We start from the raw sequence: 57,671 nt of genomic DNA on the forward strand, positions 1-57,671 counted from the left end.
TGCGTCCGACGCCAGCGGCTGATCAACCCGCAAGCGCCCGCCTTCAAATCGCACGCCGGCCACCTCAGCGTCTGCCGAGAAACGGTAGTGGTAATCTTCGCCGGGCGCATAAAACAGGTGGTCGGCAAACCAGGCTTCATGGGCAACCCAAGCCAGCACCGCCAACAGCAATGGCAGCCACCAGGCCACCAGGATGCCAACGACCACCAGCAGCACTAAACCGATCAACAAACCAATGCGCTTGTTGCGCCGATGGCGTTTGAGCAACTGCTTTTTGCGGGTCATACGCTCAATACCTGCACGGGGTTGCACCAGCGTTCCTTGTACTCGCGGTCAGCGCGGCCGAAAGAAAAACGCAACGACTTACCGACTTCGCGGGCCTGTTCCCAAGCGCTTTGGGTATTGAGAAAGCTCAACACGCTGCCGGGGCTGAAGGCGCGGGTTTCAGGGTCGACGCCGCCGTTGACGTACTCCACGCTGATCCACTCCGGGGATTCAACCCGATAGACCAACTGGATAGCGATCGGCGCATCGTTAAGAAAAATCACCGAGCCAATCAGCCACTCGCGCAGCAACTCGATCACTTCGGCCAACCGCTCCGCGCCCGTGGCGACAAACCCCCAGCGGCGCAGGAACAGGTCGCAGTAGATAGCAGCCAACTCGACGCTGGAAAACTCGCCCACCGGCCGCACGACGCCGCCCGCTTCTTCGAGCAAACGCAGTTCGCGGCGCTGGTTGTAGCGAAACTTCTTCGACAGCTCTTCGGGGGTACGCGCCATGGCCAGCTGCTCGGCCTGGGGCTTGAGCCCGCTGAAGCGGCCTTCGTTCAATGTCGACAAATACCGCGCACGCTGGCGCAGGGGCGCCTGGGCATCGGCGGCGGCCGGCAGGATCAACTCGGCATTGCCCAAGTCAAACAGGCCTTTCTTGCCGCTGCGCTTGAGCACATCCTTGGACAACGCCAAGTCGCGCCCCCAGGTGGCGATGCATGCCTTGAGTTCACCGCCCTGCTCCCAGGCCAGGTAACGCACCGGAATCTGCGCCAAGCCGGCCAGACGTTCGATGACCTCTGGATGCGTCGCGACGCTGCCGCCAAAACGCTGCCAGGCCTGGTTGTAGACGGGCGCATCGACGACGGACCAGCCACGCTCGCGCCAGCCTTGGAATCGATTGAGCATCAAGCCCCCGCGGTCAGTTCAATAACGTGTGGCAGTTGCCAGAAAGTGTCGCGTACCGCCTGATCCGAGAACTGTGCGTGCAGGCGCTCCAGCATCAGCTCGGCACACTGGCGCTGCTGATGGTGATCCATCGCGGCCAGGTAGCCCAAGCCCTGGGCCAGGTGCTCGGCGTCGCCGAAAGGGAACAGGATGCCCACACCTTCGACCACTTCCTTTGCACCGCCACAGGCCGTGGCAAGCAACGGCACGCCAGCAGCCATGGCTTCAAGCAGCACCATGCCAAAGGGTTCGTGATCGGAGCTCAGCGCAAACACATCAAAGGCACGGAAATAGCGACGCGCATCTGGCACCTGGCCGAGAAACAGCACCTTGTCGGCAATGCCCAGTTCGCGGGCCAATTCCTTGAGGTCTTGCTCCAGGCGCCCCGTGCCGAGAATCGCCAAGCGGCTTTCGGCGGGCAGTTGCGCCAGCGCCAGGGCGAAGCCCTTGAGCAGTGTGGCCTGGTCTTTGTCCGGATGCAGGCGACCGACATTGCCAACCACCCATTCATCCGGCGACAGACCGAGGGCATCACGCGCCTCGTCCTTCGACACCTGCAAGGTTTGCATAGCCTCGACATCGATGCGGTTGTACAAGGTCTGGATGCGCGGCGCCGGCCAGCTCGCCAGGCAGCGGCGGATGTCATCGCGTACGGCGTCAGACACACCCAGCAAGCTCAAGCGCTTGCGAAAAAACCCTGCAAACAGCTGACGACTGCGGCGCTGGTAGTCGCCAAAAGCGTGATGCACACCGATCACGGGCAAGCACGTACCCAGCAAGGCGATGTAAATCGGCTTGAAGCGGTGGGCAATACAGAAACTGAAATTGCGCGACGCCGCAATCTTGCGCAACTCACGGATGGCACCCAGCTTCAGGCCACGAATGGCCTTGGAGCTGAATTCCATGAACAGCACTTCATCGCTGGCACACGCTGCGGCCACCTCAGGGTCGGCGACCCCGGTGAGAAACACGGTGGTCACCTTGTAGCCCGAGCCTGCGAACAGGCTGGCGTACTGACGGGCGCAATCGAGGAACGGCCCGTCATAGCCGTGGCAGAACTGCAGGACGTGGCGATCAGCCGAGCGCGTCATAAGGGTCCACGCCGTCCTTGACGACCAGGATGTCTTCCATGATCAGGTACTGCAGGTCGGAGCCGAAGAACATGTCCAGCGCGTCTTTGGGCGAGCAGATCATCGCTTCGCCACGACGGTTGAGCGAGGTGTTCAGGGACACGCCGTTACCGGTCAACACTTCCAGCTCTTTCATCATGTCGTAGTAGCGCGGGTTGTATTCGCGCTTGAGCACCTGGGCGCGAGAGGTGCCATCTTCATGGACCACTTCCGGTACGCGGGTCTTCCACTCTTCCGACACTTCAAAGGTGAAGGTCATGAACGGTGCCGGGTGATCGACCTTGATCATCTGCGGCGCCACGGTGTCGAGCATCGACGGGCAGAAAGGCCTCCAGCGCTCGCGGAACTTGATCTGGTGGTTGATACGGTCAGCCACGCCGGTGGCGCTTGGGCAACCGATAATCGAACGACCGCCCAACGCACGCGGGCCAAACTCCATGCGGCCCTGGAACCAGGCCACCGGGTTGCCATCGACCATGATCTTGGCGATGCGTTTAGGCATGTTGTCGATCTTGCGCCACACAGGCTTGCTCTCGTGCTTGGCGCACGCGGCAATCACTTCTTCGTTGCTGTAGCACGGGCCGAGGTAGACGTGTTCCATCTTCTCCACCGGCACACCACGGGCGTGGGACACGTAGGCCGCCGCGCCCACCGCCGTGCCGGCATCGCCGGACGCAGGTTGCACGAACAGCTCTTTGACGTCGTCGCGGGCAATGATCTTCTGGTTCAGCTTGACGTTCAGCGCGCAGCCACCGGCGAAGGCCAGCTTGCCGGTGTCTTTGAGGATGTCGCCCAAGTAGTGGTCGATCATTTGCAAGGCCAGCTTCTCGAACAGCGCCTGCATGCTGGCCGCGTAGTGGATGTACGGCTCGTCGGCGATGTCGCCTTCGCGTTTCGGGCCCAGCCACTCGATCAGTTTTGGCGAGAAGTAGAACCCCTTGCCTTTCTCTTTATAGCGGCGCAGGCCGATGACGTTGGCGTAGTCGGTGTTGATCACCAACTCGCCGTTCTCAAAGGAAGCCAGGCGCGAGAAATCGTATTTGCTGGCGTCGCCGTACGGCGCCATACCCATGACCTTGAACTCGCCGTCGAGCATCTCGAAACCGAGAAACTCAGTGATCGCGCCGTACAGGCCACCCAGGGAGTCTGGGTCGTAGAATTCTTTGATCTTGTGGATCTTGCCGTTCTCGCCGTAGCCGAAGAACGTGGTGGCGTACTCACCTTTACCGTCGATACCCAGGATCGCGGTTTTCTCCTGGAAGCCGGAGCAGTGGTAGGCGCTGGAAGCGTGGGCCAGGTGGTGTTCAACCGGTTCGATCTTGATTTTCTTCGGATCGAAGCCCAGTTGCTCCAGGCACCAGACGATCTTGTTGCGATAGCGCTTGTAGCGACGGTTGCCCATCAGGATCGCGTCGAGGGCGCGGTCCGGGGCGTACCAGTAACGCTTGGCGTAATGCCAGCGCGCCTCGCCGAACAAGCTGATAGGCGCGAAGGGGATCGCGACCACGTCAACGTCGGAAGGCTTGATGCCGGCTTGTTCCAGGCAGAACTTCGCCGACTCGTAGGGCATGCGGTTCTTTGCATGTTTGTCGCGTACGAAGCGCTCTTCTTCGGCGGCCGCGATCAGCTTGCCGTCGATATACAAGGCTGCGGAAGGATCATGGCTAAGGGCGCCGGACAGGCCAAGAATCGTCAATGCCACTGGGGTCTAGCCTCTTTTAGTCTGCATGCAGGCGGGTTGCGCCTGAAAAAAGTGTGCTTCCGGCCTGGGCAGGAAACAGCTAAAGGGCGGGATTATAGCTTAAAAGCAGTGGGGAGCTAGGTTAGAGCGTTAACGTAGCTCAAGGCTGCCATCGGCATTTTGCCGGTAGATTGTGTAGGGCAATAAAAGCGTGTCCAGCACACTGGATACAGCAACATCAAGATAAGGCCAGGGCACATCGTTCAGCGACATTCCACTTCCAGAGTTCGGCGGCGCGTGTAATACACACAGGTCATAAGACACGCCGCTGTAAACACGCGGAACAGACTGACAATAGGTTTTTTTAGCCTTAAGCGACTGAACGGTGACGCTGTCTTCACGCAGCACCGTGGTCACAGTGCCGCAACCTGCCACTATCAAAGACACGCCCAGCAGCGCCAGTGACCCTGCAATTCTAGATTTCATAAATCGCTCCACCTTACAGAAGAAGCAAAAACCTACCATCGCAGATGGCGTTTCACAGCCACCCGAAAACGTAACGTTGCGTAGGACCGTTCCCGATATCTGGCAGACCATAAATTCGGTAAACGAGGGAGGGAGCCGTTAAACTCACGTTTTTTTGCGCCAACGCCACTTACCACGCGTCGCGCCACGGACCCGGCTCCTCCATGAACACACCAGCCCCCACCCACCTTGCCCTGCTACTGCTCGGCCTGTGCAACACCGCGCTTGCCGATGAGACCCCGTTAATTCTCGACCCCAGCGTGGTCACCGGCTCACGCAGCGCCAGCCCCACATTCGACCTGCCCTACTCGGTCGACAGCATCAGCCGCGAGCAGATCAGCGATGGTCAACTCGGCATAAACGCCTCTGAAGTGCTTTCCCGCGTGCCCGGCCTGGTGGTGCAAAACCGTCAGAACTATGCCCAAGACCTGCAAATTTCTTCCCGTGGCTTCGGCGCTCGCTCGGCGTTTGGCGTGCGCGGCCTCAAGCTGATCGCCGACGGCATTCCCGCCAGCACGCCTGACGGTCAGGGCCAGGCGGCCACCTTCAACCTCGACACCGCCGAACGCATCGAAGTACTGCGCGGCCCGGCGGCCACCCTGTACGGCAGCAACGCTGGCGGTGTGATCCAGATGTTTTCCCGCGACGGCGAAGGCCCGCCGCGCATCGGCGCCGAAACCTTGGTGGGCAGCGATGGCATGAGCAAGAACCATCTGACCGCCGAAGGTGCGGCCGACGGCGCAGGCTTTGTGCTCGATGCTTCGCGCATGGACACAGACGGCTACCGCGACCACAGCAGCGCCCGCCGCGACCAGACCTTCGCCAAGCTCAACTTCCAGCCGGATGACGACAGCAAGCTGGCGCTGATCTACAGCAGCCTGGAGCAAAACGGCACGGAGGACCCATTGGGGCAGACGTGGGCGGCATATAAGGCAGACCCGCGTTCAGTGGCTCCAGGGGCGCTGACGTACAACACGCGTAAAAGCATCGATCACCAGCAATTGGGCACCAATTACGAACGGTATTTTGGTGATGCGACACTGCAGGTGAATGCGTATACGGGGCGGCGGAGTGTGATTCAGTACCTGTCGATTCCTGGCGGCACTCCGTCGGATAAACGCGGCGGCGTAGTGGCCTTCGACCGCAAATTCTACGGCGGCTCCGTCCACTGGTTGCAACCGATCACCAGCGCCCCTGGCGATCTAACCTTGATCGCAGGTCTCGACTACGACCGCAGCGAGGACGACCGCCAAGGCTATTCCAACACCGTCAACGGCGTGCACGGTGTCAAAGGCGCGCTGGGCCGTGATGAAATCGACACGGCCACCAGCCTCGACCCATTCGTGCAAGCCAACTGGCTGCTCGGCGATTGGACCCTTCAAGCGGGTCTGCGCCACAGCACCATGAAGATGGACGTCGACGACCGCTTCCTCAGCGACGGCGATGACAGCGGCAACAAAACCTACCAAAAGAACACGCCGTCGGTCAGCGCAATGTACGCATTCACCCCTGACTTGCACGGTTACGTCAGTGCCGGCAAAGGTTTCGAAACCCCGACCCAAGCCGAGTCTGCTTACTCCAGCAGCTCAAACAGCTTCAACTTCGCGCTTAAGCCTTCGGTCAGTACGCAATATGAAGTTGGCCTCAAGGTTCGCGTTGGCCAAGACACGCGCGTCAATGCGGCCGTGTTCCAGATCACCACTGAGGACGAGTTGGTGGTGCAGGGGGCCAGCGGCGGGCGCAGCACCTACCAAAACGCCGGCCGCACCCTGCGCCGCGGCTTCGAACTGGGCATCGAAAGCCAACTCAGCGAACACTGGAGCACCACCCTCGCCTACACCCGCCTGCAAGCCACCTACGACAGTGACTTCACCAACAGCGGCAAGACCATCGACAAAGGCAACTACCTCCCCGGCGTCCCGCAAACCACCCTGTTTGCCGAACTCAACTGGAAGCCCCGCGACTGGGTCAGCACAGCGCTGGAAGGCATGTACCGCAGCAAGGTCTATGTCGAAGACACCAACAGCGAGCGCGCCGCACCGGCCTACAGCGTGTTCAACTGGCGTGCGCGTTTCGAGCAGAAAGTCGAGCACTGGACCTTCCACCAGACCCTGCGCCTGGATAACCTGCTGGACCGCCAGTACGTGGGTTCGGTGATCGTCGGCGACAGCAACAACCGCTACTACGAAGCCGCCCCAGGCCGCTCGTGGTATGCCGGTGCCGGCGCCGAATACACCTTCTAAAGCTACTGAAGAACCAATGTGGGAGCGGGCTTGCCCGCGATAGGGCCGTGTCAGTCGGTGCAAATGCTGCTGACCCACCGCTATCGCAGGCAAGCCAGCTCCCACATTTTGACCCGGTTGTAATGCCATCCATCTTTCAGCAAGGAACGCTCATGAAACCCCTCGCCGTTATCGTCGCCCTCAGCCTGCTCACCGGATGCAGCCTCAAGCCCGTCAAGAGCGGCCCCGAATTCGGCGAGTTGCTCAAGCTGCCACCCCTGGCTAATTCGGTCCTGCGCGACGGTGACGTACTGAGCTACCAGGTCCATGTGACGCCAAGCAAAGGCTCCAACGTGCCGGATATCGCCCAGGTGCGGGCCTCCTGCACCACGCCAGAGGCAAGCCTGTTGTTTCTGGAGTCCCCTGGCAGCCTGGCGCCGAACGGTCAGCCCGTACGTTTTACCGTGATGCGCACCTTCGCACCGGAAGCGGTTGGCTATCTGAAGCAGAACACTGCGTTCATCGACGCCTGCACCACCACGCCACGCCCAGACTGGCGGGTTGTCAGCGGCGCAGCCACCGAGCGCCAGCTGCTGATCGACCGCACCAGCCTCAAGACCGTGGGCGACAGCGTGCAGGTGTGGGGCGCCGTGGATGAGCCGTTCATCCTCACCAACAAGCTCAAGAAGATGCCCTACGCCCAGACGCGCATGCATTGGCAGCTCAATTGCAGCCGCCAGACCTACCGCACCCTGGCCACGTTCGGCCTGAACGAAAACAACATCGTGACCTTCGGCAACATCGAAACCTCGCCTCAGGACCAGCCGTTCAGCAACGCTGAGACCGACGCCCAAACCCTGCTCAAGGCCGCCTGCTCGCCGACAGTCGCACAACTGCCTACCGCCACGGCGCGCACCAAGTCCGAATACGTACTGACCCCCGCTGCGCTCTCGGCAGACATTGAACAGGCGATCAACGCACTGGGCATGCCAGCCCCCAGCAAGACACTGCGCCATCTGACGCAGAAGCGCGACATGGGCTACAGCCCCATGAAAATAGACCTCTATCTCGAACCCAAGGCACAAAGCGGCCAACTCAGCATCCGCAACGTCAGCGAGTATTCGACCTACACCACCACCACCTGGCGCGGCCTGTTCAACCTGACATTCCAGAGCCAATACAAAATGGACGGGATCAATGCCTCGGCCGCCAGCCACCTGCAGCAACTGAGCTTTATTGGCGACTGGCAGCAGATGCCGGTGGGCGCCACCCTGGGCTACAGCACCGTAGAAATGAGCCGCACCACCACCCAGGACGATCGCGAGTTGATCCGCAACGCCCGGTGCGTGGTGAAACGCGAGCTGCCCGCCAGCAAAATCAACGGCGACCTGAGCGGCACGGCCAAGGAGCTAAACTGCAGCGTCACCGGCGAAAAATACAGGGCCACCAGCACCGCGTTTTACTTGCAGGACTACGGTTACTTCTTCACCAGCCAAAGCGACAGCAACGGCACCAAGATGCGCAACACGCTGATCAAGGCACAATAACCCGGATCAGTGCCGCTCCAACACGCGCCGACTGGCAAAGCTGAAGGCCAACACCGCAAAAATCAGCACGCCGGTCGCCACCTGCTGCCAGTAGAAGTTCCAGCCGATCAGCAGCAGGCCGTTGGCGATCACGTTGATAAACAGCACGCCCAACAGGGTGCCGGGAATGTTCGCCCGGCCCTGTCGGCTCAAGGTGGTGCCGATAAACACTGCGCCAATCGCATTCAGCAAAAAGGCGTTGCCAGACAACGGCACATACGCGCTGACTGTCGAGCTGAGCAACACCCCCGCCACCCCACACGCCAACGCGGTCGCCAGCGCCACCACGGTGACGACGCGCCGCACCGACAGCCCAGAGTAATACGCCAGCAACGGCTGGGTGCCCTGGGCCAGCAACTCGCGGCCCAGGCGCCCGCGCGCAAGGGCCAGGCCGTAAAACAGCGCCAACCCCAAGACCACCAACAATGGCGTCAGCCCGGTCAGTTCAGGCTTCAAGCCTTGGGCGATATAGATCGGTTGGCCGCCATCCGAGAGTAATTGCTGCGCGCTGGTACCGATAAACAGTGTGCCAAGGGTCGCCAGGAACGGGCTGATCCGCAGCCCGGCAATCAGCCCCGCATTCACCACCCCCACCAGCAGCGCCGCAACCAGCGCACCCGTGGCCGCGAACGCCCAGCCGTGCCCGCCATTGAGCAGCACCACGAAACTGAAGCTGGCAAAATCCAGCGCCGTGCCCACCGACAGGTCGATGCCACCGGCCGCCACCGCGTAGGTCATGCCGATGGCGACAATCGCCAGCAATACGAAGTTGTTCAGCACCAGGCTTTTCAGGTTGCCGCTGCTCAGAAAACCCGGTGCCTGTAGGGCAAACACCACAACGATCAGCACGAACACCAACGGCAAGGTCAGCGGCAACAACGCACGCGGGTTCATGAGCGGGCTCCACGATTCAATGCGCTGGACGCAGCCACCACAGACAAGATCAACACCCCCTGCACACCATTGACCCAGAAGCTCGATACGTTGAGCAGTTGAAACCCATTGATCAAAAAACCGATCAGCAATGCGGCCAACAAGGTGCCCGGAATGCTCGCCACCAGCCTTCGGGAAAACACCACGCCAAGAAACGCAATCGCCACCACCGACAACAGCATGTCGCCAGACCCGGTCGTGCTGCCACTGAAAAACGCCGCCGAACACAGCGCCGCCACCGCCGCGCACAGGCCCGACAGCGCATAGCTCGACAGCACGTAGCCCGGCACACGGATGCCTGCGGCTTCGGCGGCCTGAGGGTACTCGCCCACCGCATGCAGGCGCAGCCCGTAGGCCGAATGCTGGATCAATAACGTCAGTAACCCGGCCGTCAGCAGCAACACCCAGGCCAGGGCCGGCACTCCCAGCCAAGTGCCGCCGCTGAGCAGATCCAGCAACGGCGAATCGGTGGACACCACGGTATTTTCCGTGAGCACCAACTCCAGCCCGGCCAACACATTCATGCTCGCCAGCGTCGCCAACAACGGCGGCAAGCGCAGCAGCACCACCGCCAGGCCATTGAGCATGCCCACAGCCAACCCGCAACCCAAGGTAAGAAGCAGGCTCAGCCACAAGTCCAGGCCCGCATTGTTCAGGCGACTGAACACCGCCGCACACAAACCCAGGTTGGCCGCCAGCGACAGGTCGAGCCCGCCGGCCACCACGTTCGAACCGCCGCCGATAATCACGCACGTCAGCCCAAAGGCCAGCACGCCGAGGATCGCCGATTGGCTGAACACATTGGCCACGTTACCCACCGACAAGAAGTTCGGCGCAGCCACGGCAAACCCCACCAGGATCGCCACAAACACACCCATCGAACCCCGACGCACTATCGCCTCAAGCATGTTCGACCTCCCGCACGGGCGCAGTCACGGCCGTTACGGCTCCGGTGGCGCAGGCCAGCAACTGATCGCTGTCGGCCTCCCCAGCACGGAACTCACCGGCAATCTCACCGCGATGCAGCACTACAATCCGATCACTGATCCCCAGCAATTCCGGCAAATCCGAAGACAACACCAATACCGCCGCACCTTCCTCTACCAACCGCCCGATCAGGCGATAAATTTCTACCTTGGCGCCCACGTCCACGCCCACGCAGGGCTCGTCCAACAGGTACACCGCCGAGCGGCGACTCAGCCATTTGCCCAACGCGACTTTCTGTTGATTGCCACCGCTTAACTGGCTGACCGCGGCCTGCGGGCCCGGCGCCTTGATCGCCAGCTCATCGATCAACCGCAGACTTTCGGCCTGCTCCCGGCGACGACTCAGCAAGCCCCAGCGAGTAAACCGGCCAAGCCCCGCCAGCGTCAGGTTTTCCAGTACGGACAACACTGGCGCGATGCCCTGGCTGCGTCGCTCTTCCGGCACCAACGCAATACCCTCAGCAATCGCCTGCCCCGGTGAGCGCAGGCGCAGCAAACGCCCGTCCAGATGAATGCTGCCCGTATCGGCGCGCTCCACGCCAAACAGGGTTTTGAACAATTCCTTGGCGCCCGACCCGACGAGCCCCGTCAGCCCGACGATCTCACCGCGTCGTACCTCAAGGTCGATCTGCCGATAACGCCGCGCCAGGCTCAACCCACGTACCTGCAACAGCGGCTCGCCCAATTCGACTTTCGCCTTGGGGTACATCTCCTGCACTTCGCGGTTGACCATCAGTCGCGCAATCTCGGCACTGGACGTATGCCGAGGCTCCACCACCGCTACATCACGGCCGTTGCGCAGCACCGTGACCTCATCGCACAGGCTGTCGATTTCCTGCAGGTAATGGGAGATGTACAGGATGGACAGCCCCTGATCGCGCAACCGTTTGACGATGCGTAATAACTGGTCCACCTCGCGTTTGACCAGTGCCACGCTGGGCTCGTCAAAGACCAGGATCTTTGGCTGGCGAATCAATGCCCGGGTGATTTGCAGCACCTGGCGCTCGGCACTGTTCAGCTCGCCCACCAGCGCACCGGCCGGCAGTTGCAGGTCAAAGTACTGCGCCAGCAAACGGTCTGCTTCGCGCTGCTGCCGACGCCGATCCACAAACGGCCCACGGCGCAACTCATGCCCAAAAAACAGCGCCTCGCCCACGGTAAAACTGGCGGGCAACAGCCGCTCCTGATGGATGAACTGCACACCCAAACGATCGACCTGACGCGGCGACAACGCCGCATACGCCTGGCCGTCGATACTCACCTGCCCCGCGTCGGCCTTGTAGATGCCGGCCAGCACCTTGATCAAGGTCGACTTGCCCGCACCGTTCTCGCCCACCAGGCCATGAATGGTGCCGCGCCCGACCTTGAGGCTCGCGCCATCCAGCGCCAAGGTGGCGCCAAACCGCTTATGCAGGTTTTGCAGGTGAAGCGCTGTCATCAGTCACCCCGCAGTTGCTGGACCTGCGCCAGGTTGCCGGCGGTGGTCAGCAGCGTCGGCACATGGGTCTCCTTCGGCAGGTCGCGCTGGCCGGCCAGGTAGCGCGCCACGTTTTGCACAGCGGTCTTGCCGATCAGCGCCGGTTGCTGCGCCACCACGGCGCCCACCGGCGAGTTCGCCTGGCCGAGCAGCGCCAGTACTTCGGGGGTGCCGTCGACGCCGTAGGTCTTGATCTCGATACGCTTGGCATCGATCAACGCCTTGCTCGCACCGAGCTGCGGAATATCCCACGCCGACCAGATCGCCGAGACGCTGCCCGCTGGGTATTTATTGAGCAGCGCCGACACCTGGGAATAGGCGTCCTGCACGGTGTTGGGGATCACGTCACGCAGCTCCGGCTGGATGATTTCCAACTGCGGGTAATCCTTGAGCGCCAGCTTCAACTGGTCATAACGGATCGCGCACACCGGCACCCCGTAGAAGCCGTTGAACACCAGGATCTTGCCCTTGCCGCCAGCGTCCTTGATCAACTGGTCGGCCAGTGCCTTGCCGGTGGCAACGTTGTCGGAGGTGGTGTTGTTGAGGCTGTATTGCGACGGCGCATCAATGGTGAACAGCGGGATGCCGGCCTTGCTGATGCGATTGAGCCAGGGGTCGATGACGCTGAGGGTGCCCAGGGTCTGGATCACCGCATCGGGCTTCTGGGTGACCACGGTTTGCAACTGGGTCACCAGGTTCTTGTCATTGCGCCCCGCATCCAGGGTGATGGGCGTGCCGCCCAGGCGCTTGATCTCATCGACCTGCGCCTGGAATGCCTTGATATCGAAATAGTGACTGGTGCCGGTCATGCTCACCGCAATGCGCTTGCCAGCGAGCGACGGTACGGCGTCGTCGCCGCCTGCGGCGTGGGCAGCACAGCTCAGCAGCATCGCGGCGCCGAGGCAGATCAAACGGGAAAGCGTGGAAAGGCTGGAAGGCATACAGGGCTCCGCTGCAAGACCGGTGAAAGGGTTCACCGGATGGCATTGCAGAGCGCGTGCCAGGATTTTTATCTATATAAATCAACGGAATAAAAACATGAAGTGCAAATAGGCTGCACCTATCGACCACCAACTGCCCGATTGCTGTTGCTCAGGCAACAGTTTTGAGTGCCACACCCTACGGCGTGTCGACGGCCCGGGCTTTCGCGTTGACACTCAAAAATCGCAAGCATAGAATCAGCCGCAAATGGACTGGGGGATCCCGGTCGGCGTTATAGCCTCGGTGAGTATCATCGGGGCTTTTCGCTTTCTGCAGCAGGGTAAATTTTTAGCCCCCAGTTCTCATAACCTTCCCCGACCTTGCTTCGCCCTCCACTGCAATAGAATTTGCGTTTGAGGACGTCAAAGGCACGATTTTCCTGACCCGACCTTAGAACACTCATGCCGATGGGGCGTGCAACAAGATCCGCCAGTTGCAAGCCCGTAGAGTTGACCTGTTTAGTCGCGAACACGATGTCAAACGGCAGGCGAATACCTGGACGATTGGCCCCATCGCACATCCGCCGAAACTCCAACTCAAGTTCGTTATCCTCTCTACGTCCTCGGCGTTCGAAAATCACATGAGTTAACGCACGCTGCTGATTTTTCTCTTGAAGAAACTCATAAAGCGTTTCAAGACAGAAGCCTAGAGCCAGATGGTAAGGGTTATGTATCGGGCCTTGTTGCTCTCGAAGCGTAGCTTTATCGATAACGCAACTGATCAAGACGAAGTTGCTCGACTCGATGATGCTCGTCAGCTCCTCAAGGAAGGCATGCTTGTGCTGGCGAGAAGCGAACATGCTTGAGAACGCACCCTTTTCCTTGCGGATTTCCAGTTCATGCAAGCCAACAAGATCATGGCCCATATGATTGAACTTAAATTTTTGAAGGGCGGGAATGACTGTTTCGCAATAATGGCGTTTATGAAAAATACAGAACGCCAAAACAAACATGGGGTAGTTGGCATCGAGTGTCTGCATCCCGTGATCGCCACTTTCATCCACATAGACAATGAAGTCACTGAACTCCCCCTTCGGCGGTTGCGCTGCCACAACCTCTGCGATGCGTTCAGCCTCACTTTCACTTTGAAAGAGCTGGAACTGCGGGGAAATTAGTTTTTCATTTGCCATGGGATGTCAGTCCTGGTTTTTGCGGGTTTCTCGTCACCCGCCAACGCTCATATTGCCTTCCTGCTCAACTACAGGGGGCCAGCAGTCTGGACACTTTTGGGCAAACGCTGATCAATCAGCTTGTACAACGCACTCTCCGGCGACCAGTTGCGCATAAACCGTGCACGGTCCTTGGCGTACGCCGGGGCGAAGCTGGCGTCGGTGTTGTGTTGGCGCATGGCGTCCAGGTCGATCAGCGACCAGCGGTCTTTGTCCCAGAACAGGTTATGGCCTTTGAAATCCCCGTGACTGATGCGCTCACGGATCAGTTCGGCAAACAAATGATCCAGCGCCAGCAGCTCATCTTCCGGCGCGTCACCGCTTTCGACGTAGGGCGCGAAGCGTTCGATGATGTCCGGCCCCGCCAAGTGCTCGGTGATCAGGTAGGCGCGGCTGCGCAACCAGAAGAAGCGCTTTTCCAGCACGGCCAGCGGCTTGGGCGTGGCGATGCCGAGGAATGCCAGGCGATTGCCTTCGCGCCAGGAATGCCACGCGCGGCTCGGGCGCCAGAAGCGTTTGAGCCAGTGGGCGAAGCCCTTGATGTTGTAGCGCTTGATCACCAGTGGCCGGCCCGCCACGTCGACCTTGGCGACGCTGGCGGCGCCGCCGGTCTTGTACAGGTGGCCCTGGTCCAGCAGCGTATCGGCCTGCTCCAGCACCGGCAGCATGGCGGCTTCTTCTTCGCGGCGGATCGCACGTAGCGCGAATGGCCCGCGCAGTACGCTGAACAAGGTGCACTCGCGGCCGACTTTGTTGAGGAAGTCTTTCAGGCGCCAGGCGCTCACTTTGCGCACCTGTTTTTCCAGCGCTTGCAGCGGCAGGGCGTGTTCACCGTTGCTCAACAGGTAATACACCAGCAGTTCTTCGGTAAACGGCTCGAGGTTTTTCGGCAGTTGGGCGAAGAAAACGCCGAGGTTCTCCAGCACACGGTTACGCGACAGCGGTTTGCCCGCCTCTTCCACGCGAATGCCGGCGCCGTCGATCAAATACAGTTTGCCGCTCTGGCGCAGCAGGTTGTCCAGGTGCAGGTCTTCTTGCCACAGGCCCTTGGCGTGCATCTGGGCAATCGCACCCAGCGCTTCGGCCAGCACGGCGGTTTGCTCGTCAGCCAGTGGTGGCAGATGCTCCACCGCGTGCCAGGCATCGGCCAGGCTTTCGGCACCTTCAATAAACTCAAACAACAGCCAGCCGCCCTCGCCTTCCTGCAAGCCATCGGCCAACAGTAGCGGCGTGGTCAGACCTTGCTCCGCCAGCAGGCGAACGCCTGTGAGTTCACGCTGAAAATGCCGCGCTGCCTTGCTGCCCACCAGCAACTTGGCCAGCACCGGGCGCCCACGCCACACCGCCGCGCCCACATAGCGCTCGCCCGGCAATACCCGCAACAGGCTCAGCAGTTGCAGTTGGCCGGGGCCTGCCGCATCGGCCAGCTCAATCGTCAGCGGCAGGCTGGGGCTACGGCCGGCAGTTTTCAGCTCGGACAAACGCATCAACGGTTTTCCTTGTGACTTCGGCGCGCGCTCAGGCGCTGGTACCACGTGGTAACCAATGCACTGTCCTCAGGCTGGTCGAGGTAAGCCGCCAACAGTTGGCGTACCTGGGCGTCCGACCAGGGTCGTGCGCGGCGCAATAGAGGCTCCAGGTCCTTGACCCGATCACGCCAACCGAACAGCAGCGGCCGGGTTTTCTCCAAGTCGATCAATTGCGCGGCATAACCGTCGCCGGTGGCCCGCAGGAAAATATGCTTGGGGTAAAAACAGCCGTGCACTTGGCCGACGCTGTGCAACTGACGAGCAAGCTGACCACAGGCCAGCAGGATCGCACGGTGCTGGGCATCACTCAGTTGCGGCCATTCATCCAGCAACGAGTCCAGGTCATTCCAGCCGTCCAGGGCGCGGGTCAGCAGCATTGCGCGGTGCTCGCCGCCGACTTTGCGCTCGCCGTAGAACGCCGCCTGCAACGCCGGGATACCCAGCTTGCGGTAGCGGCTGATATTGCGAAATTCACGCGAGAAACTCGGCTCGCCAAACGGCCGATGCAGGCTGCGCGTCAGGTAATTGCTCTGGCGCTTGAGGTAATAACCGTGGCCGTCGAGTTCCAGACGAAACACACTGCTCCAGCCGCCACGGCTGGTGTTGGGCTCGTCCACTGCGTCCAGTTGCTTGGCCCACAGTGCGTCGAAGCTGGCGAGGCCGTGGCGCTCCAACAGCGCACGGTCTTCAGCCGCCAGGAAGTCATTCATTCGCGTCCCTCAAAAAACTTCACCACGTGGCGAATACGCTGTTTGTCCGATGCACTCAGGTGGCGGCGCTGGCGGTACTGCATGTAGAACCGCAGGCGCTGGGTGGCCGACAGGTGATACTTGGCGACTTTATCCAGGCAGGCCAGGTCTTTGGTGATGCGGTACTTGAGCCAGAACCCGCGCCAGAAATCGCCGTTGGGGCAATCGATCAGGTACAGGGTTTGCTGATCATCGATCAGCAGGTTGCGCCACTTCAAATCGTTATGGGTGAAGCGGTGGTCGTGCATGGTGCGCGTGTACTCGGCGAGCTGGCGGCTCACCGCATCAACCCACTTGGGGTCGTGCAGGCGCGCATCATCGCGGTCGGCCAGCACCGACAAATCTTCGGTACGCGGCAGCTCGCGGGTGATCATCGCACCCCGGTCGTAGGCCAGGCCCTTGCGCTCCAACCCCCAGGCGACCACTTCAGCCGTGGGAATGCCCCACTTGGCGAAGCGCTTGAGGTTCTGCCATTCGGATTTCACCCGAGGCTTGCCCAGGTAGCGCCGCAGGCCCTTGCCGGCGCCGGTGTAGCGTTTGACGTAATAGTTGACCCCGCCACGCTCCACCCGGATCACTTCCGACAGCGGGTCACGGGTCAGCCGTTCGCCTTGCAGGGCAAACACCGCTTCGAGGCTGCCGAAATCATCCGCCAGGTTCGCGTAGGCCGGTTCCAGGTTCCAACCCGCCATCAGATCGCATCCCCATAACGTAGCTTGCGTGCGTAGAGCTTGTCGGCCTTGCGTTGCATCAGGGCCAACGATGCCGACTGCTCGGCCAAAATCTGGCGCAGCGGTTGGCGGAAGTAGCCCTTGAGAAAGCGCAGTTTGTCGCGACGGGTCAGGCCGATGTCGAGCGCCGAGTAGTACAGCGCGGACAAGTCCTTGTCGCGCCAGCGCAGCGGCAGATGGGCACGCAATTGGGCACGGTGCAGGTCGATCACCGACAGCTTGATGTCACGGGCGTCGATGGGCTTCGAAGTGTCGAGCAGGAAGTGGCACAGGTAGCAGTCGCGGTGGTTCACACCGCCACGATGCATGTCGCCGACCATACGCGCCAGCTCACGGGTGAGGGCATGGCGCAACGCAGGCGCCGGCGGCTCGGCCACCCAGTTGAGGGTCACGTCTTCAAGGCTCAGGGTCGGCGCCAGTTCTTCGGTGATGATGAACGAGTGCTGGTCGGCCGGGTTGCTGCCCTTTTCACCGAAGGCCACGCCGGTCATGGTCGGCACGCCGAGTGCCTGCAGGCGATGGATCGCCGCCCACTCAAGGCCCGCGCCCAGCACCGGCAGCTTGGCGGTGATCAGGTTCTTGAAGATCTCACCCCAGCCAATGCCCCGGTGGATCTTGACAAAATACGGGCGGCCCTCGACCTCGGTACGCAGGGTGCGACGTGCCGCCAGCTCGCGAAATACTTCGCCTTGCAGTTTCTCGACTTCGGCAAAGGCATCAAGCCCGGCCCAGAGCGTCTTGAACGGTTCGGCAAGAATCAACTTCATCGTTTTGGCTCCGCCAGAATCACATCCGCAGCGTGCTGCGGCATGCTGTAGAGGTCGGCCGTCTCGGCATAGGCCAACCCATTGCGGCCCCAGGCCGCGCGCTGTGCAGTGTCGGTGAGCATTTGCGTCAGGTAGCTGTTGAGCTGCGTTTGTTCGAACGGCTCATCCAGCACCCGGCCGGCGTCGGCTTCGGCGATGTAATGGGCGTACCCACACACGGCCGACACCAGTACGGGCAAACCGGCCACCAGGGCTTCAAGCAATACGGTGCCGGTGTTTTCGTTGTACGCCGGGTGGATCAACAAGTCGGCGCCCAGCAGGAAACGCGGGATATCACTGCGGCCCTTGAGGAACTGCACGTTGTCCCCCAGGCCCAGCGTTGCGCTTTGCAGCTGGAATACTTTGGGGTCGTCCTGGCCGATTACAAACAGGCGCGTGCGTTTTTTAAGCGCAGACGGCAACGCGGCCACGGCCTTGAGGCTGCGGTCGACACCCTTGGTCTTGAAACCCGAGCCGATCTGCACCAGCAGCAAGTCGTCGTCACCGAGGTTGAATTCCTTGCGGAACCCTTCGCGAATCTCGGCGGCATTCGGCGGCGCGCGGCGGTCTTGCGCGATGCCCGGTGGCAGCAGGTGGAAGCGCTCCAGCGGGGTATCGTAATGCTTGATGAACAGTGGCTGCTGCACCTCGGAAATCATCAGGACTTCGGTCTTGGCGTCCTTGGCGAACACCGCGCGCTCGTACTCGGCAAAGTGCTTGTAACGGCCGAAATAACGGTACAGCCCGTGGCGCAGGTTTTGCGCCTTGTCTTCATAGCAACCGTCGGCAGCGTAGTAAACGTCCAGGCCGGGCATTTTGTTGAAGCCGATCAGGCGGTCCACCGGGCGCTTGGCCAGGTCGGCTTCCATCCAGGCGCTGAGTTTCTCGTTGCGCCGATGGTTGAAGAACGCCTTGACCGGCGCCACCAGCACTTCGAAGCCGGGCGGGATGTCACCTTCCCAGATCAGCGTGTACACACGAATCTGGTGGCCGCGCTGCTGGCACTCCAAGGCGATGCGCATGAAGTCGCGCTGCAAGCCGCCAAAGGGGAAGTATTTGTACAGAACAAAAGCCAGTTGCATCAGTGCAGCTCCTCAGCCAATAACAACGTGCTCAGCCGGGTTGCCACACGCTCTGGGTTCAGGCGCGTGAAGCACAGGGGCGATTCGCGCTTGATGTCGAACCGACGCAGGTCGTCGGCCGTTGGTTGATAGGTACAGGTTTTTTGCAGGCAGGGCGCGCAGGGGAAGTCGCTGCCCAGATGGATCTGGCCCTTGCCGTAGGCACCGGTCAAGCCTGGGTTGGTAGGACCGAACAGCGAGATAGTCGGCACGTCCAGCGCAGCGGCCAGATGACCGAGGCCAGTGTCCACGGCCACACAGGCGCGGGCGCCGGCCAACACGCGGGCGACGCCGGCCAGGTTCAGCTTGGGCAACACTTCGGCGTTGTTCAGGCCTTGGGCCAGGCGCTCGGCGCGGGCCTTTTCGGCGGCGTTGCCCCAGGGCAGTTTTACGTCTACGCCCAGGCGGCCCATGCGCTCAGCCAGTTCGCGCCAGTAGGCTTCGGGCCAGTGCTTGGTGTCCCAGGTGGTGCCGTGCAGCAGCAGTACAAAGGGCTTTTTCGGCGGCAGACCGAGCAGCTTTTCAGCGCTCAAGCCGTAGTCGCCCAAGGCTTTGGGCAGGTCATAACCGAGGGCCACGGCAAACAACTGGCGCAGCCGCTCCACCGCATGCTGCCCACGGGCCACGGCCAGGCGTCGCGAGTAGAAGCGCGACGCGATAGGTTCACGGGCGGAATTCTTGTCGAAACCCGCCACCGGAGCACGCACATAGCGGGTCAGCCAGGCGCTTTTGAACAGGCCCTGGGCGTCGATCACCAGATCGTATTTGGTCGACTGGATCTGCTTTTTGAAGCGCCGCCACTCGCCACTTTTGATGGTCTGCCAAATATTTTTGCGCCAGCGGCGAATCGCCACCGCAATGACCTTGTCCACCGCCGGGTGCCAGGTAGGGATCTCGGCGAAGCCTTCTTCCACCACCCAATCAAAGCGAATGCCGGGGATCGCCCGCGCCGCGTCAGTCAATGCCGGCAAGGCGTGGATCACGTCGCCCAGGGATGAGGTCTTGATTACCAGTACGCGCAAACTATCGGACCTCGACCACAGAGCCCTGCAACCGCTGCAAGGCTTCGTTCACCGGCTGCGGTAGCAACTGGCGCATGCAGTTGTAGTGGCCGAAACGGCAAGTGCGCTCAAAACACGGGCTGCACTCCAGGCCCAGGCGCACCACTTCGACCTTGTCTGCCAACGGCGGGGTAAAACCCGGCGAGGTTGAGCCGTACACCGCCACCAAAGGGCGGTTCAGCGCAGCGGCGACGTGCATCAGGCCAGAGTCGTTGGACACCACCGAATCGGCGCAGGACAACAAGTCGATGGCTTCGGCCAGAGACGTGTCGCCGCTCAGGTTGACGGCCTCTTCACGCAGGCCCGGGATCAGGCGCTGGCGAATGTCTTCGCCCACCGGGTGATCCTTCTTCGAACCAAACAGCCACACCTGCCAGCCTTCGCGGATCTTGGCTTCGGCGACCTTTGCGTAATGCTCCGACGGCCAGCGCTTGGACTCGCCAAACTCGGCCCCAGGGCACAGGGCCAATACCGGGCGATCCAGGGTCAAGCCGAACTTGGCCAACGCCGCGTCGCGGCTTACCGGATCGATCTGCAAACTCGGGCGTGGGTACGGCTTGGGCAATTCGGCACCCGGCTCATACGCCAGGGCCATGAAGCGCTCGATCATCAGCGGGTAGCGGGCTTTGTCCAGCGTGCGCACATCATTGAGCAGCACGTAGCGAAACTCGCCACGCCAGCCGGTGCGCTTGGGGATGCCGGCGAAATACGGCACCAGCGCCGACTTGAGCGAGTTGGGCAGCAGGATCGCCTGGTCGTACTGGCCGGCCAGGGATTTGCCGATACGACGACGGGTCGCCAGCTCCAGCGCGCCATGGCCGAGCGGGAAGCTCAAGGCCGCGCGCACTTCGGGCATACGTTCCAGGATCGGGCGACTCCACTCAGGGGCGAGCACGTCGATCTGGCAGTCGGGATGACGCTGCTTGAGGCACTGGAACAGTGTCTGCGCCATCACCATGTCACCGACCCAGCTGGGCCCAACGATCAGAATATTCATGTAGTTTCCACAAACGATGCGGGGAGGCTTATGCCTCCCCGCCTCGATAATTACTGTAGGTCATGGTTAGCCCGGTACTAGCTGTGTGGGAGCGGGCTTGCTCGCGAAAGCGGTATATCAGTCAATATTTTCAGTGACTGACACTGCGCTTTCGCGAGCAAGCCCGCTCCCACATTTAATCGAGTTTCAGCTTAACCCTAGTTCCTTCCAGATTCGCATCACCTGGCGCCGTTCGTCGGCGAACTGATCCCCGGTCACCGTGCTGGCCTCGTTTTGCAAGGCCTGACGGTGCGCGGCGGAACGATAGGCCTTATACACCTCGCGCAGCAGATGGGCATCGGCGGGGGGCATCAAACCCACCTGCTCCAGGCCTTCCAAAATGCGGATATTGTCGGTGTAGCGCAGCAACGATGGATGTTGCGCAGACCACGCCAAAGCCGCGTATTGCACCATAAATTCAATATCGACGATACCTCCGGCGTCCTGCTTGAGGTCGAACACCGCCGTGGCATCAAAGGCGTTGGCGCCGGTGCCGGCCGCCGTGGTCTTGGTGCCCAGGTTGTCGCGCATCTTCGTGCGCATCTCGCCGACCTCCTGGCGCAGCGTGGCCAGGTCGCGCTCACGCCCCAACACCTTGGCCCGCACCTGCTCGAACGCCTGGCCCACATCCTGGCTGCCCACCAGCACCCGCGCGCGGATCAGGGCCTGATGTTCCCAGGTCCAGGCCTCATTTTGCTGATAGCGGTCAAACGCCCCGAGGGAGCTGACCAGCAAGCCGGACGCGCCGGAAGGTCGCAGGCGCATGTCCACTTCGTACAACTGGCCGGAGTTGGTCTGGGTAGTCAGCAGGTGAATGATGCGCTGGCCCAGGCGCGTAAAGAACTGCGCACCGTCAATCGGCTTGGCGCCATCGGTTTCGGCCTGCGGGTCGCCATCGTGGATAAACACCAGGTCCAGGTCCGAACCATGCCCCAGTTCGATGCCACCGACTTTCCCATAACCGACAATGATGAACCCAGGGTCGCACAAGGTGCCGTCCAGGCGCTGCGGCGAGCCGTGGCGCGCCACGGTCTGGCGCCAGGCCAGGGCCAGCACTTGTTCGAGGATGGCTTCGGCGAGCCAGGTGAGGTAGTCGCTGACTTTCATCAGCGGCAGGCTGCCGGCGATTTCCGACGCAGCTACGCGCAGGCGGTGAGCCAGTTTGAAGTGGCGCAGGGCTTCCATTTGCTGCTCAAGATCATCCTCGGGGATGCGCGTGAGGCGCTCGCGCAGTTCGGCGGCCAACTCCGGCGCCAACGGTGGCTTGAACAAGCGACCTTCGTTGAGCAATTCGTCCAGCAGCAGCGGGAAGCGGGTGATCTGCTCGGCGATCCACGGGCTGGCGGCGCACAGGGTCAAAAGGCGGCGCAGGGCATCGGGGTTTTCGGTGAGCAATACGAGGTAAGCGGAACGGCGGGCCACGGCTTCCACCAGCGGCAACACGCGCTCCAGCACCAGGTCCGGGTTGGCGTGTTCAACGGCCTGGGCGAGCAAACGCGGGATAAACGCATCCAACCGCTCACGGCCGAGGCGCTGCATGGCACGCAATTGCGAGCTGTTGCGCAGGCCGGCCAGGGCTTTAAGGGCCTTGGTCGCATCGCTGAACCCACCTTCGGCCAACTGGCGACAGGCCGCTTCCTCATCTTGGGACTCTTCCCACAGTGGCAGCCACTCGCCACCTACGACCAATTCGCTTTCGTCGCCTTCTTCTTCATCCGGATCGGCGATGACTTGGCGGAAGTGCCAGTCCACTCGGCCCCGCCAGTACATCAGCCGCTCATGGAACGCGGCCCAGTCGTCAAAGCCCAGCATAAAGGCGATGCGCGCTTGATCTTCGGGGCTGTCCGGCAGCATCTGGGTCTGGCGGTCGGCAATCGCCTGGATGGCGTGTTCGGTATAACGCAGGAATTCATAGCCGTCGCGCAGCTCGGCAATCACCGCCGGTGGCAAGTAACCCTGGCCTTCCAGGGTGCCGAGCACCTTCAGCAGCGGACGCTGTTGCAGGCTGAGGTCGCGACCGCCGTGAATCAACTGGAAGGCCTGGGCGATGAACTCCACCTCGCGGATGCCGCCCGAACCCAGCTTGATATTGTCGGCCATGCCCTTGCGCCGCACCTCTTGCTGAATCAGCTGCTTCATGGTGCGCAGCGCTTCAATGGCAGAAAAGTCCAGGTAACGGCGATAGACGAACGGCCGCAGCATCTCCAGCAACTGCGCGCCCGCCACCTGATCGCCCGCGACCACGCGCGCCTTGATCATGGCGTAGCGTTCCCAGTCACGGCCCTGGTCCTGGTAATACTGCTCCAACGCGTTGAAGCTGAGCACCAGCGCGCCGGCCGAACCGTAGGGGCGCAGGCGCATGTCGACCCGGAACACGAAGCCGTCGACGGTCATCGGGTCGAGGGCCTTGATCAGTTTTTGACCAAGGCGAATGAAAAACTCCTGGTTATCCAGTGAGCGCTTCACACCTACGGTTTCGCCGCCTTCGGGGTAGGCGAAGATCAGGTCAATATCCGACGACAGGTTCAGCTCCACTGCACCGAGCTTGCCCATGCCGAGGATCACCATGTGCTGCGGCTCGCCGCTGCGACGACCGGTGGGGGTGCCGAACTGCGCACAGTGGCGTAGGTACAACCACTGATAAGCCTGGTCGATGCTGGCGTCGGCCATGTCGGAAAGGTCACGACAGGTCTGTACGAGATCCGCCTGGCGGGTCAGGTCGCGCCAGATGATGCGCACCTGTTGGCGCGTGCGCTGGCGGCGCAAAATGCGGCCCAGTTCATCCTCTGTTTCGGCCTGTTGCACAGCACCGGCAATTTGCCCGCACAGCTCGCCAGGGGCAAAACCGCGGTCCAGCTCGCCCCAGGCCACCAGCTCCAGCAACATCAAAGGGTCACGAACACTCTGTTCAATGACGAAATCACTGGCGGCGCACACGCGGGCGAAGTCGGCCCACCGTTGCGGTGCCCAGGCAGAAAGTCCATGATCGTCGTCCAGCGCGGCCACTGCGTCACGAAATGACTGCTCGGCCCGCTGGGCTTTTGGCAAGAGAATGGCCGGTAGTTGGGCCAGTGTTGGAAGGCTCATGGTCTATCCTTGATCGGCGCGTAATTGGCTACTTGTGGTGAACGCAAGAACCATGCTCGATGAAGGACTGTCGAACAAAGGTTAGAAATAGCTGGAATTAATTTAATTTTGGCAGAAAACATCAAGACCCAACCTTTTCGTGTTCGCAAAAGATCAACAATAACGATTATGCTCACCAGCCAGACCGAGCCATACGCTCAGTCTTGTGTAGTTTTACTACTCGTATATACATTCGAAAGGCTGAAATGGCCGACGATTTGTAGTAAAACTACAGGACGCCGAAGCAACCTTCGGCCATCCAAGAATTTATGTCGTCTGCCCACAAGGCCAGTCGCAAACTTCAGGCAACCGATTCTGGTAGCCTTTCCGCCCTGGAGCAAGCCATGCAAGACCTCGATCCCGTCGAAACCCAGGAATGGCTGGACGCCCTGGAATCGGTTCTCGACAAAGAAGGCGAAGACCGTGCGCACTACCTGATGACCCGTATGGGCGAACTCGCAACCCGCAGCGGTTCGCAATTGCCTTACGCCATCACCACGCCATACCGCAACACCATCCCCGTTACCCACGAAGCACGCATGCCTGGCGACCTGTTCATGGAACGCCGCATTCGCTCGCTGGTACGTTGGAACGCCATGGCGATGGTAATGCGCACGAACTTGAAAGATTCGGACCTGGGCGGTCACATCTCCAGCTTCGCTTCCAGCGCAACCCTGTATGACATTGGCTTCAACTACTTCTTCCAGGCCCCGACCGACGAACACGGCGGCGACCTGATCTACTTCCAGGGCCACACCTCGCCAGGCGTTTACGCCCGTGCGTTCATGGAAGGTCGCATCACCGAAGACCAAATGAACAACTTCCGCCAGGAAGTCGACGGTCAGGGCTTGTCGTCCTACCCGCACCCTTGGCTGATGCCTGATTTCTGGCAGTTCCCGACTGTATCCATGGGCTTGGGCCCGATCCAGGCGATCTACCAGGCACGTTTCATGAAGTACCTGGAAGCCCGTGGCTTCATCCCTGAAGGCAAGCAGAAAGTCTGGTGCTTCCTGGGCGACGGCGAGTGCGACGAGCCGGAATCCCTGGGCGCCATCTCCCTGGCCGGCCGCGAGAAGCTGGACAACCTGATCTTCGTCATCAACTGCAACCTGCAGCGCCTCGACGGCCCGGTTCGCGGCAACGGCAAGATCATCCAGGAACTCGAAGGCGTGTTCCGTGGTGCTCAGTGGAACGTGACCAAAGTCATCTGGGGCCGTTTCTGGGACCCACTGCTGGCCAAAGACGTCGACGGTATCCTGCAACGTCGCATGGACGAAGTCATCGACGGCGAGTACCAGAACTACAAAGCCAAAGACGGCGCGTTCGTACGTGAACACTTCTTCAACACGCCTGAACTCAAGGCGATGGTTGCAGACCTGTCCGACGACGAGATCTGGAAGCTCAACCGTGGCGGCCACGACCCGTACAAGGTCTACGCGGCGTACCACGAAGCGGTCAACCACAAAGAACAACCGACCGTCATCCTGGCCAAGACCATCAAGGGTTATGGCACCGGTGCCGGCGAAGCGAAGAACACTGCACACAACACCAAGAAGGTTGATGTTGAAAGCCTGAAGTTGTTCCGTGACCGCTTCGATATCCCGGTAAAAGACGAAGAGCTGGAAGACCTGCCGTTCTTCAAGCCAGAGCCAAACAGCGCCGAAGCCCGCTACCTCAGCGAGCGTCGTACCGCACTGGGCGGTTTCGTGCCACAGCGCCGCGCCAACAGCTTCAGCGTACCGACCCCAGACTTGAGCACCCTCAAGGCCATCCTGGACGGTTCGGGCGACCGTGAAATCTCCACCACCATGGCTTTCGTGCGTATTTTGGCGCAGCTGGTCAAGGACAAGGACATCGGCCCGCGCATCGTCCCGATCATCCCGGACGAAGCCCGTACCTTCGGTATGGAAGGCATGTTCCGTCAGTTGGGCATCTACTCCTCCGTCGGCCAGCTCTACGAGCCAGTCGATAAAGACCAAGTGATGTTCTACAAGGAAGACAAAAAGGGCCAGATCCTCGAAGAAGGCATCAACGAAGCGGGCGCCATGAGCTCCTTCATCGCTGCCGGTACTTCGTACTCCAGCCACAACCAGCCGATGCTGCCGTTCTACATCTTCTACTCGATGTTCGGCTTCCAGCGCATTGGCGACCTGGCTTGGGCAGCAGGCGACAGCCGTACCCGTGGTTTCCTGATCGGCGGTACCGCCGGCCGTACCACGCTGAACGGCGAAGGCCTGCAACACGAAGACGGTCACAGCCACATCCTGGCTGCCACCATCCCGAACTGCCGCACCTTTGATCCAACCTACGGCTATGAGCTGGCGGTGATCATCCAGGACGGCATGAAGAAGATGACCGAAGAGCAGCAGGACGTTTTCTACTACATCACCGTGATGAACGAGTCCTACCAGCAGCCTGCAATGCCGGCTGGCGTGGAAGAAGGCATCATCAAGGGCATGTACCTGCTCGAAGAAGACACCAAGGAAGCAGCGCACCACGTACAGCTGATGGGCTCCGGCACCATCCTGCGCGAAGTGCGTGAAGCGGCGAAGATCCTGCGTGAAGAGTTCAACGTCGGCGCCGACGTGTGGAGCGTCACCAGCTTCAACGAACTGCGTCGCGACGGCCTGGCCGTAGAGCGCAGCAACCGCCTCAAGCCTGGTCAAAAACCAGCGAAGAGCTACGTCGAAGAGTGCCTGGCCGGCCGTAAAGGTCCAGTCATTGCCTCTACCGACTACATGAAGCTGTTCGCCGAACAAATTCGCCAGTGGGTCCCGTCCAAGGAATTCAAAGTCCTGGGCACCGACGGTTTCGGCCGCAGTGACAGCCGCAAGAAGCTGCGTCACTTCTTCGAAGTCGACCGTCACTTCGTGGTGTTGGCAGCCCTGGAAGCCTTGGCTGACCGTGGTGAGATCGAACCTAAGGTAGTGGCTGACGCTATCGTCAAGTTCGGGATCAACCCGGAAAAACGCAACCCACTGGACTGCTGAGGAGACTTTTTGTGAGCGAACTCATTCGCGTACCTGACATCGGCAGCGGTGAAGGTGAAGTAATCGAGCTGTTTGTGAAGGTCGGCGACACCGTCGAAGCCGACCAGAGCATCCTGACCCTGGAATCGGACAAGGCGAGCATGGAAATCCCTGCTCCCAAGGCCGGCGTGGTCAAGAGCCTGAAAGTGAAGCTGGGCGACCGCCTGAAAGAAGGCGACGAACTGCTGGAACTGGAAATCGAAGGTGCCGCTGATGCGGCCCCTGCGCCAGCGGCTGCTCCGGCTGCCGCTGCTGCACCGGCACCTGCCGAGAAGCCAGCCGAGGCCCCTGCGGCCCCGGCTGCTGCTCCTGCTGCGGCCTCTGTTCAGGACATTCACGTCCCGGACATCGGTTCGTCGGGCAAGGCCAAGATCATTGAGCTGCTGGTTAAAGTCGGCGACACCGTCGAAGCCGACCAGTCGCTGATCACCCTGGAGTCCGACAAGGCCTCCATGGAAATCCCTTCGCCGGCTGCCGGCGTGGTGGAAAGCATCGCGGTCAAGCTGGAAGACGAAGTCGGCACTGGCGACTTCATCCTCAAGCTGAAAGTACAAGGCGCTGCGCCGGCTGCCGCTCCAGCACCGGCCGCCGCTCCAGCTGCCAAGGCTGAAGCTGCACCGGCTGCCGCCGCCCCTGCCCCTGCTGCAAAAGCTGAGGCCGCTCCGGCTCCAGTGGCTGCTGCACCTGCGCCAAGCGGTGCCAAGGTTCACGCCGGCCCTGCCGTGCGTCAGCTGGCCCGCGAGTTCGGCGTTGAGCTGAACGCAGTCGCGGCCACCGGCCCTCACGGCCGCGTGCTGAAGGAAGACGTTCAGGTTTACGTCAAAGCCATGATGCACAAAGCCAAGGAAGCTCCGGCTGCCGGCGGCGCTACCGGTGGTTCGGGCATTCCGCCGATCCGCACCGTAGACTTCAGCCGCTTCGGCGAAACCGAAGAAGTGCCGATGACCCGCCTGATGCAAATCGGCGCGGCCGGCCTGCACGCCAGCTACCTGAACATCCCGCACGTGACCCAGTTCGACCAGGCCGACATTACCGACCTGGAAGCTTTCCGCATTGCGCAGAAAGCCGTGGCCGAGAAGGCTGGCGTGAAACTGACCGTGCTGCCACTGCTGCTCAAGGCCTGTGCACACCTGCTCAAGGAACTGCCGGACTTCAACGCATCGCTGGCGCCAAGCGGCAAGGCGATCATTCGCAAGAAGTACGTCAACATCGGTTTCGCGGTAGATACCCCTGATGGCCTGCTGGTACCGGTCATCAAGAACGTCGACCAGAAGAGCCTGCTGCAACTGGCTGCTGAGGCTGCTGCACTGGCTGCCAAAGCCCGTGACAAAAAGCTCACCCCGGACGACATGCAGGGCGCGTGCTTCACGATCTCCAGCCTCGGCCACATTGGCGGTACCGGCTTCACGCCAATCGTCAACGCGCCGGAAGTGGCGATCCTGGGCGTGTCCAAGGCAACCATCCAGCCAGTGTGGGACGGTAAAGCGTTCCAGCCGAAGCTGATGCTGCCGCTGTCGCTGTCTTACGATCACCGTGTGATCAACGGCGCCGCTGCTGCACGCTTCACGCAGCGCCTGAGCCAGTTGCTCAACGACATCCGCACCATCTTGCTGTAAGTCTCAAGGGGCCGTCTTTTCACCGAGGCGGCCCGGTTACACCGATTTCCGAGCGCCACGCTCGTACCTCAACCCCGCCACTTGGCGGGGCTTTTTTTGCCTGCTTTCCAGACAGATACTTGGACAGGCAAAACAGGCTTGTACACCTTCCATCATTCCGATTGAAGAATCCCCTCTCGCGGCCGATAACACCCTTATAGCACTTAGCCTTCATCCTCTCTTGTCAGCCCGCGCTGCATGATGCAACCTTGCCGCAGGCAACAAAAAAGAGGGCGTGAGCCCGGCGCCGTGCGCGTTATTTGAAGTGAGTCTCCCCCATGAAAAGCCAACCTGATGTCGCCCGTATGGCGGCCGAGGTAGTGACGCAGTTACCGGTGCCTTCGCGCCTCGGTATGCTGCGTTTCGAGCGGCTGAATGAGGCGAGCTGGGCCCTGCTCTACCTCGACCCCAACTGCGAGCGCCAATTCGGCCTGCCGGCGGTCGAGCTGTGTGCCCTGATTGGCACGCCCTACGCCAGCCTGATGGAGCCCCAGGCTCGCTATCAACTGCACGACACCATCCAACAGCAACTGACTCAGAGCCCGCACTACCAAGTGCGCTACACCCTGCATACCGGCGACGGACCACTGAGCGTGCTGGAAACCGGCGAGGCGTATAAGCAACACAATCGCCACCTGCTGCGCGGCTACTTGATGGTGGTCGACGGCCTGTTCAGCGAAGTCTCCTCCCCTGCCCCGACGGCAGACCTCGAGAGCCAGAACAGCCGCCTACAGATCGCCTTGGAGCTCAACCAGCGCGCACAACAGGAACAGTTGCAGCATCTGGAGCGGGTGCGCGCCCAACAGGAGCTGATCCTGCTGCTGGCCCGCCAGCGCTACACCGCCAATAACTCGCTGCAAGAAGCCGCCGAGCTGATCACCCGTAGCGCCTGCGATATCTACCAGGTCGACAGCGCCCGCATCTGGCACCTCGAAGAAAAGCGCCTGGTGCCGATCGCCGCTTACACGAGAGCCGACCAGCAGCACTACTTGCCCGAGCCCATCGACGCCAGTGAGTTCCCGGACTACCTGGAAGCCCTGCACAGCAGCCGCGCAATCGATGCCACCAATGCGCTGCGCGACCCGCGCACCCGCGAGCTGGCCGATGAGTTGCGCAGCAAAGACATCCACGCCCTGCTCGACGCCAGCATCCGCGTCGACGGCCAGGTGGTCGGCGTGCTCTGCCTGGAGCAAATCGGCAGCACGCGCCTGTGGCAGGCCGACGAGATCGCCTTTGCCGGTGAGCTGGCGGACCAGTTCGCGCAGGTCATCAACAACCACAACCGCCGCACCGCCACCAGCGCCCTGCACCTGTTCCAGCGTGCAGTGGAGCAAAGCGCCAACGCCTTTTTGCTGGTCAATTGCGACGGCGTGGTGGAGTACGTCAACCCCAGCTTCACCGCGATCACCCAGTACACCGCCGAAGAAGTCCACGGTCACCGTTTGGCCCAACTGCCGGCGCTGGAGAACCTCAGCGAGTTGCTGTTCGACGCGCCGTCGAGCCTGGCCAAGAGCAACAGCTGGCAAGGCGAGTTCAAGAGCCGGCGCAAAAACCTGGAACCCTACTGGGGCCAGCTGTCGATTTCCAAGGTGTATGGCGACAACCGTGAGCTGACGCACTACATCGGCATCTACGAAGACATCACCCAGAGCAAGCTGGCCCAGCAGCGCATCGAGCGCCTGGCGTACACCGACAACCTGACCAACCTGGGCAACCGCCCGGCGTTCATCCGCAACCTCGATGAGCGCTTTGCCCGCGACAGCGACAGCCCTATCAGCCTGCTGCTGGTGGACATCGACAACTTCAAGCGCATCAACGACAGCCTCGGCCACCAGACCGGCGACAAGCTGCTGATCAGCCTGGCACGACGCCTGCGCAACAGCCTGAGTGCCGGCGGCAGCCTGGCGCGGTTTGCCAGTAACGAATTTGCCGTGCTGCTGGACGACACCGACCTGGAAACCGGCCAGCAAGTCGCCAGCCAGTTGCTGGCGACCCTCGACAAGCCGATGTTCGTCGACAACCAACTGATCAGCGTTACCGGCTCTGTGGGCCTGGCCTGCGCGCCACTGCACGGCCGTGACCCGCAGACCTTGATGCGTAACGCCGGGCTCGCGCTACACAAGGCCAAGGCCAACGGCAAACACCAGGTGCAAGTGTTCACCGAAGCGCTCAACGCCGAAGCCAGCTACAAGCTGTTCGTGGAAAACAACCTGCGCCGCGCCTTGACCCAGAACGAGCTGGACGTGTTCTACCAGCCCAAGCTGTGCCTGCGCAGCGGCCGCCTGCTGGGCATGGAAGCGCTGCTGCGTTGGAACCACCCGGAAAAGGGCATGATTCGCCCCGACCAGTTCATCAGCGTGGCCGAAGAGACCGGGCTAATCATCCCTATTGGCAAGTGGATTGCGCGCCAGGCCTGCCGCATGAGCAAGCAACTGAGCGCCGCGGGCTTGGGCAACTTGCAGGTGGCGATCAACCTATCGCCCAAGCAGTTCTCTGACCCCGACCTGGTGGCCTCGATTGCCACCATCCTCAAGGAAGAAGACCTGCCGGCCAACTTGCTGGAGCTGGAGCTGACCGAGGGCTTGCTGCTGGAAGCCACCGAGGACACGCGCCTGCAGTTGGACCAGCTCAAAAGCTTCGGCCTGACCCTGGCCATGGACGACTTTGGCACCGGTTACTCGTCGCTCAGCTACTTGAAAAAATTCCCCATCGACATCATTAAGATTGATCGCAGCTTTATCCACGAAATCCCGGACAACCAGGACGACATGGAAATCACCTCGGCGGTGATCGCCATGGCCCACAACCTGAAACTCAAGGTCGTGGCCGAAGGCATTGAAACCGCTGAACAGCTGGCGTTCCTGCGCCGGCATCGTTGCGACGTCGGCCAGGGCTACCTGTTCGACCGGCCAATCCCGGGCGCTGAGCTGTTTGCTATGCTCAAGCGCTACCCACGCGGCCCCGTTGCCTGACAGCGTGGTAACACTCGGGCACATTGGCTGTCTGACCTTTTACTGCTAACTCAACCTGACGAGAGGACTGATCATGGTCTTGCGCTCGGAAATTCTGGTGAATAAAAACGTGCTTCCTACTGCAGAACAAGCTTTGCCTGGCCGTGAAACCCCGATGACACTGCCTGAAACCCACTTCGTCAACGGCAACCCACTGCTGGGGCCGTTCCTCGATGACGTCGGTTTTGCAATCTTCGGCCTGGGTTGCTTCTGGGGCGCCGAGCGCAAGTTTTGGCAGCGCGACGGCGTGGTCAGCAGCGTGGTCGGCTACGCCGGTGGCTTCACGCCAAACCCAACCTATGAAGAAGTCTGCTCGGGCCTGACTGGCCACAGCGAAGTGGTGCTGGTGGTGTATGACCAAGCCAAAGTGAAATATGAAGACCTGCTGAAGATGTTCTGGGAACTGCACAACCCGACTCAGGGCATGCGCCAGGGCAACGATATTGGTAGCCAGTACCGGTCGGTGATCTATGCGACCACGCCTGAGCAATTGGCGGCGGCGCAGGCCAGTGCTGAAGCCTATCAGGGCGAATTGACCAAGGCCGGCTTGGGTGCAATCACCACCGAAATCGAAGAAGCACCGACGGTGTACTTCGCCGAGGCGTATCACCAGCAGTACCTGGCGAAGAATCCGCAGGGGTATTGCGGCATTGGCGGTACGGGCGTGACTTGCCCGATCTAAAGGCCATCACCGTTCAAAATGTGGGAGGGGCGGTGCGACGATTCGACTTGCCCCCGATAGCGATGGGTCAGTTAAAGATGTACTGACTGACACTCCGCCATCGGGGGCAAGTCGAATCGTCGCACCGCCCCTTCCACATTTGGTTCTATGTTCGGCTTTAGAGTTGGTTATTCCGCGATAAGCCAATCCATCTGCCACCCACCCTGGGTCTGGCCAAGTTTCTTGGACAACCACGGCAGCAGCTCACGCAACTCCTCCTCCAAACCCCACGGCGGGTTGGCAATCGCCAGGCCCGAGCCGGTCAAGGTGTTGGGCGTGTCCAGCGGATGCACCAGCAATTCCACCCGTAGCAGCTTCGGCGCGCCGGTGCCGGCCAGGTCCTGATAGAAACGACGCAACATGCGCTGGTCTTTCACCGGATACCAGATGGCCGCAACGGTCTGGCGCATGCGGCTCACGGCTTCCTTGAGGGAGGCGGCGCAGCGTTGCATCTCGTCAAGTTTCTCGAATGGCGGGTCGATCAGCATCAGCGCACGCTTCTCCGGCACCGGCAGCAAGGCACGCGGCACATGCCACCCTTCGCCCAGGTGCACTTTGACGCGGCGATCACCCTTCATGTTGTCTTTGAGCAACACGCCGTCTTCCGGGTGTTTTTCATTGAGCAGCACACGGTCCTGTGGCCGGGTGAGGCGTCGCGCCAGCTCCGGCGAGCCTGGGTAGTAACGCAACTGGCCGTCCGGGTTCATCTCGTGCAGTACACGCATATAGTCGGCGGTCAGCGGCGGCAGGTCGCTCTCGCCCCACAGGCGCGCGATGCCTTCCAGGTATTCACCGGTGCGATTGGCCTGGTCGCCCTGCAGGTCGTAAAGACCGATGCCGGCATGGGTGTCGAGGTAGGCGAACGGCTGCTCCTTGCGCGACATCAGGGCGATGAGGCGGGTCAAGGTCAGGTGTTTGAAGACATCGGCGTGGTTGCCGGCGTGAAAGGCGTGACGATAATTCATGGTTGCTCCTGCGCAGGGGGCGAAGTTTACCTTTTACGCGAGCATTGGTGCACTGCGGCGTGCCGGGCGGTGCTTATGTCGAAAAGCTCGCATGCGGGCCGAAAAAAATCTAAATGCCGAGCCTAGGGCAGATTTATTGTGGCAATCCACTTTCCAGGGAAGGCCAATAACAATCATGAAAGACGCCACCATCGCACTGCACCACGGCTTCAAGTCGGACCCGACCACCAAAGCGGTCGCCGTGCCGATCTATCAGAACGTCGCCTTCGAATTCGATAACGCCCAGCACGGTGCCGACCTGTTCAACCTGGACGTGCCCGGCAATATCTATACGCGCATCATGAATCCCACCAACGATGTGCTGGAGCAGCGTATCGCCGCCCTTGAAGGCGGCATTGCAGCCCTGGCGGTGTCGGCGGGCAGCGCGGCGATCCATTACGCGATCCAGACGCTCACCCGCGCCGGTGACAATATCGTCACCACGCCGCAGCTGTATGGTGGCACCTACACACTGTTTGCCCACCTGCTGCCAAGCTTTGGCGTTGATGTGCGCTTTGCCCGGGACGACTCCGCCGCGGCCATCGCCGAGCTGATCGACGACAACACCAAGCTGGTGTACTGCGAAAGCATCGGTAACCCGGCGGGCAATATCGTCGACCTGGAGGCCCTGGCCAACGTGGCCCACGCGCGCGGCGTGCCGCTGATGGTCGACAACACCGTAGCTACGCCGATCTTGTGCAAACCGATCCAATTCGGCGCCGATATCGTCGTGCACTCGGTGACCAAGTACATCGGCGGCCACGGCAACTCCCTGGGCGGCGTGATCGTCGACAGCGGCACCTTCCCGTGGGCCGATCACCCAGACAAATTCCCCGGCCTCAACAACCCCGAGCCGGCCTATCACGGCGTGGTCTACACCGAAAAGTTCGGCCCTGCCGCGTTCATCGCTCGTGCCCGCACCGTACCACTGCGCAACACCGGCGCAGCGTTGGCCCCGATGAACGCCTTCCTGCTGCTACAGGGCCTGGAAACCTTGGCGCTGCGCATGGAGCGCCATACCGAGAACGCCTTGAAGGTCGCGCAGTTCCTACAAGGCCATGCCGATGTGAACTGGGTGAGTTACGCCGGCCTGCCGGAGCACCCTCACCACGCACTGGCGCAGAAGTACCTGCAAGGCAAACCTTCGGCGATCCTGTCGTTCGGCTTGAAAGGCGGATACCAGGCCGGTGTGCGTTTCTACGATGCGCTGCAAATTTTCAAGCGCCTGGTAAACATCGGCGACGCCAAGTCCCTGGCCTGTCACCCGGCATCCACCACCCATCGGCAGATGAACGAGCAGGAACAGGCCAAGGCGGGTGTTAAGCCGGAAATGATTCGCCTGTCAGTCGGTATCGAGGCCATCGAAGACCTGATCGAGGATCTGCAACAGGCCCTGGGCTCAACTCAGCTCTGAGGCAAGATAGTCGACCAGCGCTTCATGGCTGACATCCGGGCTGCGCGCAAAATAGGCGACCTTGTGCTGCAAGGTCGCCGGGGTGAAGGCTGCTTGCAGATCGGGGCGTTGCTCTTCAAGCCATTGCAGCAAGTTGTCGATTAGGGTGTGTGGGGATTGCTCTGCCAGGTGCGCCAGCAACGGCGCGGGCACTCGCCACCAGGGGCTGGCTTGGGCGACAGTGATCGGGCCCGTCGAGACGCTCAATGACTGGCCGTTGATCAGATAGCGCACGAATACCGGCAATATCTCTGCGCCCGCTCGCTCAATGATCGGCAGAAACTGTTGGCCATCCCAAAAACGCAGAAACACGTCCTTGCCGTCGGGCAGGTACACCTTGGTCAAGCCTTGCAGGTGCCCAACCACAGTTTCCAGCGGGCAGGACGACACCGCCAGCCACCCCCAATCCAAAGCGTGAGTGGCGCCAGCCCAATTCATGAACGGGCTGCCCGGTTCGACGATACCCACACAGGGCATCACCTCATCCCACCCCGCATAGGGCGTGCCCTCCCAGAGGGGATGCAGCGGCGCCCCAGCCGCCATCGCCCGCCAAGCCTCCAATGGTTTGGCGTCGCTGGCAGCGCCCAGCACGGCAAAGATCTGTTCACCCGCACGTAAAGGTTGCAACATTTGCGTAAGGTCCTTTTTGAAGTAACCGTCAGGCGATGGCGCACTGATTATTCTTGCAGCGCTCACACTCTTCACAAAAAGGCGCGCTGCGCTTGAGGGTGGCCATTTGCACACTGCTTAACGGAGCGAGCAACGCCTGCGTCAATCCCGGCTCCAAGGGCGCTGGCGCACTACCAAGGTCGATCGACACACTGCTGAAAATCCCGGCCGCAGAAATGGAGAGCGAGTGACCCCCGGCCTGAATCATCACGCTGGCGCCCGCGTCAATCACCACGCTTTGCCCGGCGCCAATGTGAATGGCTTGCCCCGCCTTAACCCAACAGTCGTTCAACACGTCCTGCGTCCAGTTTCGTTGGGCGCGCAGGTAGATCTCCTCAGCGCCTTTGCGGTCCTCGATACGCAGCTCGTTGTAACCGCCACCACCGGGGCTGCTTTGACTGCGTAAAATGCTTCGGGTCTTGTGCGCAGGCAGATCCAGGGGCGCGGGCGTTGCGGCATTGGGCAGGCAGCCAACCACCACTGGCATATCCATATCGCCGTTTACGAAGCCCACCAGTACTTCCATGCCGACCCGCGGGATCATCACTGCACCATAGCGATCATGCGCCCACCCGCTGGCCACCCGCAGCCAGCAGCTGGAGTGGTCGTTATGTTCCCCGTTGCGGTCCCAGGCCAGTTGCACTTTGACCCGACCGTATTCATCGCAGTGGATTTCACTGCCGGCAGGGCCGGTCACCACTGCGTTCTGATAGCCAGCAATGCTCGGGCGTGACTGATCAGGCAGGGGCGGACGGAAAATTACATCCCACGGCGTTGCTGTGAACTCATTGCGATAGCCCTGGCTAAAATCCCCGCCCGCCAGGTCGGTCACCGCCTCCTCCAGCACTTGGGGTTGCTTGCCCTCGTGAGCGATCTGGGTCACCAGCCACAAGTCATTCAAGTCATCGCGTGGGTGGCCGCTCAATGTGAGGAAGCGACCACTGAGCAATGCGGGGTCATCACCACGGCCACGCGCAATCCGGTAACCGCTGCGGTGGCGCTCCAGAGCGCGCTGGGCGAGGTACTTGCCATGGGCACGGTCACTGAAATGGCCGGGGTACGCCTGCCCTTCAAGGCGGGGCAACTGCTCGCTGCACACCGCGCTCTCCAACGTCAGTTGGGGCTTGCGCAGATCGTAATCGCGCAGGCTCACAGCGCTCGTGCAGGTTTGCAGCTGCACCGCAAAACGCTTGATCGCCGGTGTGTCCGCGACCATGCCGGAGCCGGGGCTGTATGGGGTGGGCTGATCGATCTGGAGGAACACCGTCTGGTCATCACCAAACACCAGCAAATGCTGCTCGGGCGAGTGTTGAAAGTGAAAGTGAATACCCTGCTCGGCACACAACCGCTGAATGAAGGCCATGTCGGTCTCAGCAAACTGCACGCAATACTCGCGCTCCGGATAAGTACCACTGAGGCGAAACTCAAAGCAGTCGCTCTGAACGCCCTGCCCCATCAGCACCTGCGCGACAATCTGAGGCACGGTCTTGTGTTGGAAAATACGCTGGTGACTGCTGTGATTCAGATACGCGAGCTGCGGCACAAGGCTTATCTGATAACGCGTCAAGCGTCGCCCCGAGTCACCTTGCGCCACTCGGTAGACCAGGCCGTGCACACCATGACCCCGATCATCGAAACTCAGATACACCTGGCGGTGTAGCAGGCCTTCCAGATCCAGACCCGGTTGCTCGCTGACCAGTTCAAGGTCAAAGCAATAGGGCTGGCTGAGCGCTTCTTCGCCCTTGAAACTGTAGACCTTGAGGTCGCTGGCAACCCCGTCCAGGGTCAGGTTGAAAGCACTGTGATTGGCAGGAGCGAACATCCGGTGTTTCTCTGCGAGGGGTAGAAGGCAGATTCTGCATCACTGTTGCGCCCTGCTGAGCACTGCCCGGTCAAATCAGTAAAAGCCTACACACGGGTGTCTGAATCTTCTTCAAGCGCTCTCAAATCACAGGCAAAAAAAGACCCGCCATCCGTAGGACGCGGGCCTTTTTTCAATTCAACGAGCGCATAACGCCCGACGAATCACTTGTTGAGGTTGTAGTCTTTTTCCGCCGCATCAAAACGCTCGACCATACCGGCAGTCGGGGCGCCCATCTTGCTCACGAAGAAAATCGCGAGGCTGGCGAAGATGAAGCCAGGGATGATTTCGTACAGGCCGAGCAGTTCGAAGTGTTTCCACACGATCACAGTGATCGCGCCCACCAGGATGCCAGCCAGTGCGCCGTTGCGAGTCATGCCTTTCCAGATCACCGAGATCAGCACTACAGGGCCAAACGCAGCGCCGAAACCGGCCCAGGCGTAGCTCACCAGGCCCAGTACGCGGTTTTCCGGGTTGGCCGCCATGGCGATGGCGATCAACGCAACCAGCAGCACCATCAGACGACCGACCCATACCAGTTCAACCTGGGAGGCGTTTTTGCGCAGGAAGGTTTTGTAGAAGTCTTCGGTCAGGGCACTGGAGCACACCAGCAGTTGGCAGCTCAGGGTACTCATTACCGCCGCCAGGATGGCCGACAGCAGCACACCAGCGATCCATGGGTTGAACAACAGCTTGGCCAGCTCGATGAACACACGCTCGTGGTTCTCGGTCACTGGGCCGGCCACTTCCGGGTGCGCCGAGAAGTAGGCGATACCGAAGAAGCCTACCGCTACGGTGCCGCCCAGGCACAGGATCATCCAGGTCATGGAGATGCGACGCGCCTTGGCAATCGACTTCACCGAATCCGCCGCCATGAAGCGCGCGAGGATGTGCGGCTGGCCGAAGTAACCCAGGCCCCAACCCATCAGCGAGATGATGCCGATGAAGGTGGTGTTTTTCAGCATGTTGAAGTTGTCAGGGTTCTTGGCTTCGATGGCCAGGAAGGTGGTGTCGACGCCACCGGTGGCCAGCAGCACGATGATTGGCGTCAGGATCAACGCAAAGATCATCAAGGTGGCTTGTACGGTATCGGTCCAGCTCACTGCCAGGAAACCACCGACGAAGGTGTAGGCAATAGTCGCTGCAGCACCGGCCCACAGTGCAGTCTCGTAAGACATGCCGAAGGTGCTTTCGAACAGGCGGGCACCGGCTACGATGCCGGACGCGCAGTAAATAGTGAAGAACACCAGGATCACGACAGCGGAGATGATCCGCAGCAGCCCGCTTTTATCTTCGAAACGGCTGGAGAAGTAGTCCGGCAGGGTCAGGGCGTCGCCGTTGTGTTCGGTCTGCACCCGCAGGCGACCGGCCACGAACAGCCAGTTGAGGTAGGCACCGACGATCAGGCCGATGGCGATCCAGCTTTCCGACAGGCCGGACATGTAGATCGCGCCCGGCAAACCCATCAACAACCAGCCGCTCATATCGGAAGCGCCGGCCGACAACGCCGTGACCACGCTACCGAGGCTACGACCGCCCAGGATGTAATCGGAAAGGTTGTTGGTGGAGCGATAGGCCATAAAGCCGATCAGCACCATTGCTGCGATGTAGATCACGAACGTGATCAGGGTTGGATTACTAACGCTCATATGAGTGACGCCCTGGCTTTGTTTTTATGTAGCGGCGGTCTGTCAGACGGCCACCCACTGCAAGTAGGTAGACGTAACTGCGTGCCGCGCATTTATGACTGACGTTTCCCCAGGAAAGCCGTCAGCCGATGAACCGAACCTTTAAGGTGGTTGCACCTTGGCCGCGAATGCTATTCAACAAAGCAAATAAGGTGCAACCAGTTTCTTGCGAATAAGTTGCACCCGGATATGAATTCCGCAAAACACCGTGTTTTTGCTCCTTTTCGGAGCAAGAACAGCCGATCTCAGAAGCAAATGCACCAAGCTGAAGCGGATTCCGTCGAGGGCGGTTTCAATTCCTGCAACCGTTAGAAAATTTCATGGATAAAAAGGGTTGCACCCGGTTGCACCTCTTGATGGGCGAAGCTAATCTTGCCGCCAGCTGATGCCACTCGGTAGTGGCACCCATGAGGATAAGAAAATGGCTACGACCACCCTTGGGGTCAAACTCGACGACCCGACCCGCGAACGCCTCAAGGCCGCCGCGACCTCCATTGATCGCACGCCGCACTGGCTGATCAAGCAGGCGATTTTCAATTACCTGGAGAAGTTGGAGGGTGGTGCAACCCTGACCGAACTCAATGGCCTGAGCAGCAGTGGCACTGACGACGCTGGCGAAGTCCAGACCGACCATGCCCACCAGTGCTTCCTGGAGTTCGCCGAGAGCATCCTGCCGCAATCGGTATTGCGTGCCTCGATCACCGCCGCTTACCGCCGCCCTGAGCCGGAAGTGGTGCCGATGCTGATCGAACAGGCTCGCCTGCCGGCCCCGATGGCCGAAGCCACCAACAAGCTGGCCGCCTCGATTGCCGAAAAACTGCGTAACCAGAAGAGTGCTGGCGGCCGTGCCGGTATTGTTCAGGGCCTGCTGCAAGAATTTTCGCTGTCGTCCCAGGAAGGCGTAGCGCTGATGTGCCTGGCAGAAGCGCTGCTGCGCATCCCGGACAAAGGCACTCGCGACGCGCTGATCCGTGACAAGATCAGCACCGGCAACTGGCAGCCGCACCTGGGCAACAGCCCGTCGCTGTTCGTCAACGCCGCCACTTGGGGCCTGCTGCTGACCGGCAAACTGGTCGCCACCCATAACGAAGCCGGCCTGACTTCGTCCCTGAGCCGCATCATCGGTAAGAGCGGCGAGCCGATGATCCGCAAGGGCGTCGACATGGCCATGCGCCTGATGGGCGAGCAGTTCGTCACCGGCGAAACCATCGCCGAAGCCCTGGCCAACGCGAGCAAGTTCGAAGCCAAGGGCTTCCGTTACTCCTACGACATGCTCGGTGAAGCCGCCCTCACCGAACACGATGCCCAGAAGTACCTGGCCTCGTACGAACAAGCCATTCACTCCATCGGCAAAGCCTCTCACGGCCGTGGGATTTATGAAGGCCCGGGCATCTCCATCAAGCTCTCGGCACTGCACCCGCGTTACAGCCGTGCGCAGTACGAGCGTGTGATGGACGAGCTGTACCCGCGCCTGCTGTCCCTGACCCTGCTGGCCAAGCAATACGACATTGGCCTGAACATCGACGCCGAAGAGGCCGACCGCCTTGAGCTGTCGCTGGATCTGCTGGAGCGCCTGTGCTTCGAGCCGCAACTGACCGGCTGGAACGGCATCGGTTTCGTGATCCAGGCTTACCAGAAGCGTTGCCCGTATGTGATCGACTACGTCATCGACCTGGCGCGCCGCAGCCGCCATCGCCTGATGATCCGCCTGGTAAAAGGCGCGTACTGGGACAGCGAGATCAAGCGCGCCCAGGTCGAAGGCCTGGAAGGCTACCCGGTGTACACCCGCAAGGTGTACACCGACGTTTCCTACATCGCCTGCGCACGCAAACTGCTGTCGGTGCCGGAAGTCATCTACCCGCAGTTCGCTACGCACAACGCCCATACCCTGTCGGCCATCTACCATATCGCCGGTCAGAACTATTACCCCGGCCAGTACGAGTTCCAATGCCTGCACGGCATGGGTGAGCCGCTGTACGAACAAGTTGTAGGCAAGGTTTCCGAAGGTAAGCTGAACCGTCCGTGCCGTGTGTACGCACCGGTTGGCACCCACGAAACACTGCTGGCCTACCTGGTACGTCGACTGCTGGAAAACGGCGCGAATACCTCGTTCGTCAACCGCATTGCCGACCAGTCCATTTCCATTCAGGAGCTGGTGGCCGACCCAGTAGCCAGCATCGAGCAAATGGCTACGCAGGAAGGCGGTTTCGGCCTGCCGCACCCGCGCATCCCCTTGCCGCGTGACCTGTACGGCAGCGAGCGCGCCAACTCGGCGGGTATCGACCTGGCCAACGAACACCGCCTGGCGTCGTTGTCATGCGCCCTGCTGGCCACGGCCCACAACAACTGGAAGGCCGCGCCGATGCTGGGTTGCGCCTCCAGCGAACAGCCGGCGGCACCGGTACTGAACCCGTCCGATCTGCGTGACGTGGTCGGCCATGTGCAAGAAGCCACTGTCGAAGACGTCGACAACGCCATCCAGTGCGCTATCAGCGCCGGCCCGATCTGGCAGGCTACCCCGCCCGCCGAACGCGCTGCGATCCTGGAACGTGCTGCCGACCTGATGGAAGGCGAGATACAGCCGCTGATGGGCCTGCTGGCTCGCGAAGCCGGCAAGACCTTCGCCAACGCCATCGCCGAAGTGCGTGAAGCCGTGGACTTCCTGCGTTACTACGCGGTGCAGGCGCGCAATGACTTCACCAACGACGCCCACCGCCCACTGGGCCCGGTGGTGTGCATCAGCCCATGGAACTTCCCGCTGGCGATTTTCAGCGGCCAAGTCGCTGCTGCATTGGCCGCCGGCAACCCGGTACTGGCCAAGCCTGCCGAGCAAACCCCGCTGGTGGCCGCGCAAGCCGTGCGCATCCTGCTGGAAGCCGGTATTCCGGAAGGCGTGCTGCAACTGCTGCCGGGCCAGGGCGAAACCGTAGGTGCGCGCCTTGTAGGCGATGATCGCGTCAAAGGCGTGATGTTCACCGGCTCCACCGAAGTGGCGCGCCTGCTGCAACGCAACGTCGCTGGTCGCCTGGATGCCCAGGGCCGTCCAATCCCGCTGATCGCCGAAACGGGCGGCCAGAACGCGATGATCGTTGACTCTTCGGCGCTGACCGAGCAAGTCGTGATCGACGTGGTGTCCTCGGCCTTTGACAGTGCCGGCCAACGTTGCTCGGCCCTGCGTGTACTGTGCCTGCAGGAAGATTCGGCAGACCGCGTCATCGAAATGCTCAAGGGCGCCATGGCGGAATGCCGTCTCGGCAATCCGGAGCGCCTGTCGGTCGACATTGGCCCGGTGATCGACGCCGAAGCCAAGGCTGGCATCGAGAAGCACATCCAGGCCATGCGCGACAAAGGTCGCAACGTTTACCAAGTGGCGATTGCCGACGGCGAAGAAATCAAGCGCGGCACCTTCGTGATGCCAACCCTGATCGAGCTGGAAAGCTTCGACGAGCTGCAACGGGAGATCTTCGGCCCAGTGCTGCACGTGGTGCGCTACAAGCGTAAAGAAATCGACCAGTTGATCGGCCAGATCAACGCGTCGGGCTATGGCCTGACCCTGGGCGTGCACACCCGCATCGACGAGACCATTGCCAAGGTGATCGACAACGTCAATGCCGGTAACGTCTATGTGAACCGCAACATCGTCGGCGCAGTCGTTGGCGTGCAACCGTTTGGCGGCGAAGGCCTGTCGGGTACTGGCCCGAAAGCCGGTGGCCCGCTGTACCTGTACCGCTTGCTGTCGACCCGCCCTACGGATGCCATCGAGCAATCCTTCGTACGCGGCGACGCTTTGTCTGCACCGGACGTGCGTCTGCGCGATGCCATGAGCCAACCGCTGACCGCCCTTAAAACCTGGGCCGACAGCAATAAGTTCAGCGACCTGAGCGCCCTGTGCAGCCAGTTCGCATCGCAATCGCAAAGCGGTATCACCCGCCAACTGGCTGGCCCGACTGGCGAGCGCAACAGCTACGCCATCCTGCCTCGCGAGCACGTGCTGTGCCTGGCGGAAGTGGAAGGCGACCTGCTGACCCAACTGGCCGCTGTGCTGGCGGTAGGCGGTTCGGCGGTATGGCCTGAAACTGACCTGACCAAAGCCTTGTTCCCACGCCTGCCTAAAGAGATTCAGGCGAAGATCAAGCGCGTGGCCGACTGGACCAAGGACGAGGTGGTATTCGACGCGGTCCTGCATCACGGTGATTCCGATCAGTTGCGTGCGGTGTGCCAACAAGTGGCGCAGCGTGGTGGTGCGATTGTTGGGGTGCATGGTCTGTCGCAAGGTGAGACGGCGATTGCGCTGGAGCGTCTGGTGATTGAGCGGGCGTTGAGCGTTAACACCGCGGCAGCCGGCGGTAACGCCAGCTTGATGACGATCGGCTAAACGCTGTAACCCCTGTGGGAGGGGGCTTGCCCCCGATTGCGGTATATCAGTCAACTTATCTCTGGCTGACACACCGCTATCGGGGGCAAGCCCCCTCCCACATTTTGCAGCTCCATCACCCAAATCAATCTTGCTATCCACCCTCCATTCGCGCACTTAGACTCAGGCCAATTTCTCCAAAGGTAAGCCGCCATGTCCGAGACGCTGCTCAGTTCCCGCAATCTGGCTTTCGAGCTGTACGAAGTCCTCGATGCCGAGGGCCTGACCCAGCGCGAACGGTTTGCCGAGCACAACCGCGAAACCTTCGATGCGGCGATCAGCACGGCGCGCAACATCGCCGAAAAGCACTTCGCCCCCCATAACCGCAAGAACGACGAGAACGAACCACGCTACGAAGACGGTAAGGCGATTCTGATCCCGGAAGTGAAACCGGCCGTGGATGCCTTCCTCGAAGCGGGCTTTCTCAGCGCCGCGCGCAGTTTTGAAGCGGGCGGCATGCAACTCCCCACGCTGTTGTCCCAGGCCTGCTTTGCGCATTTCCAATCGGCAAACGCCGCGTCAACCTCGTACCCGTTCCTGACCATGGGCGCCGCCAACCTGATCGAAAGCTTTGGCACCGACGATCAGAAACAACGCTTTTTGCAACCCATGATCGACGGCCGTTTCTTTGGCACCATGGCCCTGACCGAGCCCCATGCCGGCTCTTCACTGTCGGATATTCGTACCCGCGCAGAACCTGCGGCTGACGGTACTTACAGGCTCAAGGGCAACAAGATCTTCATCTCTGGCGGCGACCACCCGCTGTCGGAAAACATCGTGCACATGGTGCTTGCCAAGCTGCCGGACGCGCCCGCTGGGGTGAAGGGCATTTCGCTATTTATCGTGCCCAAATTCCTGGTCAACGATGACGGCAGCCTGGGCGAACGCAATGACGTGCTGCTAGCAGGGTTGTTCCACAAGATGGGCTGGCGCGGCACCACGTCCACAGCGCTTAACTTCGGCGATAACGGTAACTGTATCGGCTATCTGGTGGGCAAGCCTCATCAAGGCTTGAGCTGCATGTTCCAGATGATGAACGAAGCGCGCATCGGCGTCGGTATGGGCGCCGTGATGCTCGGTTACGCCGGTTATCTGTATTCGCTGGAGTACGCTCGCGAACGTCCACAAGGTCGCCTGCCGGATAGTAAAGATCCCACCACGGCTCCGGTCTCGATCATTCAGCACGCCGATATCAAACGCATGCTGTTGACCCAAAAAGCCTACGTGGAAGGCGCATTCGACCTCGGCCTTTACGCCGCCCGCCTGTTCGACGATACCACCACCCTGGCAACTGAAGCCGAGCGCAAGCAAGCCCACGAACTGCTGGACCTGCTCACCCCGATCGTCAAATCGTGGCCGTCGGAGTTTTGCCTCAAGGCCAACGAACTGGCGATCCAGATCCTCGGCGGCCACGGCTACACCCGCGAATACCCGGTGGAGCAGTATTACCGCGACAATCGCCTGAACCCGATCCATGAAGGCACCCACGGCATCCAGTCCCTGGATCTGCTGGGGCGCAAGCTGGCGCAGAACGGCGGCGCGGGCTTGAAGCAATTGATCAGACTGATCGCCGAAACCGGCGCCCGAGCGCAAGAATATCCGTCGCTGACCGCGCTAAGTGAGCCGCTGGAGACACTGGTGACTCGCTTGCAAAGCGTCACCCTCGGCCTGCTGACGGATCTCGCCCAAGGCAAGGTCAACAGCAGCCTGGCGAACTCGGCGCTGTACCTGAAAGTGTTTGGGCATACGGTGATTGGCTGGCGCTGGCTGGAACAAGCGATTCGCGCCGAAGAAGGGCTGGCCAAGGGCAATGCGGCCGATGTGGCGTTTTATAAAGGCAAGCTTCAAGCCGCCCGGTACTTCCTGACCTGGGAAGTACCGGGCTGCCATCATGAACTTGCGATTCTTGAGGCGCGGGATGATACGTGCCTTGGCATGCAAGAGGGATGGTTCTAATAGAGTTTAGTGACCTGGGGGGCGCAAAGTAATGAACGATTGATCTAAGAAACTGTGACTTCTCACAGTTATCAGGGAAGTTTTTGATGAATAAGCTTCAGGTGTTAGGAACGAATTCGACATCGAATTTTTCCACTATCAACGGTCTACACCGCCTGGAGAGTTCAACATGAAAACTGCACCGACAATTGTTCTAGTTAGTAAAAAAGGCGAGCGTTTCACCCCCCAGGATGTGACGCTGAATGAGTACCTTCTGTACGCCAACAAAGGAGACAAGCTACTCGTGTTGGGTAATAGTAAAACTGTGGATCATAAAATTTTTAACTATGAGTCCAACGATCAGTACTCCATCGAGATCGTGTACGAGTAAGACCAAACGAAAAGCCTAGTGCGCGCACTGAAAAGACGCCGCGCACCAGAACATTGGTTAAGGTTGCCCCATCACCTTGGAAATCACCTCGACCGTGGCGCTGACTTGCTCTTGGTAACGGTCGAGTTCCTCCTGGTGCGCCTGCTGCATTTCGATCTGCTCGGCGCACAGGTTCAGCGCCGCCAGCACCAGTAACTTATCCCCAATCAGCGTCGGGTACTTTTTCTTGGTGGTGGCCAGGGAGGCCTTCAGCATCGTCACGGCGTGCATCAGGGTCTTGTCTTCCCCGGCCGGGGCCTTGATCGAGTAATCCTCACCGAGAATCGAAACGACCTTTATCCCCTCGCTCATGCGCCGACAGGACCCGCGCTCACACGCTCAACCAACGCTTGAATGCGCGCAGCGGTGGCGCCGTTTTTTTCTTCCTGCTCCATCAGGTTCAATTGCAGGCTGTCGTTCTCATCCTTGGCGCGGGCCAGTTCGGCCTTGAGGGATTCATTGCTGCCCAACAGGTCTTGATTCTGCTGTACCAGGTCGCTGACCAGTTGTTCCAATTGGCTGAGGGATGCTTCTAACATTTTGATTTCTCGGGCTTTTTCAAAGGGCGGTGACGATAAAGAAAATTCACCTCGGATGCCAGGGTTATCCCTGGCGCGCAGCCCGATTTTTAGGGGCCGGGCCGCACTTTCGAGCCTTAGTGACTGCAATTACCCCATCTGGTTCCTGAATCGGCCAAACCCCTCGTCAGATGCGACAAAAACGCACACACCCCTTTAGACTTTAGTCGTACGACCGATAGAGAGGCACACCCCGTCTCATGGCCGCACGGATCGCGCTTCTCCCCAAGGTTTCCCGCATGTCCCTTCGTAATATGAATATCGCGCCGCGCGCCTTTCTTGGCTTCGCGTTTATCGGCGCGCTCATGTTGTTTCTCGGTGTGTTTGCACTGAACCAGATGAGCAAGATCCGTGGTGCCGCTGAAGAGATCACCTTGTCCAGCGTGCCGAGCATTCGCGCCCTCGACGAGTTCACCCAGCTGACCCTGCGCCTGCGCGTGCTGTCCTACCGCTTGCTGACCAACCGCGAACCGGACGTGCAACAAAAGACCCTGGAGACCTTCGAGTTGCGCGACCAGCAGATCCGCACCGCCCAGGCCATCTACGAGAGGCTGATCGACAGCCGTGAAGAACGCGCCGCCTACGACGAATACGTGAGTCTGCTCGGCCAGTACCGCCAGATTGAAGCGCGCATGAAGAGCCTGTCCCAGGCCAATCAGGTCGAAGCGCTGCGCACGCTGATCAACACCGAGCTGCTGAGCAATTCAGAGCAGGTCAACGCGGTGCTGGCGCGCTTGCTGGACATCAACAACAAAATGGCGCTGGTTACCAATGACGAAGCCAAGGCTCAATACGACCTGGCCTTTAAGTTGGTGGTCGGCCTGTTGGTCCTGGCGACTGCGCTGACCGTGCTGTTCGCGTGGTTGCTGACCCGTAGCATCACCCTGCCCATTTCCCAGGCACTGGAGGCCGCCGAAGAAGTCGCCGAAGGCAACCTGACGCGCCCGATCAAAGTCGACGGTAATGACGAAGCGGGTCGCCTGCTGGCGGCCATGGCCAAGATGCAGGACAAACTGCGCGACACCCTGCAACGCATCGCCGGTTCTGCCACCCAGTTGGCATCCGCCGCCGAAGAGTTGAACGCGGTCACCGACGAAAGCGCCCGTGGCCTGACCCAGCAGAACAACGAAATCGAACAAGCCGCCACGGCCGTCAACGAGATGACCAGTGCCGTGGAAGAAGTCGCACGCAATGCCGTCAGTACGTCCGAAGCCTCGCGCAACGCCACCACGTCCGCTGGCGACGGCCGCGACCTGGTGCAGGAAACCGTCAGCGCCATCGAACGCATGAGCGGCGATGTGCAGGCGACTGCCACGTTGATTGGCGACTTGGCCAATGAGTCTCGGGATATCGGCAAGGTGTTGGACGTGATTCGCGGCCTGGCCGACCAGACCAACCTGCTGGCCCTCAACGCCGCCATTGAAGCAGCGCGTGCGGGTGAAGCCGGTCGTGGCTTTGCGGTGGTGGCCGATGAAGTGCGGGCCCTGGCCCATCGTACTCAGCAGTCCACCAGCGAGATCGAGCGGATGATCGGCAGTATCCAGGCCGGCACAGAGCACGCGGTGGATTCGATGCGTAACAGCACCGAGCGTGCGGAATCAACGTTGAACATCGCCAAAGGTGCGGGCATTTCGCTGGAAACCATCAATACCGCGATTGTCGAGATCAATGAACGCAACCTGGTGATCGCCAGCGCGGCGGAAGAGCAGGCGCAGGTGGCGCGGGAAGTGGACCGTAACCTGGTGAACATTCGGGATTTGTCGGTGCAATCGGCGACGGGTGCAAGCCAGACCAGTGCGGCGAGCAATGAGTTGTCGCGATTGGCGGTGGATTTGAACGGCATGGTTGGCCGTTTCCGCCTTTAACTGACACAACTGGGTTAAAAATGTGGGAGGGGGCTTGCCCCCGATGGCGGTGTATCAGTAACAGATGTGCTGACTGATACACTGCCATCGGGGGCAAGCCCCCTCCCACATTTAGATCTGCACCCGCCTTGAAAAGCTTTTTGACAGCACAGCAATTCAACAGGTTAGAATCGCTGGCACGCAGACTGCATGGTCAGTTTGCGCCCCGTCTTGTTTGCTCATGGAGTACTGCCTTTGAATGCGACGACCATCAACAGCCTGTTCTTGATCGGCGCGTTGCTGGTGAGTGCGAGCATTCTGGTGAGTTCCCTTTCGTCCCGCCTGGGTATCCCGATATTGGTGATCATCCTGGCCGTTGGCATGGTGGCCGGCGTCGATGGCGGCGGCATCATCTTTGATAACTACCCAACCGCCTATCTGGTGGGCAACCTCGCACTGGCGGTGATCCTGCTGGACGGCGGCTTGCGCACGCGGGTGGCGAGTTTCCGAGTGGCACTGTGGCCGGCGTTGTCGCTGGCCACGGTGGGGGTGTTGATTACCACCGGCCTCACCGGCATGGCCGCGGCCTGGCTGTTTGACCTCAATATCATTCAAGGCCTGCTGATCGGCGCCATCGTCGGCTCAACCGACGCCGCCGCCGTGTTCTCGCTGCTGGGCGGTAAGGGCCTGAACGAACGGGTCACCGCCACCCTCGAAATCGAATCCGGCAGCAACGACCCGATGGCGGTGTTTCTCACCGTTACCCTGATCGACATGCTCGCCAGCGGCCAGACCGGCCTGCACTGGAGCCTGCTGACACATTTGGTGCGCGAATTCGGTATCGGCGGCGTGGTCGGTCTGGGCGGCGGCTGGTTGATGCTGCAAATGGTCAACCGTATCAACCTGGCCACTGGCCTGTACCCGATCCTGGTGATCGCCGGCGGCCTGTTCGTATTTGCCGTCACCAACGCCTTGCACGGCAGCGGCTTCCTCGCCGTGTACCTGTGCGGCCTGGTGATCGGCAACCGCCCGGTGCGCAGCCGTCATGGCATTTTGCATATGCTCGACGGCATGGCGTGGCTGGCGCAGATCGGCATGTTTTTGGTGCTGGGCCTGTTGGTCACGCCCCATGACTTGCTGCCGATTGCGTTGCCGGCCCTAGGCCTGGCGCTGTGGATGATTTTGTTTGCGCGGCCACTGTCGGTGATGGTTGGCCTGCTGCCGTTCAAGGCGTTCCACGGGCGCGAAAAAGGCTTTATTGCCTGGGTTGGTTTACGCGGCGCGGTCCCGATTATTCTGGCGGTGTTCCCGCTGATGGCCGGCCTGCCCCATGCGCAGCTGTACTTCAACCTGGCGTTCTTTATCGTACTGGTCTCGCTGCTGGTGCAAGGCACCAGCTTGCCGTGGGTGGCCAAGTTGCTCAAGGTGACCGTACCACCGGACCCGGCGCCGATCTCCCGCGCAGCCCTCGAAGTACACGTCACCAGCGAGTGGGAGCTGTTCGTCTACCGCTTGGGCGCCGAGAAATGGTGCATCGGCGCGGCGCTGCGTGAGCTGAAAATGCCCGAAGGCACGCGCATCGCGGCACTGTTCCGTGGCCAACAACTGCTCCATCCGTCGGGTAGTACGGTGCTCGAAGTCGGCGATCTGCTCTGCGTGATCGGCCATGAACACAACCTGCCGGCCTTGGGCAAACTGTTCAGCCAGGCCCCGCAACGCGGCCTGGACCTGCGCTTTTTCGGCGACTTCGTGCTCGAAGGCGACGCCCAGCTGGGCGCGGTTTCCGCCCTGTATGGCCTGAAGCTTGACGGCATCGACCCGGACATGCCGCTGAGCAGCTTCATCACCCAAAAGGTTGGTGGCGCGCCCATCGTCGGCGACCAGGTGGAGTGGAACAACACCATCTGGACCGTCGCCGTCATGGAAGGGAACAAGATCGGCAAAGTGGGCGTCAGATTCCCCGAAGGAAGTCGCCCGGGCCCCGGACTCTTCCTCTAAACTGCGGGGCGACGACGCCCCCGATTCTTCACCTTGCAAGACCGGTCTCTATGCCAACCCTGCGCACGTTTCTCGCCACTGCCCTGCTGGGCCTGACCCTTTGTGTCGGCACCGTTCACGCGGCCGACCCGCCCAGCGCCGACGCCATCCAGCAAACCCTGGACAAACTGCCCGACCGCAAGCTGCCCGATGCCGACATGAAGGCGTTGCAGACCATTCTGCAACAGACCCTCACGTATCTGGGCAACAAGCAGGATTACGAGCAACGCCTGGTCGACCTCAAGCGCCAACTCGAAGACGCCCCGCGCCAGACCACCGACAACCAGCGCGAACTGACCCGCCTCAAGGCCACCAAAATCATCCCGGTGGCGCAACGCTATGCCACCCTGCCGGTGCCGCAACTTGAGCAACTGCTGGTGCAGCGCACCACCCAGCAGGGCGACCTGCAAAAAGAACTGGCCGATGCCAACAGCCTGAGCATCGCCGCCCAGACCCGCCCCGAGCGCGCCCAGACCGAGATCAGCAGCAGCCAGACCCGCATCTTGCAGATCAATTCGATCCTCAAGGCCGGCAAAGACAACGGCAAGACCCTCAGCAGCGACCAGCGCAATCAGCTAAATGCCGAACTCGCCGCGCTCAACGCGCTGATCCCACTGCGTCGCCAGGAACTGGCCGGCAACAGCCAGCTGCAAGACCTGGGCAACAGCCAGCATGACCTGGTGATGGAAAAAACCGCGCGCCTGGAGCAAGAGATCCAGGACCTGCAAACCCTGATCAACCAGAAACGCCTGGCCCAGTCCCAGCAGACGGTCACCCAGCAGTCCATCGAAGCGCAAAAAGCCGGCGGCAGCAGCCTGCTGGCTACCGAGAGCGCGGCCAACCTGAAGCTGTCCGACTACCTGCTCAAAAGCACTGACCGCCTCAACGACCTGACCCAAAAGAACCTGAAAACCAAGCAACAACTCGACACAGTGACCCAGAGCGATTCCGCCCTGGACGAGCAGATCAACGTGCTCAAGGGCAGCCTGCTGCTGTCCAAGATTCTCTACAAACAAAAGCAAGCGTTGCCGCGCCTCACCGTAGACCGCGACCTGGCGGACGACATCGCCAACATTCGCCTGTACCAGTTCGAGGTCAACCAGCAGCGCGAGCTGATCAGCTCTCCAAGCGCCTATGTGGATAACTTGCTGGCCAATCAATCGCCAGAAGACGTCACGCCGCAGTTGCGCCGCACCCTGCTGGAACTGGCGATCACCCGCAGCGACCTGCTGGAGCGCCTGAGCCGTGAGCTGAGCGCGCTGCTCAATGAATCCATCACCCTGCAACTGAACCAGAAACAACTGCTGAGCACCGCCACCACGTTGCGCGCCACGCTGGACGAGCAGATGTTCTGGATCCCCAGTAACAAGCCGCTGGACACCGAGTGGCTGGAAACCGTGCCGGCGCACCTGAGCAAACAGGTCACCACCCTGCCCTGGGCCTCCAGCGTCAGCGAGCTCTATGATGGCCTGACCCAGCGCCCGCTGCTGTTCCTGCCGCTGTTGCTGTTGATCGGTGCCCTGCTGTGGCGGCGTAAAGCGCTGTACCAGCGCCTGAACAAGGTCCATCAGGACATTGGGCACTTCAAGCGCGACAGCCAGTGGCATACGCCCCAGGCGATCCTGATCAATATCCTGCTGGCGATGCCCGTGGCCCTGGGTTTGGCGCTATGCGGCTATGCGTTGCAAATCGACGCCCGCGGGCAAAACGCCAACCTGGGGGCGGCGCTGCTGCAAATCGCCCAGGCGTGGATGGTGTTCTACACCGCTTACCGCATCCTGGCGCCGGGCGGCGTGGCCGAGTTGCACTTCCGTTGGGAAAAGCCCCAGGTCGAATTCCTGCAAGGCTGGGTACGCAAGCTTGGCTTGGTGGTGCTGGCCCTGGTGGCCGTGGTGGCAATTGCCGAGCTGCAACCTGCGGCGCTGGCCGACGACGTGCTGGGCATCGGCGTGGTGCTGACCTGCTACGCGCTGATGGCCTGGTTGCTGGGCCGCTTGCTGCTCAACAGCCCCACCCACGAAAAAGCCTCCCTGTTTCGCAAGGCCGTGGGCCTGCTGTTTACCGCGTTGCCCATCGCGCTGTTTATTGCCGTGTGTTTCGGCTACTACTACACCGCGCTCAAGCTCAGCGACCGGTTGATCAACACCCTATACCTGCTGATGTTCTGGCTGGTGATCGAAGCCACGTTCGTCCGCTGGTTGAGTGTTGCCGCACGGCGCCTGGCCTACGCCCGCGCCCTGGCCAAACGCCAGGCGGCCAAGGAAGCCGGCGAAGGCGAAGCGGTAATCGAAGAGCCGACCCTGGACATCGAAAAGGTCAACGAACAATCCCTGCGCTTGATTCGCCTGGCCTTGCTAGGCGGCTTTATCGCAGCGCTGTACTGGGTGTGGTCTGACTTGATCTCGGTGTTTTCCTACCTCGACAACGTCACCCTCTACGAATACACCAGCGGCACCGGCGCCAATATCAGCATGGTGCCCATCAGCATCGGCGACTTGCTCGGTGCGCTGATCATCATCGGCATCACCTTCGCCCTGGCGCGCAACCTGCCCGGTTTGCTGGAGGTACTGGTGCTGTCCAAGCTGGACCTGGCCCAGGGCAGCGCCTACGCGACCACCACGTTGCTGTCGTATGTGATTGCCGGCGTGGGCTTTGTCTCGACGCTGTCGACCCTCGGCGTGAGCTGGGACAAGCTGCAATGGCTGGTGGCGGCGCTGTCGGTGGGGTTGGGCTTCGGGATGCAGGAGATTTTCGCCAACTTTATCTCCGGCATCATGATTTTGTTCGAGCGCCCGGTGCGCATTGGCGACACGATTACCATCGGCAACCTGTCGGGCACGGTGAGCAAGATTCGCATCCGCGCCACCACGATCACCGACTTTGATCGCAAGGACATCATCGTCCCGAACAAGACGTTTATCACCGGGCAACTGATCAACTGGTCGCTGACCGACACCATCACCCGCGTCACACTCAAACTCGGCGTGGACTACGGCTCTGATCTTGATCTTGTGAAGGAATTGCTGCTCAAGGCTGCGCGAGAAAATCCGCGAGTGCTCAAAGAGCCCGAGCCCCACGTGTACTTCCTCAACTTCGGTGAAAGCACGCTGGACCACGAACTGCGTATGCACGTGCGCGACCTGGGCGACCGAAACCCGGTGCTCGACGAGGTCAACCGCTACATCAACCGTGAGTTCAAGAAGCAGCACATCAACATCTCGTTCCGACAGATGGAGGTGTACCTCAAGAACATGCACGGCCAGGAATACAAGCTGGTGCCGGTGGAGGACGATCGCAAAACCATCGTGCCGCCCGCTCCAACCCCCGACGCACCCGAGCCGCCCGCCGGCAACATCGCGGATGCGCCAGAGCCGCCGCCGAGCAAACTCGACTAACCGCGCTATCCCCAGCAGAATGCTCGGACATTCTGCTGGAGATGGCCGGTGAAAGCCCTCGACGAACTGACCTTCGACAACCGCTTCGCACGCTTGGGCGACGCGTTCTCAACCCATGTACTGCCTGAACCCCTCGACGCGCCGCGCCTTGTAGTGGCCAGCAATGCCGCCATGGCGCTGCTCGACCTCGACCCGGCCGTGGCCGAAACACCGGTGTTTGCCGAGCTGTTTGGCGGGCACAAACTGTGGGCCGAGGCCGAGCCACGGGCGATGGTCTACTCCGGGCACCAGTTTGGCGGCTACACCCCTCAGTTGGGGGATGGCCGGGGGTTGTTGCTGGGCGAGGTGTACAACGCGGCCGGCGAGCACTGGGACTTGCATCTCAAGGGCGCCGGGATGACGCCTTACTCACGCATGGGCGATGGCCGTGCCGTGTTGCGCTCTTCGATCCGTGAGTTCCTGGCCTCCGAGGCCCTGCATGCACTGGGCATCCCCAGCAGCCGCGCACTCTGCGTGATCGGCTCCGACACCCCGGTATGGCGTGAAAAACAGGAACGTGGCGCGATGGTGCTGCGTATGGCCCCCAGCCATATCCGCTTCGGGCATTTCGAATACTTCTACTACACCAAAAAGCCCGAGCAGCAGGCGCTGCTGGCCGAGCATGTGCTGAACCTTCACTACCCTGAATGCCGTGAACAGCCCGAACCCTACTTGGCGATGTTCCGCGAAATCGTTGAACGCAATGCCGAGCTGATCGCCAAGTGGCAGGCCTACGGTTTCTGCCATGGGGTGATGAACACCGACAATATGTCGATCCTGGGCATCACCTTCGACTTCGGGCCGTTCGCGTTCCTGGATGACTTCGACGCGCACTTCATCTGCAACCATTCCGACCATGAAGGCCGTTACTCCTTCAGTAACCAGGTGCCCATCGGGCAGTGGAACCTCAGCGCATTGGCGCAGGCGTTGACGCCGTTTATCAGCGTGGATGCGTTAAAAGAAGCGCTGGGGCTGTATCTGCCGTTGTATCAGGCCAACTACCTGGACTTGATGCGCCGCCGACTGGGACTGACCACCGCTGAAGATGATGACCAGAAACTGGTCGAGCGGTTATTGAAGCTGATGCAGAACAGCGGCGTGGATTACACCTTGTTCTTCCGTCGCCTGGGGGATGAGTCGGCGGCGCTGGCCGTGACGAAGCTGCGCGATGACTTTGTCGACCTGGCCGGGTTTGATGCCTGGGCTGAGCAGTACAAGTCGCGTGTTGAACGGGATGGGGAGTACAGCGAAGAACAGCGCCGTGCGCGGATGCATGCGGTGAACCCGCTGTATATCTTGCGCAACTACTTGGCGCAGAACGCCATTGCTGCCGCCGAGTCTGGGGATTACAGCGAAGTGCGGCGCCTGCATGAGGTGCTGTCCAAGCCGTTCGAGGAGCAAGCGGGGATGGAGCAATACGCGCAGCGGCCGCCGGACTGGGGCAAGCATTTGGAGATTAGTTGTTCGTCGTAGACGCTATTCCTGTAGTGAGCGGGCTTGCCCCGCGTTGGGCTGCGAAGCGGCCCTAATTCGGCCGAAGCGTTCTTCCAGATAGATCCTGATTGTCTGGTTTTTGGGCCGCTACGCAGCCCAGCGCGGGGCAAGCCCGCTCACTACAACCTTGATAAATATCTGCGCTGGCTCCACATAGAGCCTATTGGCCATTATCAGGAGCCCACCATGTCCGAACCTCTTGTAATCCCCTGCCCCCACTGCAACGGCCTCAACCGCATACCCGGCGAACGCCTGGGTGATGCGCCCAAGTGCGGGCGCTGCAAGCAGCCGGTTTTGTCGAACACGCCGTTTGAGCTCAAGCAAGGCGACTACGCCAGCCAGATCAAGGGTGATTTGCCGCTGCTGGTGGATGTGTGGGCCGAGTGGTGCGGGCCGTGTAAATCGTTCGCGCCGGTGTTTGAGCAGGCGGCTGGGCAGTTGGAGGGTAAGTGCCGGTTGGCCAAGCTGGACAGCGAGGCGAATCAGCAGTTGTCGGCGCAGTTGGGGATTCGGTCGATTCCCAGTTTGATTCTGTTCAAGAACGGCCGCGAAGTGGCGCGCCAGAGTGGGGCGTTTCCGTTGCCGCAGTTGATGGCGTGGCTGCGTAGCCAGGGCGTGTAACCCGACCCTCAAAGCAACACAGATCAAATGTGGGAGGGGGCTTGCCCCCGATTGCAGTGTGTCAGGCAATACAAGTGCTGACTGAACCACCGCTATCGGGGGCAAGCCCCCTCCCACAGGGGATTTCAGTTGCCTGTTAGATCACGCGTTTTCCAGCAGGTTATGCAATTCCACAAACTGCTGCGTCAGCTTATGCCGTGGGTCCAGGTGAATCAGCGGCTTGCTCTCCTGGTGCGACTCACGCATACGCACGGAGCTGGCGAGGTACACCGGCAATACCGGCAAACCCTCTGCAATCAACTCATCCAGCATCTGCTGCGGCAACGTCGCCCTGGCTTGGAACTGATTGACCACGATGCCTTCCACTTCGAGGCCTTCGTTGTGGTCTTCCTTCAACTCTTCAATTTCAGACAGAAGGCCGTACAGCGCCTGGCGCGAAAAACTGTCGCAATCGAAAGGGATCAAAACACGATCAGCGGCGATCAACGCCGAAACCGCATAAAAATTCAGCGCTGGCGGAGTATCCAGGTAGATCCGGTCGTAGTCTTCGGCCAGCTCGTCCAGCAACTTTCGCAGCTTGTTGATCTTGTGCTTGGCCTCAAGCTTGGGCTGCAAATCGGCCAACTCCGCGGTAGCGGTGATCACATGCAGGTTGTCGAAGGGCGTTTCGTAGATATCCACCTTGTTCTTCTTCGAAAACGGCCCGGAAGACAGGGTTTGCTTGAAAAAATCCGCGATACCCATGGGGATATCATTGCCAGTCAGCCCCGTGAGGTACTGGGTTGAGTTGGCTTGCGCATCGAGGTCCACCAACAGGGTCCGATAGCCTTCGCTGGCGCTGACCGCCGCCAGGTTGCAGGCAATACTGGACTTGCCCACGCCGCCTTTCTGATTGAACACCACGCGCCGCATGGAAAAACCTCCGTGTATCAATGAATGTCCGAGTGTAGAGGGCAAAAGCGCCTGTTAGCTACCTTGTTCATCCATGCATTGCTGCATCACGGGCTACCAGTGCTATTAGCAGTCATACACCACCGACACATTAAACAGAACAGTCCGACAACCCCTGTTGCTCTCAGGTAAAGGACAATCCATAACTCTTTCCCACCTATTTGTAATCAGCCTTGAACATTTCTTTACCAAAATTTGCTAGAAGCCCACGGCACCGGGATAATGCGCGCCATTCGGCTATTGCTCCCTGTCCCGGTATTCGGGGCCAACAGCCGCACATGGAAGCCCGCAGGGGCGGGATAATCTCTCAGTGATCACTTTCAACATCGCCCAATGGCGCGCATGGGCCCCAGGGCTCGAAAGCGTGGACGACTGGCAAGCCTGGTGCCAGACCCCGGTGTTGCTGCCCGTAAGCGAAGCCTCCCCTGACGTATCGTTCCTGCCGGCCATGCAGCGCCGTCGCCTCAGCCGTTTGGCGCGCATGGCGTTCAGTGTGGGCTGGCCGTTGGCCGAGGGTTTGAAGGATCTGCCGCTGGTGTTCATCTCCCGGCATGGCGAAACCCCACGCACCCTCGACATCCTCAGCGACCTAGCCAACGACCAGCCACTGTCGCCCACCCAGTTCAGCCTGTCGGTGCATAACGCGGTGATCGGCCTGTGGTCGATCCTGCGTAACGAAACCAGTGAAATGACCGCCCTCGCTGCTGCTGGCGACGGCCTGGAGCACGGCATGCTCGAAGCCGCCGCACTGCTCAACGAAGGCGCGCCAGCGGTCTT

At 60.8% G+C, this 57,671-nt stretch carries 41 protein-coding genes (2 of these 41 only partly in view); 16 read left to right on the forward strand and 25 right to left on the reverse strand.

Annotated features, from left to right (window positions below; all coding sequences use genetic code 11):
• From ICY20_RS10095 to ICY20_RS10115, 5 genes are all read right to left on the reverse strand, one after another.
• Positions 1–285: the beginning of a PIG-L deacetylase family protein gene (locus tag ICY20_RS10095; protein ID WP_194937396.1), read on the reverse strand. Its footprint begins 1,089 nt before the window's first position; the window shows 285 of its 1,374 coding nt (coding positions 1–285); its start codon is at positions 283–285; the stop codon falls past the left edge of the window.
• Positions 282–1,178, reverse strand: coding sequence for a GNAT family N-acetyltransferase (locus tag ICY20_RS10100; protein ID WP_194937398.1), 897 nt, complete (start codon positions 1,176–1,178; stop codon positions 282–284). Before ICY20_RS10100 ends, ICY20_RS10095 begins: the two co-directional genes overlap by 4 nt.
• On the reverse strand, positions 1,178–2,308 hold the full coding sequence (locus tag ICY20_RS10105; RefSeq protein ID WP_194937399.1) for a glycosyltransferase: 1,131 nt from the start codon (positions 2,306–2,308) through the stop codon (positions 1,178–1,180). The genes ICY20_RS10100 and ICY20_RS10105 overlap by 1 nt, the downstream gene beginning before the upstream one ends.
• Complete coding sequence (locus ICY20_RS10110; protein ID WP_194937400.1) at positions 2,292–4,049, reverse strand: carbamoyltransferase family protein; 1,758 nt, start codon at positions 4,047–4,049, stop codon at positions 2,292–2,294. The genes ICY20_RS10105 and ICY20_RS10110 overlap by 17 nt, the downstream gene beginning before the upstream one ends.
• Before the next feature lie 129 nt (positions 4,050–4,178).
• Positions 4,179–4,514: a YceK/YidQ family lipoprotein gene (locus tag ICY20_RS10115; RefSeq protein WP_194937401.1), complete on the reverse strand. Its 336-nt coding sequence runs from the start codon at positions 4,512–4,514 to the stop codon at positions 4,179–4,181.
• Positions 4,515–4,717: 203 nt separating this feature from the next.
• Between ICY20_RS10115 and ICY20_RS10120 the strand changes: the two genes are divergently transcribed.
• Both ICY20_RS10120 and ICY20_RS10125 read left to right on the forward strand, forming a co-directional pair.
• Complete coding sequence (locus ICY20_RS10120) at positions 4,718–6,796, forward strand: TonB-dependent receptor family protein (RefSeq protein ID WP_194937402.1); 2,079 nt, start codon at positions 4,718–4,720, stop codon at positions 6,794–6,796.
• A gap of 152 nt (positions 6,797–6,948) precedes the next feature.
• Positions 6,949–8,322: a surface-adhesin E family protein gene (locus ICY20_RS10125; RefSeq protein WP_194937403.1), complete on the forward strand. Its 1,374-nt coding sequence runs from the start codon at positions 6,949–6,951 to the stop codon at positions 8,320–8,322.
• A 6-nt stretch (positions 8,323–8,328) separates the two neighbouring features.
• Here ICY20_RS10125 and ICY20_RS10130 read toward each other — a convergent pair whose 3' ends face one another.
• The 13 genes from ICY20_RS10130 to glnE all read right to left on the reverse strand — a co-directional run bounded on the left by ICY20_RS10130 (position 8,329) and on the right by glnE (position 24,026).
• On the reverse strand, positions 8,329–9,255 hold the full coding sequence (locus tag ICY20_RS10130; RefSeq protein WP_159959873.1) for an ABC transporter permease: 927 nt from the start codon (positions 9,253–9,255) through the stop codon (positions 8,329–8,331).
• The gene (locus tag ICY20_RS10135) at positions 9,252–10,202 is read right to left on the reverse strand and encodes an ABC transporter permease (RefSeq protein WP_194937405.1); all 951 of its coding nucleotides are present in this window, start codon (positions 10,200–10,202) and stop codon (positions 9,252–9,254) included. Before ICY20_RS10135 ends, ICY20_RS10130 begins: the two co-directional genes overlap by 4 nt.
• Entirely contained in the window at positions 10,195–11,718 is a 1,524-nt protein-coding gene (locus tag ICY20_RS10140; protein WP_194937406.1) for a sugar ABC transporter ATP-binding protein, read from the reverse strand. The genes ICY20_RS10135 and ICY20_RS10140 overlap by 8 nt, the downstream gene beginning before the upstream one ends.
• Positions 11,718–12,647, reverse strand: a complete 930-nt coding sequence (locus ICY20_RS10145) for a sugar ABC transporter substrate-binding protein (RefSeq protein WP_228758392.1) — start codon at positions 12,645–12,647, stop codon at positions 11,718–11,720. The genes ICY20_RS10140 and ICY20_RS10145 overlap by 1 nt, the downstream gene beginning before the upstream one ends.
• 341 nt (positions 12,648–12,988) lie before the next feature.
• Complete coding sequence (locus ICY20_RS10150; protein ID WP_159959865.1) at positions 12,989–13,867, reverse strand: DUF3800 domain-containing protein; 879 nt, start codon at positions 13,865–13,867, stop codon at positions 12,989–12,991.
• A gap of 68 nt (positions 13,868–13,935) precedes the next feature.
• Positions 13,936–15,393, reverse strand: a complete 1,458-nt coding sequence (locus ICY20_RS10155) for a lipopolysaccharide kinase InaA family protein (RefSeq protein ID WP_194937408.1) — start codon at positions 15,391–15,393, stop codon at positions 13,936–13,938.
• The gene (locus ICY20_RS10160; protein ID WP_159959861.1) at positions 15,393–16,145 is read right to left on the reverse strand and encodes a lipopolysaccharide kinase InaA family protein; all 753 of its coding nucleotides are present in this window, start codon (positions 16,143–16,145) and stop codon (positions 15,393–15,395) included. The genes ICY20_RS10155 and ICY20_RS10160 overlap by 1 nt, the downstream gene beginning before the upstream one ends.
• The gene (locus ICY20_RS10165; protein WP_159959859.1) at positions 16,142–16,876 is read right to left on the reverse strand and encodes a lipopolysaccharide kinase InaA family protein; all 735 of its coding nucleotides are present in this window, start codon (positions 16,874–16,876) and stop codon (positions 16,142–16,144) included. Before ICY20_RS10165 ends, ICY20_RS10160 begins: the two co-directional genes overlap by 4 nt.
• Positions 16,876–17,682 (reverse strand): lipopolysaccharide core heptose(I) kinase RfaP, encoded by an 807-nt coding sequence (gene rfaP / locus ICY20_RS10170; RefSeq protein WP_159959857.1) that lies wholly within the window; start codon positions 17,680–17,682, stop codon positions 16,876–16,878. Before rfaP ends, ICY20_RS10165 begins: the two co-directional genes overlap by 1 nt.
• On the reverse strand, positions 17,679–18,803 hold the full coding sequence (locus ICY20_RS10175; RefSeq protein ID WP_159959855.1) for a glycosyltransferase family 4 protein: 1,125 nt from the start codon (positions 18,801–18,803) through the stop codon (positions 17,679–17,681). Before ICY20_RS10175 ends, rfaP begins: the two co-directional genes overlap by 4 nt.
• Positions 18,803–19,864, reverse strand: coding sequence for a lipopolysaccharide heptosyltransferase I (waaC, locus tag ICY20_RS10180; protein WP_194937410.1), 1,062 nt, complete (start codon positions 19,862–19,864; stop codon positions 18,803–18,805). The genes ICY20_RS10175 and waaC overlap by 1 nt, the downstream gene beginning before the upstream one ends.
• A 1-nt stretch (position 19,865) precedes the next feature.
• Complete coding sequence (gene waaF, locus ICY20_RS10185; protein WP_194937411.1) at positions 19,866–20,900, reverse strand: lipopolysaccharide heptosyltransferase II; 1,035 nt, start codon at positions 20,898–20,900, stop codon at positions 19,866–19,868.
• A gap of 186 nt (positions 20,901–21,086) precedes the next feature.
• Positions 21,087–24,026: a bifunctional [glutamate--ammonia ligase]-adenylyl-L-tyrosine phosphorylase/[glutamate--ammonia-ligase] adenylyltransferase gene (gene glnE / locus ICY20_RS10190; protein ID WP_194937412.1), complete on the reverse strand. Its 2,940-nt coding sequence runs from the start codon at positions 24,024–24,026 to the stop codon at positions 21,087–21,089.
• Between the two features lie 383 nt (positions 24,027–24,409).
• Between glnE and aceE the strand changes: the two genes are divergently transcribed.
• The 4 genes from aceE (at position 24,410) to msrA (ending at position 32,442) form a co-directional block, all read left to right on the forward strand.
• Complete coding sequence (gene aceE / locus ICY20_RS10195; protein WP_122485514.1) at positions 24,410–27,055, forward strand: pyruvate dehydrogenase (acetyl-transferring), homodimeric type; 2,646 nt, start codon at positions 24,410–24,412, stop codon at positions 27,053–27,055.
• A gap of 11 nt (positions 27,056–27,066) precedes the next feature.
• Entirely contained in the window at positions 27,067–28,710 is a 1,644-nt protein-coding gene (gene aceF / locus ICY20_RS10200; protein ID WP_122485515.1) for a dihydrolipoyllysine-residue acetyltransferase, read from the forward strand.
• Between the two features lie 317 nt (positions 28,711–29,027).
• Positions 29,028–31,721: a putative bifunctional diguanylate cyclase/phosphodiesterase gene (locus ICY20_RS10205; protein WP_194937413.1), complete on the forward strand. Its 2,694-nt coding sequence runs from the start codon at positions 29,028–29,030 to the stop codon at positions 31,719–31,721.
• A gap of 73 nt (positions 31,722–31,794) precedes the next feature.
• Complete coding sequence (gene msrA, locus ICY20_RS10210; RefSeq protein WP_159959843.1) at positions 31,795–32,442, forward strand: peptide-methionine (S)-S-oxide reductase MsrA; 648 nt, start codon at positions 31,795–31,797, stop codon at positions 32,440–32,442.
• A 167-nt stretch (positions 32,443–32,609) separates the two neighbouring features.
• Here the strand turns inward: msrA and ICY20_RS10215 are convergent, their stop codons facing one another.
• Positions 32,610–33,446 carry a 23S rRNA (adenine(2030)-N(6))-methyltransferase RlmJ gene (locus ICY20_RS10215; protein WP_016975658.1) on the reverse strand — a complete coding sequence of 279 codons (837 nt, stop codon included), beginning with the start codon at positions 33,444–33,446 and terminating at the stop codon, positions 32,610–32,612.
• Positions 33,447–33,621: 175 nt separating this feature from the next.
• Here ICY20_RS10215 and ICY20_RS10220 point away from each other — a divergent pair, with 175 nt between their 5' ends.
• Positions 33,622–34,899 carry an O-acetylhomoserine aminocarboxypropyltransferase/cysteine synthase family protein gene (locus tag ICY20_RS10220; RefSeq protein WP_194937414.1) on the forward strand — a complete coding sequence of 426 codons (1,278 nt, stop codon included), beginning with the start codon at positions 33,622–33,624 and terminating at the stop codon, positions 34,897–34,899.
• Here the strand turns inward: ICY20_RS10220 and ICY20_RS10225 are convergent.
• From ICY20_RS10225 to putP, 3 genes are all read right to left on the reverse strand, one after another.
• A complete protein-coding gene (locus ICY20_RS10225) occupies positions 34,885–35,568 on the reverse strand; it encodes a DUF4123 domain-containing protein (protein ID WP_194937415.1) in 684 nt (227 codons plus the stop codon). The two genes, ICY20_RS10220 and ICY20_RS10225, sit on opposite strands and share 15 nt — an antisense overlap.
• 28 nt (positions 35,569–35,596) lie before the next feature.
• Entirely contained in the window at positions 35,597–37,429 is a 1,833-nt protein-coding gene (locus ICY20_RS10230; RefSeq protein ID WP_194937416.1) for a type VI secretion system Vgr family protein, read from the reverse strand.
• A 203-nt stretch (positions 37,430–37,632) separates the two neighbouring features.
• Positions 37,633–39,117: a sodium/proline symporter PutP gene (gene putP, locus ICY20_RS10235; RefSeq protein WP_159963295.1), complete on the reverse strand. Its 1,485-nt coding sequence runs from the start codon at positions 39,115–39,117 to the stop codon at positions 37,633–37,635.
• 460 nt (positions 39,118–39,577) lie between these two features.
• Between putP and putA the strand changes: the two genes are divergently transcribed.
• The 3 genes from putA (at position 39,578) to ICY20_RS10250 (ending at position 45,896) form a co-directional block, all read left to right on the forward strand.
• Complete coding sequence (gene putA / locus ICY20_RS10240) at positions 39,578–43,531, forward strand: trifunctional transcriptional regulator/proline dehydrogenase/L-glutamate gamma-semialdehyde dehydrogenase (protein ID WP_194937418.1); 3,954 nt, start codon at positions 39,578–39,580, stop codon at positions 43,529–43,531.
• A gap of 192 nt (positions 43,532–43,723) precedes the next feature.
• Positions 43,724–45,526, forward strand: a complete 1,803-nt coding sequence (locus tag ICY20_RS10245) for an acyl-CoA dehydrogenase (RefSeq protein ID WP_194937419.1) — start codon at positions 43,724–43,726, stop codon at positions 45,524–45,526.
• A 169-nt stretch (positions 45,527–45,695) separates the two neighbouring features.
• A complete protein-coding gene (locus ICY20_RS10250) occupies positions 45,696–45,896 on the forward strand; it encodes a hypothetical protein (RefSeq protein WP_159963298.1) in 201 nt (66 codons plus the stop codon).
• A gap of 57 nt (positions 45,897–45,953) precedes the next feature.
• Here the strand turns inward: ICY20_RS10250 and ICY20_RS10255 are convergent, their stop codons facing one another.
• Both ICY20_RS10255 and ICY20_RS10260 read right to left on the reverse strand, forming a co-directional pair.
• Entirely contained in the window at positions 45,954–46,247 is a 294-nt protein-coding gene (locus ICY20_RS10255; RefSeq protein WP_159963299.1) for a cell division protein ZapA, read from the reverse strand.
• Complete coding sequence (locus ICY20_RS10260; protein ID WP_017734888.1) at positions 46,244–46,474, reverse strand: hypothetical protein; 231 nt, start codon at positions 46,472–46,474, stop codon at positions 46,244–46,246. Before ICY20_RS10260 ends, ICY20_RS10255 begins: the two co-directional genes overlap by 4 nt.
• 278 nt (positions 46,475–46,752) lie before the next feature.
• On the opposite strand from ICY20_RS10260, the gene ICY20_RS28550 reads away from it, so the two are divergent.
• The 5 genes from ICY20_RS28550 (at position 46,753) to trxC (ending at position 55,943) form a co-directional block, all read left to right on the forward strand.
• Positions 46,753–48,378, forward strand: a complete 1,626-nt coding sequence (locus ICY20_RS28550) for a methyl-accepting chemotaxis protein (RefSeq protein WP_194937420.1) — start codon at positions 46,753–46,755, stop codon at positions 48,376–48,378.
• Positions 48,379–48,612: 234 nt separating this feature from the next.
• The gene (locus tag ICY20_RS10270; RefSeq protein WP_159962495.1) at positions 48,613–50,355 is read left to right on the forward strand and encodes a potassium/proton antiporter; all 1,743 of its coding nucleotides are present in this window, start codon (positions 48,613–48,615) and stop codon (positions 50,353–50,355) included.
• Positions 50,356–50,405: 50 nt separating this feature from the next.
• Positions 50,406–53,789, forward strand: a complete 3,384-nt coding sequence (gene mscK, locus ICY20_RS10275) for a mechanosensitive channel MscK (protein WP_194937421.1) — start codon at positions 50,406–50,408, stop codon at positions 53,787–53,789.
• 48 nt (positions 53,790–53,837) lie between these two features.
• Entirely contained in the window at positions 53,838–55,301 is a 1,464-nt protein-coding gene (selO, locus tag ICY20_RS10280; RefSeq protein WP_194937422.1) for a protein adenylyltransferase SelO, read from the forward strand.
• 207 nt (positions 55,302–55,508) lie between these two features.
• Positions 55,509–55,943, forward strand: coding sequence for a thioredoxin TrxC (gene trxC / locus ICY20_RS10285; RefSeq protein WP_159962498.1), 435 nt, complete (start codon positions 55,509–55,511; stop codon positions 55,941–55,943).
• 141 nt (positions 55,944–56,084) lie between these two features.
• Here trxC and ICY20_RS10290 read toward each other — a convergent pair whose 3' ends face one another.
• A complete protein-coding gene (locus ICY20_RS10290) occupies positions 56,085–56,855 on the reverse strand; it encodes a ParA family protein (protein WP_159962499.1) in 771 nt (256 codons plus the stop codon).
• A gap of 349 nt (positions 56,856–57,204) precedes the next feature.
• Between ICY20_RS10290 and ICY20_RS10295 the strand changes: the two genes are divergently transcribed.
• Positions 57,205–57,671: the 5' portion of a beta-ketoacyl synthase chain length factor gene (locus ICY20_RS10295; protein WP_194937423.1), read on the forward strand. 253 nt of this gene lie beyond the right edge of the window; the window shows 467 of its 720 coding nt (coding positions 1–467); it begins with the start codon at positions 57,205–57,207; its stop codon lies beyond the right edge, outside the window.

This window comes from Pseudomonas pisciculturae (assembly GCF_015461805.1).
Classification (GTDB): Bacteria; Pseudomonadota; Gammaproteobacteria; order Pseudomonadales; family Pseudomonadaceae; genus Aquipseudomonas; species Aquipseudomonas pisciculturae.

What these genes read in the sequence shown, in the direction of transcription:
- ICY20_RS10100 (WP_194937398.1), bottom strand. Translation starts at nt 1,178, where the DNA reads ATGCTCAATCGATTCCAAGGCTGGCGCGAGCGTGGCTGGTCCGTCGTC.
- ICY20_RS10105 (WP_194937399.1), bottom strand. Translation starts at nt 2,308, where the DNA reads ATGACGCGCTCGGCTGATCGCCACGTCCTGCAGTTCTGCCACGGCTAT.
- ICY20_RS10115 (WP_194937401.1), bottom strand. Translation starts at nt 4,514, where the DNA reads ATGAAATCTAGAATTGCAGGGTCACTGGCGCTGCTGGGCGTGTCTTTG.
- ICY20_RS10120 (WP_194937402.1), top strand. Translation starts at nt 4,718, where the DNA reads ATGAACACACCAGCCCCCACCCACCTTGCCCTGCTACTGCTCGGCCTG.
- ICY20_RS10125 (WP_194937403.1), top strand. Translation starts at nt 6,949, where the DNA reads ATGAAACCCCTCGCCGTTATCGTCGCCCTCAGCCTGCTCACCGGATGC.
- ICY20_RS10130 (WP_159959873.1), bottom strand. Translation starts at nt 9,255, where the DNA reads ATGAACCCGCGTGCGTTGTTGCCGCTGACCTTGCCGTTGGTGTTCGTG.
- ICY20_RS10135 (WP_194937405.1), bottom strand. Translation starts at nt 10,202, where the DNA reads ATGCTTGAGGCGATAGTGCGTCGGGGTTCGATGGGTGTGTTTGTGGCG.
- ICY20_RS10140 (WP_194937406.1), bottom strand. Translation starts at nt 11,718, where the DNA reads ATGACAGCGCTTCACCTGCAAAACCTGCATAAGCGGTTTGGCGCCACC.
- ICY20_RS10145 (WP_228758392.1), bottom strand. Translation starts at nt 12,647, where the DNA reads ATGCTGCTGAGCTGTGCTGCCCACGCCGCAGGCGGCGACGACGCCGTA.
- ICY20_RS10150 (WP_159959865.1), bottom strand. Translation starts at nt 13,867, where the DNA reads ATGGCAAATGAAAAACTAATTTCCCCGCAGTTCCAGCTCTTTCAAAGT.
- ICY20_RS10155 (WP_194937408.1), bottom strand. Translation starts at nt 15,393, where the DNA reads ATGCGTTTGTCCGAGCTGAAAACTGCCGGCCGTAGCCCCAGCCTGCCG.
- ICY20_RS10160 (WP_159959861.1), bottom strand. Translation starts at nt 16,145, where the DNA reads ATGAATGACTTCCTGGCGGCTGAAGACCGTGCGCTGTTGGAGCGCCAC.
- ICY20_RS10165 (WP_159959859.1), bottom strand. Translation starts at nt 16,876, where the DNA reads ATGGCGGGTTGGAACCTGGAACCGGCCTACGCGAACCTGGCGGATGAT.
- rfaP (WP_159959857.1), bottom strand. Translation starts at nt 17,682, where the DNA reads ATGAAGTTGATTCTTGCCGAACCGTTCAAGACGCTCTGGGCCGGGCTT.
- ICY20_RS10175 (WP_159959855.1), bottom strand. Translation starts at nt 18,803, where the DNA reads ATGCAACTGGCTTTTGTTCTGTACAAATACTTCCCCTTTGGCGGCTTG.
- waaF (WP_194937411.1), bottom strand. Translation starts at nt 20,900, where the DNA reads ATGAATATTCTGATCGTTGGGCCCAGCTGGGTCGGTGACATGGTGATG.
- glnE (WP_194937412.1), bottom strand. Translation starts at nt 24,026, where the DNA reads ATGAGCCTTCCAACACTGGCCCAACTACCGGCCATTCTCTTGCCAAAA.
- aceE (WP_122485514.1), top strand. Translation starts at nt 24,410, where the DNA reads ATGCAAGACCTCGATCCCGTCGAAACCCAGGAATGGCTGGACGCCCTG.
- ICY20_RS10205 (WP_194937413.1), top strand. Translation starts at nt 29,028, where the DNA reads ATGAAAAGCCAACCTGATGTCGCCCGTATGGCGGCCGAGGTAGTGACG.
- msrA (WP_159959843.1), top strand. Translation starts at nt 31,795, where the DNA reads ATGGTCTTGCGCTCGGAAATTCTGGTGAATAAAAACGTGCTTCCTACT.
- ICY20_RS10215 (WP_016975658.1), bottom strand. Translation starts at nt 33,446, where the DNA reads ATGAATTATCGTCACGCCTTTCACGCCGGCAACCACGCCGATGTCTTC.
- ICY20_RS10220 (WP_194937414.1), top strand. Translation starts at nt 33,622, where the DNA reads ATGAAAGACGCCACCATCGCACTGCACCACGGCTTCAAGTCGGACCCG.
- ICY20_RS10225 (WP_194937415.1), bottom strand. Translation starts at nt 35,568, where the DNA reads ATGTTGCAACCTTTACGTGCGGGTGAACAGATCTTTGCCGTGCTGGGC.
- ICY20_RS10230 (WP_194937416.1), bottom strand. Translation starts at nt 37,429, where the DNA reads ATGTTCGCTCCTGCCAATCACAGTGCTTTCAACCTGACCCTGGACGGG.
- putP (WP_159963295.1), bottom strand. Translation starts at nt 39,117, where the DNA reads ATGAGCGTTAGTAATCCAACCCTGATCACGTTCGTGATCTACATCGCA.
- putA (WP_194937418.1), top strand. Translation starts at nt 39,578, where the DNA reads ATGGCTACGACCACCCTTGGGGTCAAACTCGACGACCCGACCCGCGAA.
- ICY20_RS10245 (WP_194937419.1), top strand. Translation starts at nt 43,724, where the DNA reads ATGTCCGAGACGCTGCTCAGTTCCCGCAATCTGGCTTTCGAGCTGTAC.
- ICY20_RS10250 (WP_159963298.1), top strand. Translation starts at nt 45,696, where the DNA reads ATGAAAACTGCACCGACAATTGTTCTAGTTAGTAAAAAAGGCGAGCGT.
- ICY20_RS10255 (WP_159963299.1), bottom strand. Translation starts at nt 46,247, where the DNA reads ATGAGCGAGGGGATAAAGGTCGTTTCGATTCTCGGTGAGGATTACTCG.
- ICY20_RS10260 (WP_017734888.1), bottom strand. Translation starts at nt 46,474, where the DNA reads ATGTTAGAAGCATCCCTCAGCCAATTGGAACAACTGGTCAGCGACCTG.
- ICY20_RS28550 (WP_194937420.1), top strand. Translation starts at nt 46,753, where the DNA reads ATGTCCCTTCGTAATATGAATATCGCGCCGCGCGCCTTTCTTGGCTTC.
- mscK (WP_194937421.1), top strand. Translation starts at nt 50,406, where the DNA reads ATGCCAACCCTGCGCACGTTTCTCGCCACTGCCCTGCTGGGCCTGACC.
- trxC (WP_159962498.1), top strand. Translation starts at nt 55,509, where the DNA reads ATGTCCGAACCTCTTGTAATCCCCTGCCCCCACTGCAACGGCCTCAAC.
- ICY20_RS10290 (WP_159962499.1), bottom strand. Translation starts at nt 56,855, where the DNA reads ATGCGGCGCGTGGTGTTCAATCAGAAAGGCGGCGTGGGCAAGTCCAGT.